The organism is Rhodanobacter aciditrophus (assembly GCF_042679525.1).
Taxonomy (GTDB): Bacteria; Pseudomonadota; Gammaproteobacteria; order Pseudomonadales; family Marinomonadaceae; genus Marinomonas; species Marinomonas aciditrophus.
Genome location: NZ_JBHTMN010000002.1, coordinates 57,672 through 112,825, shown reverse-complemented (window position 1 = coordinate 112,825; position 55,154 = coordinate 57,672). Strand labels below are relative to the sequence as shown.

Below are 55,154 nucleotides of genomic sequence, written 5' to 3'. Positions count from 1 at the left end.
CTGTAACGATCCATGCCCTACAGGGTGAGCGTAAACAAGCGTCTCAAAACAAGTCTCTAGGCCGTTTTGACCTTGCAGACATTCCGCCAGCGCCACGTGGTGTGCCACAAATCGAAGTGAGCTTCGATATTGATGCCAACGGTATCTTGAGCATCTCTGCGAAAGATAAGGCGACTGGTAAAGAGCAGTCTATCGTAATCAAAGCCTCTTCAGGTCTAAGCGATGATGAAGTGGAAAAAATGGTAGCAGACGCAGAAGCGAATGCTGAAGAAGACCGTAAGTTTGAAGAGCTTGTACAAGCTCGCAATACTGCGGACGGCATGATCCACGCTACGCGCAAAACTCTGACTGATGCGGGTGATAAAGCGACTGCAGAAGAGAAAGAAGCGATCGAAAAAGCGATCACTGATCTTGAAGCTGCGCTAGAATCTAACGACAAAGATCAGATCGAAGAGAAAACTAATGCGTTGACTCAAGCGTCTGGCTCTCTAGCTCAAAAACTATACGAGCAAGCTGATGCAGGTGCTGCCCAAGGCGGTGCTGAAGAAGCGGCTGGTCAGAAGCAAGACGATGCAGTGGATGCTGAGTTTGAAGAAGTAAAAGACGAGAAAAAATAAGCCAAAAGCTTAGTTTTATCGTCGTCCCGAAGGGACTATGCAAAACACGGGACGCCACCGTGTTTTGCTGTCTTCGGGCTAAAGAGCTCACTCTACAGATTCAGGAAACCCTGCAATGAGTAAACGTGATTATTATGAAGTACTTGGTGTAAGCCGAGACGCGGACAAAAAAGACATCAAAAAGTCTTACCGTTCGTTAGCCAACAAGTACCATCCGGACAAAAATCCGGATAATCCAGAAGCACTGGATAAATTTAAAGAAATCGCCGAAGCCTACGAAGTGCTGTCTTCTGATGACAAGCGCGCGGCCTATGATCGCTTCGGACACGAAGGCGTAAATGGCCAGCCGGGTGCAGGCGGCTTTGGCGGTGGTGCAGGCGGTTTTAGTGACATCTTTGGTGACGTATTTGGCGACATCTTTGGTGGCGGCGGCGGTGGCGGACAAAGTCGTACCCGTCGTGGCTCTGACTTACGTTACACCCTGGAGCTTGACCTAGAGCAAGCAGTATGGGGCTGTGAAGAGAAGATCCGCATTCCAACCCTTGTGGAATGTGAAGTATGTGATGGCTCTGGTGCCAAACCGGGTTCTAAGCCGAAAACTTGTGGCACCTGTGGCGGTGCTGGCCAAGTGCGCATGTCCCAAGGTTTCTTCTCAGTTCAGCAAACCTGTCCAGAGTGTCATGGTCAAGGCCAGATCATCTCTGATCCGTGTAACTCTTGTCACGGCCAAGGTCGTAAGCAAGAGTACAAGACTCTGAATGTTAAGATCCCAGCTGGGGTTGATACAGGCGATCGCATTCGCCTATCAGGGGAAGGGGAAGCCGGAACTCATGGTGGACCAGCGGGTGACTTATTCGTACAAGTCTCCGTTAAACCTCACGCGATTTTTGAGCGTGATGGCGCTAACCTATACTGCGAAGTACCGATCAGTTTTGCTACGGCAGCATTGGGTGGCGAAATTGACGTGCCGACTTTAGATGGTCGTGTACGTTTGAAAGTCACACCAGAATGTCAGACTGGTAAATTGTTCCGCTTGCGTAACAAGGGTGTTAAGCCTGTACGCGGTGGCCCAGTAGGGGATTTGATTTGTCGTGTACAAGTTGAAACGCCAGTTAATCTGACAGATCGCCAAAAAGAATTGTTACAAGAGCTGGCAGACAGCATGGGGGATGATTCAGATCATTCGCCAAAGCAAAAGAGCTGGTTTGACGGTGTGAAGAAGTTTTTTGAAGACATCAAAAAATAGTCACACTGACATCTTGTCTTGAATCAAAAAAGGAGCCTATCGGGCTCCTTTTTCCGTTAATAATGACTCAATATAATGGCGTAATAAATTCGCCGCATTGGTGAAGCTATTATTGTTCGGAATAATGAAATCTGCTTTGTTGCGAATCTCGATGGTTTTTAATGATGCTTGGCGAACATGGCGCATGTAGCGGCTGGTCACCTCATTAACATTACGTCCGCGCTCGGCGATATCGCGCTTCAATCGACGTACGATGGCGATGTCCATGTCGGTGTCGACAAACAAAAGGTAATCGACAGCATCGCGGATAGCGGGATCTTGAAACATCATGTGCCCTTCAACCAGTACGACTTTACTCGGCTCAAGGTTACGATAGCCAACTCGCTTGTGTTGGGAGTGATCGTACACAGGGATTTCGTTGGGCTGCTCTTGGTTTTTGCAGTTGTGGATAGCAAGGGAGATGCTTTCCAAATCTAACGAGTTTAGATCATCAAAGTTATAAACATCAGGGTCAATGCTGCCGCAGCCTTTGTAGAAACTATCCTGACAAATTATGGTCAGTCTATCTTGTAAGCCTTCTGCTAACAGTGAGCATAGACGGCTTTTGCCGCTACCAGAAATGCCGGTTACGCCAATTACGAGTGCCATGGGCTACCTCAAATGGATAAGTGGTTTACAATGAAGTATGGAATATGGCGCTATATTATCAAAGAAAGGTAAAATCCGCTTCCTGACTTTTTGGTTAAAATTAGATTTAGGTTTGTTGAAACATGTTTTTTTATCGAGTTGCGTTGCAAGTGTTTACGCTAATGTTGGGTTTAGTGAGCGTACAAAGTTTTGCGCAAGAGCAGACCGAGCCAGAACCTGTGGTTGCCCCCAGCTATGCTAAAGGAGCAGAGCTATTTGGTATTGGGTTTAATGACCTATCAAAGTCTTCCTTTGAAGCGCACCTTAAAAAAATGGGCTTAGAGCCTTATCCGTCCTATCGTGCTGGAATTGCCAGCTATAGCTTAGGAAAAGAGGGCATATTAGGAATTCGTGAACTGACTGTGCGTTACAACACGTCTAATTTTGTTGAGAAGGCTACCATGTCAGGTGTGGTCGAGAGTAAAGAAAAGCGGGCGAGTTTGGGTAATGTGTTAGTTAAAAAATATGGCCAGCCTGATGTAGGATTTGTCCGCGATGGCTTTGGGAGAGCCCGTTGGTTATTGTCCGATGGCACTGAGATTGAACTTCACAACACCACCTTTGATGTGTCCGTTTTATATGTGGATACGCGTCCTGCTCGAGAACAAGCCTCTGGCCAAATTGACGTTGAGGCGCTGATGCGCCGTGCTCGGTAATGCTTCTTCATGATTAATGTGCTTTATGATCTTAACGCCTCTTTGGCGTATAACTTACGACCTTATCTACAGGATATTTCCCTTGCCTTGGTGGCGACGCTTTTAGTCATTTTCGGTGATCATGTTAATGGTATGCTTAAACGTGCCGTGGCCAATTGGTTCTTCCTTGCCCGTATTGGTGCATTTGTTTTGATGTGTACCTTCGGATATGGCTTTTTGACTTTATGGGGACAGCCTATGGTGTATTGGTTGCTGACTCATATAAGTTCGGTATATCTCCCTAGTTTTATCCTTGCTTGCTTCTGTCTCTTAGGTTTTTTGGCTGAACGAAAGCGTTACGTGTAAAAAATTTAAGAAAGTTTCCACCAGTTTCTGTTAGTAAATTACGTAACTTTATTAGATTAAAAGGGCTTAAAAACCGACTTTTATATGTATTGTTGTTATTTAATAACAGACCTTTCAGAATTACGTTGTTTTCATAAAAAATCGCCTTAAATGCACGATTTTAAAGGGTTTTTGTTGTCGAGCTACAATTTGTTTTTGCCATTTTGAATGGGTAAACTGCGCCCAAATCGTTAGAAATCGTTTGTTTTTCTCGGGGGCAGATACATGGCAAACACTTGGATAGAAACCGTATCAAAAGTTGAATCAATGATTCCTCTTTTGGGTAAGTTAGGTCGTGAGCAGTCAGTTAAAGTTCAGTTAGCTGGACAAACACTTATGTCTGACTCTGTCACAGGATTAGTGGCTCTTTTTGATCAATATCCTGAAATCGATCTAGCACGTGTATATCAAGTGTTGGAGCAACTGATCGAAGGCAACACCGCCAACACAACCGTTGAGTTGGAAGAAGTATTTGCTGCTGCAGATCTTGAGACACTAGCGGGTAATGCTGTGGCGGGATCTACAACGCCTGTTGTGCTGTACGGCTTCGGTCGAATCGGTCGATTGCTTGCTCGTCGTATGTGTACTCTTGGCCATACAACGCCAGGTATGCACCTAGCCGCAATCGTTGTACGTAAAGCCTGCGACAATGATCTAGCGAAACGCGCTAGCCTACTTAAATTTGATTCAGTACATGGCACCTACGAAGGTGTTGTTAAAGCTGACGCAGAAAACGAACAGCTCATTATCAATGGTCAGCCCGTTAAAGTGATCTATGCATCGGATCCAAGCACTGTTGATTACACAGCATTTGGTATCAACAATGCCTTGCTTGTTGACAACACAGGCCGCTGGCGTGATCACGATGGCTTGAGCGTGCATCTTGCTCGCCCTGGCATCGAGCGTGTTGTGCTGACTGCACCTGGTAAAGAGATGAAGAACGTTGTGTTCGGTGTGAACGACAGCGACATCAATTTTGATGACAAAATTTTGTCTGCGGCATCTTGTACCACCAATGCTATTACTCCGATTCTTTCTGTATTGGAAGCGAAATACGGCATCGAATCTGGTCACGTAGAGACAGTTCACGCTTACACCAACGACCAAAACCTAATTGACAATGTTCACAAAGGTGATCGTCGTGGACGTGCAGCAGCCATGAACATGGTTATGACAGAAACTGGCGCAGCAAAAGCCGTTTCTAAAGCCATCCCTTCCCTAGAAGGCAAGCTAAGTGGTAGCGCTATCCGTGTTCCAGTGATCAACGTTTCTATCGCAGTGTTAAGTCTTAATCTAAAGGCTGGTACTTCCGTCGAAGAGATTAACGAAGTGCTGAAAAATGCTTCAGCAAGCGCTGCCTTGGCAGGTCAAATCGGTTTCAGTGCCGAATCTGATGCTGTTAGCTCGGATTTCATCGGTAGTGAGCAAGCAGGAATCTTGGATTCACTGTCTACAAAAGTACGTGGTAACCAAGCGACTCTATACGTTTGGTACGACAACGAATACGGCTACAGCTGCCAAGTGGTTCGCCTAATGGAAAAACTAGCCCAAATGGCGCTGGTTGAAGGTGAGACCGTGGCAAGCGCAGCCGCATAATGACCGGACACATTTAAGCATGTGTGTTAGTTCGGCGACCCTCGGGTCGCCGTTTTTTTGCCTGCGTGTTAGCTTAACTAGACAGTAATAATTTCGTGGAGAGAGCGATACACATGAGTATCACTAATGGGCGAATGAGCTTTGCACCTTTCGATATCACCAGTCGTGAGCCGACTTGAGCCCCAAGCCAGCTTCCAATCCCCATTAGAATTCCCAGCCCCCAAAGTACGTGACCGCTGAAGCTAAAAATGATCAATGAAGAGGCATTACTGGTGGCATTTAACACCTTGGTATGAGCCGTGGCGGAAACAATTGAATAGCCCATGAAGCAAATGAATGCGGTAGAGAAAAAGGCCCCGGTGCCTGGGCCAATCAGACCATCATAAAAACCAAAAGTCAGTCCTGCTGCAAACGCAAATTGCGTCATTGTTAGTTGCTTAAACTTGGCGATGGCTGGCTGTATCTTGGGTAACAGCCAAAAGAAAATAGCGACGCCGATGAGAATTCCAGGGATCACTTTAATCAACAGATTACTGTCTAGGTAAGACACCAGTAACGTGCCTGACACGGAGCCAATGGCCGTCATTATGATCGGGACTTTTAAGGAGTTTAATGACACCGCTCCGGTTCGAACAAAATGATAAGAGGATGATAGCGTCCCAGCGCTTCCTTGAAGCTTGTTGGTTGCTAAGGCTTCGACGGGAGACACTCCTGTGGCAATAAGTACGGGGACAGTAATCAAACCGCCACCGCCTGCTAGGGCATCTATTAATCCGGCAACAAAGGCCGTAGCAAAAAGGGCTATCAATGCCCAATAGGGAATATTCGGAAAAAGCCAGTCCATGTGCAATCCTCTTGTGTAAACTTAATCAGATAGGTGAATGTCTTAGTATTCTAAGATGCCAGCCTAAACTTTGGGAATGGAAAGTGTTGTTTATTGCAGCAAATAACATTACGTTTTGATACATGTGGTAGCTTGAGCATTGACTGCGAACTGGCTACTGTAAGGAATACAGTGTTCGTATCACAAAGGGTTTACAGAATGGCTAAACAACACGCAGAGGTTCAGCAGGACGACTTTATGAAGTTCGGTGGCGAGCGTCCGAGTTACCTCGATATCGAGGATGAGTTGATGGCTTTAGGCGGCCATGGCGTTACTGGTAATAATTTTAAAAAAGAAGTGTTAAAACTAGCGGGCTGGACCGGTGGTGCCTTAACCACTTACGCCCAACGCCCAGCAGTTGCCTGCAATGCATTTAATAAGGTGCGTGAGATTCTTCCTAAAGTATCGAGCCCAGATGAGCTTCGAGCAGCACTGAAAGGGTGACCTAAAGAGTTTTGTCTTAATCAAAATAATAAGGCCAGCAATTGCTGGCCTTATTATTGTCATAGGGTCGTTTAACGACTGTAGGCTTGACGCGCTTCGGCGTCGGCAATATCTCGGATGCCATATTCTTCATCTAATATCTTACCAATGATGTTTTCTCCGGCAAGGTGATGTCCGTATTGCATGTGTAAGCAGCGAACCTGATCCCAGTTTTTAATGCCGCCTATGCCTAAGGTTTCAAACAGGTGAGTGAAGCCTTTTTCTTCAATAATGGCTTTATGTTCCTGGCTCATGGCATCCCAACGGCGCTTCACATAATCCTCGTGGGATCTATGGTAGGCAGCACGGAGTTCTTCATCGTCTTTGATACGTTGCTCAAGCTCTTTTACGACACCTTGGCTTTCGATGCGCGCAAGGGCTTTATCAATGGCGCTGCTGGAGAGCCAAAATAAAGTTGGAAAAGGTTGGTCAAAGACCCAGGTTTCCATTTCAAGAACTTGGGGAACACCATCGGGTGAGTAATGTGCAACGCTGCGAATTCCGCTAGGTGTGCGACCTAATTGCTGAGTAATGATGTCAATATCAGCTTGAGATAGGGTACTAGTCATGAAGAGTTTAAATTGTAAATGCTGGGAAGCTTGCTGCGAATTGCTGAATCCATTCGGCAGCCGCTTCGTTATAGTTTAAGCGTCGGCCTTGAAACTTCGCCTGTCGGCGATAGTGCTCGATCTGTGAAAGCTGTTCTACCATGCGGACACAGTAACAGTCTTCTTTGTTAGGGAATTCGATAGCGATGCGATATTCGTCCCGCTCATTGTCACACCAAGCGATGCGCCCAACAACACAGAAATGCGGGTCAATTTCTTCCAATGTTATGCGTACAGATGCGCCCGTTTGAAAAGCGCTAGAGGCTAAGTAGGTAATGCCTACAAAGCCGTGCCGATCTGTGCCTACAGTCGGAAAAGACTGATCCTCAATCACTTCGATGTTTAAGGGTAAGTCTTTTGGATGTGCAACAAATTCCATCGCGACAAGCCAGTTCTATGTAATTAATTGGTTTATCGGCCAGACAGCCATAAGGTTTAAAAGAAAGCGAATTGTACGCTTTTTAATCTGGCTGTACAGACGAAATTTAGGATAAATTCCACGGTCTAAATAATTTTTCACTATTGGTATCTGAGCCTCACGTAAATCCCACTAGAACAGGCGTGATAAGTACCCATTATGGGCTGAAAAATTCAGGCCAGTGGGAATTTCATCCTAACCTATTAAAACGCTATGCATATATCAGTCCATTAATTCAAAGCAAAGGCGACCAAGTGTTTTGAGTGCCGTTTCTGTGTGGTTGTTCCATGGGAGAGCGTAATTAATACGGATATGGTGGGTGAAGGTTCCAGAATGGCTGAGGGCATGGCCTGGTAGCAAACCTATTTTATGTTGTAGTGCTAGCTTATGGAGTGCTAAAGCATTGATCTCTTTGGGTAAAGTAACCCAAAGGATAAACCCTCCTTTCGGCGCAGAGTAGTGAGTACCGACGGGAAAGTGTTTAGTGATTGCTCCTTGAAAGTAGCTTAAGTTTTGTTGATAGGTTTGGCGAGTCTTACGTAGATGACGGTCATAGGCGCCATTTTCTAAAAAATTAGCGATGGCAACCTGCGTTAACGTAGGCGTGGCAAAGGATTGCACATAAGCCTGTTGGGCAATTGCCGCTTGTTGTTTACCGCCAATAATCCATCCGACGCGAAATCCTGGTGCGATACTTTTTGAAAATGACCCGCAGTAGATAACCTTATCTTGCCTGTCTAATGCTTTTAATGACGGCAGTCTTGGAGATTGATAGCAAAGCTCTCCATACACATCGTCTTCAATGATGGTGATGTCATAGTTAGCGGCCAGCGTGAGTAGCTCATGGCGTGCGGGTTGAGGCATCTGCGCCCCCGTTGGATTTTGATTCTCTGGGGAGACCACGCAAGCTTTAATCGGATGCTCCGCTAAAGCATTGGCCAGCATACTTAGGTCTAAGCCCGTGTCCCAGTGACATGGGATTTCGATGACCTTTAAATGTAATGCTTTGGCTGCTTGCAGTATTCCATGATAGCTCGGGCTTTCTATCGCAATGGTGTCACCCGGCATGGTGGTGCTCTGTAGCGCAAGCATTAAGGCGTGTTGGCAACCCAGTGTAATCAGTATGTCTTCAGGGGATAACTTGCAGCCGGTATCGAGCATGCGAATGGCAATCTGTCTACGCAACACTTCAGAGCCAGGTGTGAAAGCGTAAGCGGCACAGATATCGGGTTCTAAACGCATCAGGCGACCAACGGATCGCTGCAATTGTCGGATGGGTAAGAATTGGTTGTTAGGGATGGCTGCACCAAACTGAGTCACATTTGTATCTTGAGAAAGCCGTAGCACGTTAGCCAACATGGTCTGGATGCTTTCATCCTGATCTGCAGTGGACTGGGGACGAACTTTTAGGGGTTGAGTAGGAATACTGTGAACAAAGTAGCCTTTTTGTGGCTGGGCTTTGATCACCCCGCGATCCTCAAGTAAACGATAGGCCTGTAGCACGGTTGCCATGCTGACTTCCATCTGGGCGCTGGCTTTTCGTACGGATGGAATGCGCTCGCCTAGCTTAAAAAGTCCCTCTTGGATATGCGTTTCAATTTGATCCGCGACTTTTTGATAGAGGGTTTGATCCATGGATGAAAGTGGCCTTAAGTTTGCTAGCTGTTCAATTTATCAGATTGCGCTCTATAAAATAAGTCAGATAAGGAGCGGAGGCCTAAATGAACTTGCGGTTACGTTTGTTTACAGGCAAAGTTGAGTAAAGAAAACATAATAATTGCGAGGCGCGGAAACCAAATGTTTACACTATTTTTTGAGAGGAAATGATGTCTCTATCTGTTGTGCAGCGTGTGCTGCTTGGTTTTGTGCTGTTATTGGTGTTGCTGTTTGTGGTCGCTGGCGCTGGCGTCCAAGGTCTCAACAGTGTTCAGGAACGTATAGAAACTGTAACTGGAGAAATGGCTAATATCTCCGATGGCAGTAATGCTTTGAGTGCGCAAATGGGAGAAACCAGTAGTGCTGTATTGCAGTATTTGGTGGCCTCCAGTGATGCAGCATTAGAAGAAGCGATGACTCAGTTCAATCAAGGCCGTGATGCGTTTGCTGCACAAAGCGAGGCGCTTAAATCATTGGTCTCAGACTACCCTGACATCCTTGCGGTATTGACCGCGGTGGATGACCAATCCGATGAGTTTATGGCTGTGGCCAGTAGCGCCATTGAAGATCATACACGTCAAGTACAGCTTAAACGCAATCTTGCGGATAAGAAGCTAGATCTGAAAGATACAATGAGCTTTGTGGTTGATGACCTGAAGGCGATTGAGCGTTACCCAGAGAGTGATGAGCAATCTTTTGCGTCTGGGTTAGCCCGTACGCAAATGGAAAGTTTGCAATTACTGATTAGTGATTACTTTGATACCTCTGATATCAGTGATCTAGAAGACCTGCAAAGCGATATTGATTCTTCATTTGGTCCTGTGGATCAAGTATTAGAAACCATTAATGATGAGATGGTGGTTGAGAACATAGAGATCATTCGTCAGGCGGCTCAAGCTGAAGATGGTGTGATTGCTGAGTACTACGAGTTAAATAAGATTGAGGTAGAAGCGGAAATTGCCGCAGCGAGCTTACTTAATAGCCTTAATGTCATCCAAGGATACCAGCAAGAGCTCAGTGGCATGGTGAATGAGCTACGTGACCAGGCTAAAGATAATGCTCTAAGCGCCTCTTCTAATGCTAAATACATTTCGATTTTAGTGGTGGCTGTCTCCGTCATCATTGCAGTATTAGTGGCGTTATGGGTTAGCAGAAGTATCCGTAAGCCGTTAGCGAAGATTTTAGAGATCTTGGATCTTATCGCTAATGGTGACTTGACCCAGCGTGTCACTGTCACCAGCAAGGACGAGTTTGGTCAGTTATCGAGCTGGGTGAACATACTGGTAGAAAAGCTGGGATCTGTGGTGAAACAGATTGAAGGCGCATCCCATGAAGTGGTGAAATCAGCTGGCCATGTGTATCAGACGTCGTCAAATACTCAGAACATCATGCAAGAGCAAAACGACAAAACGACGTCAGTCGCTTCTGCTATGAATGAAATGTCTGCAACCGTTGCGGAAGTCGCCCAAAATGCCGAAGTGACTTTGAGTAAGGTCCAAGACGTGGATAAGAGTGCGCACCATAGTCTTGAAAGGATGAATGAAAACATTGCTCAGGTTCAGAGTTTAGTGTCTCAGCTCGAGGCGTCGTCTGAAATTGTTTTGCGGGTCGACCAACATTCGCAAAATATCGGTCAAATTCTGTCTGTGATTCAAGAGATTGCTGAACAAACTAACTTATTGGCTTTGAACGCTGCGATTGAAGCAGCCCGTGCCGGTGAGCAAGGTCGAGGATTCGCTGTCGTGGCGGATGAAGTACGTACCCTAGCGAATAGAACGCATACCTCTACAGAAGAAATACAAACGGTGATTTCTGATCTGCAAAGCGGGGTCAAAGATGCGGTAAGCTCTATGGATCAAAGTCGTCAAAATGCCCGTGACAGCATGGAAGAAGCACAAAGTGTGGGTGTTGTCTTGAATGACCTACGTGAATTCATGGTTGAAATCCGCGACTTGAGTATGCAAATTGCCACAGCGGCTGAGCAGCAATCCCATGTGGCCCAAGAGATTAACCAAAGCGTTCATGAAATTTCCTCCAGCTCAGAAAGTGCTATGGAAGAAGCCCGTATAGGTAAGGAAAACTGTGAGAAGATGAACGAAGTAGCGGAGCACCAACGTCAGTTGGTGGGGCAATTTAAAACATCATAAGACTATCGCTAGCTGAGATTCATTTGGGTACTATGTTGGCATCCGCAACATTTGGAGAAAGGTATGAGTTTACAGATGGGTGATATGCTGCCATACGGTAGCTTCCAGGTCATGGGGGAAGAAGGCCCGCAAACAATTGATGTAACAGAGTTCTTCGCAAACAAGAGAGTCTTAATGTTTGCTGTACCTGGAGCCTTTACACCGACGTGTAGTGCGAGTCATTTACCTGGTTATGTTGTCCATTACGATGCTTTCAAGGAAAAAGGCATTGATGAGATCATGTGTCTTTCAGTGAATGATGTGTTTGTGATGAATGCTTGGGGCAATGCACAAAACGCAGAAAACATTGTCATGGCGGCAGATGGCTTGGCAGAGCTGACCACTTCTATGGGATTGGAGCTGGATATTTCCGCTGCCAAAATGGGGATTAGAAGTCGTCGTTACGCCATGTTGGTGGATAACGGTATTATCCAAGAACTTTGGCTTGATGAGCCCGGAGAGTTTAAAGTGAGCTCGGCGGAATATGTGCTGAGTCAGTTGTGATAAAAAATAGGCCGCGTAAGCGGCCTTTTTTATGTGTTGTGGAAGACAGAAAAATTTGGCTACACAATTTGTCTTGCAATTTGAGCCTTTCGGATCAATATACTTATAAGACAAGAACATAACTGAAAAGGAGGGCGATCATGATGTTGAACGATCGCGTAGATGCGCTGGTATCACCAAAAGGCGCACTGGAAATGTTATCTCAGGATGAAATAGCTCGCATGTCAGAAGACTCTGGCGAGTTGCATGAGTTGTTTCGACGTTGTTCATTGGCCATTTTGAACTGTGGCAGTGACTCCGATGATCCGACTGAAATTATGTCGGTCTTTAAAGATTTTGAAATCCGAATTATTCAGCAAGAGCGGGGCGTTAAATTAGAACTGAAAAACGCACCGGGCAGCGCATTCGTCGATGGCAAGATGATCAGCAGCGTCCGTGAGATGTTGTTCAGTGTTTTGCGTGACATCATCTTTACTTACCATGAATACAACCTTTCTCGCGGTTTGGGAGAGGCTTCTTCCGATAAAATCACCAACGTCGTGTTTGAGCTGTTGCGTAACGCCAATGTGTTTCGACGCATTCAAAGTCCAGACATGATCGTTTGCTGGGGTGGTCACTCTATTGCCCGACACGAGTACGATTACACCAAGCAAGTAGGCCATGAGTTGGGGCTGCGTGAATTAAATATTTGTACGGGCTGTGGTCCAGGGGCCATGAAGGGTCCCATGAAAGGGGCTGCGATTGCCCATGCTAAGCAGCGCTTAAACAATGGTGTGTATTTGGGCTTAACTGAGCCTGGCATCATTGCTGCGGAATCACCGAATCCTATTGTGAACCAACTGGTGATCATGCCAGACATTGAAAAGCGTCTGGAAGCCTTTGTCCGCACTGGCCACGGTATTGTGGTGTTCCCAGGCGGCGCTGGTACTGCTGAGGAGATCCTGTATTTACTGGGTATCTTGTTGCACCCTAAAAACGATGGCATCCCTTACCCATTGGTGTTCACTGGGCCGAAAGAAAGTGCGGCTTACTTTGAGCAGATCGATGAGTTTATTGGTGCAGTGTTAGGGGAAGCGGCTCAAGCCAAGTATCAGATTATTATTGATGATGCTGTGGAAGTCTCCCGTGTCATGAAGCGTGGTATGGAAGAAGTGCGTCTATATCGTAAAGCCCATCAAGATGCCTTCTACTATAACTGGAAGCTGCATGTGCCTGATGAATTTCAGCGTCCCTTCGAGCCGACCCACGAGAACGTGCGTGGTTTGAATCTGCATTTCGGTCAGGACACTCACTTGTTAGCGGCGGATTTGCGTCGAGCGTTCTCTTCGATTGTAGCGGGTAATGTGAAGCCCCAAGGGGTGGCAAGTATTAAGGAGCTAGGTCCCTTTGAAATCCATGGGGATAAAGGGCTAATGCGTAAGTTAGATGCCCTGCTGCAAGCCTTTGTTGAGCAACAGCGTATGAAGTTGCCGGGCAGTGCCTACGTTCCTTGTTATAAAGTTGTTACGGACTAGCAATACTTCGAATCAAAAGGCCGCACTGAGATGCGGCCTTTTTATTGCGCGTTTTATATGGCGCTTTACTGGGAATAGCTCTGCACTACCTGATGAATAAAACTAAGTTTTTCGCGTACGGCCGGTGCAATAATGAAGGGGTACAAATCCGGTTGTCCCATGCTCCGATTTAAATTATTGACGGCGAAGGTAAGAGGTAAATACTGGTTGAGAATGTCTTCAAAGTTCCCATGCTGGTATGGGTCGAGGCTGGCCTGCGTGGCTAAGGCTTGATGACTAGGGTTGGGAGGTTGTACCTGCAAACCGAATTCATAAGCTGTTTCCAATGTATCGAGTATGTGTAAATAGTGGGCCCAGGTTTCTGCCCAATCTTCCCAAGGGTGGGAGGCCGCGTAGCTGCTGACAAAAGAGGTTTGCCAATCTGGCTGAGGTTGGCTGTAGTGTTGTTGCAGTGCGTCACTGTAGTTGGCGCGCTCATCACCAAACATTGCTCGGTATTGCTCCAATAATTGGGCATTGGGGGCAATCAATTGATCCCAATAATAGTGGCCCACTTCATGGCGAAAATGTCCGATTAACGTACGATAGGATTCGTTCATGTCCTGACGTACTTGCTCGCGATCCACGGGATCTGCTTCGGCGGTATTGATGGTGATTTGTCCTAGGGCATGACCTGTGGTGCTTTGGGCGTCCTCTGGGATTTGGTTTTCTTCAGAAATGAAATCAAACGATAGGCCATCCTGTGGGTCTTCTTTTTTGCTGATCACTGGAAGTTTTAGCTTTAACAGAGAAAAGACTAGACGGTGTTTGGCAGATTCTAATTGCTGCCAAGCTTGGTGTTCTTCTATCCCCGCTAGGTTTGGAATATGGCGGTTTAGGTCACAAGCTTCGCATAGGGTGCCTTCTTCCTTGACCATCCAGTTGCAGACATTGTGTTGGTGGTTGGCGCAAAAATGCCATATTTGTCCGCTTGTGTCTCCTTGTGCCTGATAGCCATTCTCCAGAGGGGTGAGGGCACTCAAGGTCAGCAGCTCAGGTATAAATCCGAGTTGAGCTTGGCAAGCTTCACATTGGGTGTTTTCAAACAGTAAGGTTTGACCACATTGTTGGCAATTAAAGAGCTGCATAATCCTTATGTCCTCATTCAAGGTACAGAGCTAGCGGTCCTGGTCTTTTGCGATGGCTGCTACTTGCGCCAGGATCAGCTGACCAGAAATGCTGGTTGGGTTGGGGGTGTTTGGTAAATCGTTATAGGGCCACCAGTGAGCCTCGGCGATTTCATCTTTGGCGGGGGTGATCTCTCCAGAATCATACTCCGCAAAAAAGCCCACCATCAGTTGATGTGGAAAAGACCATGGCTGGCTATCAATGTAGCGAATATTGGTGACTTTGATGCCCACTTCTTCCATGACTTCCCGTTGTACTGCCTGCTCCAAGGTTTCTCCAGCTTCAACAAAGCCCGCAATATTACTGAAGAAGCCTTCTTTGGCTGTTAATGGTCGAGCGAGCAGAATGTCATTACCCTTACGCACCGATACAATGATGCAGGGGGAAATTCGCGGGTAGTGTCGGATATTGCAGTGGGAACAGACTTTTGCATGCTCTTTTGGGTGTTTAACCGTTAAAGCATGACCGCAGCGACCGCAAAACTGATGGTCTGCATCCCAGGTGGCCAGCTGTTGGGCGCGACTCAGCAGTCCGTAATAGTAATCGGTGGTTTCAAACAGAAGTTCTCGTAGCCCTTTTTCCTCAAAGCCTTTTGGGGTTTGCGGAAAGTAGCACACAAACACATCATTCTCTTCAAATTTGCCGCAATAGACGCTGCGCATTTCTGAGGTGGGATGAAAATCCCCCAGCGAGAAAAGAAATTGATCGCCAACAATGAGAACCTTTTGTTTCGCTAATAGAATGTAGCGCGCTGCTGCGTGGGGGGAAGGGTGAGTGTGTGTGCCTATTTCAATCATGAGTCTACTATCCGTCCAATGACCTCACTAAACTAACGTGCAGTCAGGTCATTGGCAACCGGATTTAGTGAGCTAGGGGTTACCAGTCTAGAATCACCTTGCCAGACTTGCCGGATAGCATGGCGTCAAAGCCCTCTTGGAACTGGTTGATAGAGAAATGGTGAGTAATGATAGGGCTGATGTCGAGACCCGATTGCAGCATGGCAACCATTTTGTACCAGGTTTCGTACATTTCTCGGCCATAAATGCCTTTGATTGTCAGACCTTTAAAAATAACCTGATTCCAATCAATGCGTGTATCACTGCTTGGAATGCCAAGCATGGCGATCTTGCCCCCATGGTTGAGGTTTTCCAGCATGGATTCAAAGGCGCTGCCATTACCTGACATTTCAAGGCCCACATCAAAGCCTTCGGTCATGTGCAGTTCCCCCATGACATCTTTGAGAGATTCATTCATGACGTTGACGGTGCGGGTGGCGCCTAACTGTTTGGCTAATGAGAGTCGGTAGTCGTTCACGTCGGTAATGACAACGTTGCGGGCTCCCACATGTTTGGCAATGGCGGCGGCCATGGCGCCAATTGGGCCGGCTCCGGTAATTAAGACATCTTCTCCAACCAGATCAAATGACAAAGCCGTATGGGTGGCGTTACCGAATGGGTCGAAGATGGCCGCCATATCGCTACTAATGTCGTCAGGTATTTTGAAAGCGTTGCTGGCTGGGATGGCTAAGTATTCTGCGAAGGCGCCAGGACGGTTGACCCCAACCCCAAGGGTTGTGCGACATAGGTGTCTTCTGCCTGCACGGCAATTACGGCAATGGCCACAGGTGATATGACCTTCCCCAGAAACGCGATCGCCAATTTTAAAGCCCCGTACTTCGGCTCCCACTTCTGCAATGGTACCGACGAATTCATGGCCTACGGTCATGCCGTGGGGGATGGTTTTTTGTGCCCATTCGTCCCATTTGTAGATATGGATATCCGTACCGCAGATGGCGGTTTTTTGGATTTTAATCAATACGTCGTTGTGACCACATTGAGGGCGCTTGGTTTGGGTTAACCAAATGCCTTCTTTTGGGTGCTGCTTGCTTAATGTTTTCATGACCAAGACTCCTAGATAATGTTTAACCTTTGGCCAACGCGTTTAAATGCTGCAATGGCTTGATCCAATTCTTCACGAGTCAGGGCCGCAGACATTTGTGTACGAATTCGCGCTTTGTTCATTGGGACGACTGGGTAAGAGAACCCTGTGACCAGTACGCCTTCTTCTTGAAGGGCAGTGGCCATACGTTGCGCGAGTGCGGCATCCCCTAACATAACGGGAATGATCGGATGTTCCCCTGGGATGAGCTCAAACCCTAATGCATTCAGTTGTGCTCTAAAGTATTCTGCATTGCTTTGTAGTTGTTGCAATGGTTTTAAATCGCTTTCTAATAGGTCCACAACAGCCAAGCTGGTGGCTGCAATCATAGGTGCCAGAGAGTTGGAGAAAAGGTAAGGGCGAGAGCGCTGGCGTAGCCAGTCGATGACAGGCTTTTTGCCGCTGGTATAGCCGCCGGATGCACCGCCTAGGGCTTTACCTAAAGTGCCGGTGATGATGTCAACGCGCCCCATAACCTCACAATATTCATGGGAGCCTTTGCCATGGGCACCTAAAAAACCCACCGCATGGGAGTCGTCTACCATCACCAGTGCATCGTATTGGTCAGCCAGATCACAGACTCCTGCTAAATTGGCAATGATGCCATCCATAGAGAAGACGCCGTCAGTGACAATCAGCTTAGTTTTTGCGCCAGCTGTGTCTGCTTCTTGTAGTGCTTTTTCCAGATCCTGCATGTCGTTGTTGTCGTAACGGTAGCGTTGCGCTTTGCATAAGCGTACCCCATCAATGATGCTGGCGTGGTTCAAGCTGTCGCTGATCACTGCATCGTCTTTTGTCAGTAGGGTTTCAAATAAGCCGCCGTTGGCATCAAAACAAGACGAGTACAGGATGGTGTCTTCCATGCCTAAAAAGTGACTTAGGCGAGCTTCCAATTGCTGATGGATCGTTTGGGTGCCACAGATAAAGCGAACCGATGCCATACCATAGCCAAAATCATCTAACGCTTGGTGGGCGGCGTTAATGACTTGGGGATGATTGGCTAAGCCTAAATAATTGTTAGCGCATAGATTGATTAAAGGATTGCCAGAGGCAAGAGAAACTGTGCCGCTCTGGGGGCTGGCTAAGGCTCGTTCTTCCTTGTATAGGCCTTCGGTTTTCAGCTCGTGAAGTTGCTGGGTAAGCTTTGTATAGAGTGTCTGTTTGCTCATGTTTCTTTCCTCCTAATCTGATTTCAGTGTAGTGCTAAGAAATAGAAACGGGATAGATGCAGTGGTAGTACTAAATGAGCATAACAGTTGTTGAGTTGTCCCTTTATAAAGGGGTCGCGTACAATGCTGTGAATAAATACTTAAATTAAAGGACTGGAAATGTCACTAAAACACCTAGGTTTAATTGGTGCTGCAACCATGCTGGCGTCGGCGACCTTCGCACAAGATTATTTGCCTATTTTGCAATATCACCATGTGAGCGCATCGACTCCCCGATCCACCTCTCTTTCTCCTGAAGAGTTTAAAGAGCACATGGACTATTTGGCTGAAGCTAATTTTAACGTGGTGGATTTGGCAAAAGCCCTAGACGACATTCGTAATGGCGTAGCATTACCTGATAAAGCCGTTGCGATTACTTTTGATGATGCCTATCGCAATATTTATCAAAATGGCTTTCCAATCCTTAAAGAGCATGGGTTCCCATTTACTGTCTTTATTAATACTCAGCCCATCGAGCAAAAAAACCGTAGCTTCCTAACTTGGGATCAAATCAAAGAAATGACCCAATCAGGTGGCGTATTTGCGAACCATACAGTCAGCCACCCTTATATGGCACGAATGGAAGAAGGGGAATCCCATGGGCAGTGGAAGGCTCGTATGGAAAAAGAAGTGGCAGATGTGGAGGCCGCATTAGAGGAGCACTTAGGCACATCCCCTAAAATGTTGGCGTATCCTTACGGGGAGTCTAATCAGGAGATTCGCACTCTGTTGACTGATCAAGGGATTGTGGGCTTTGGGCAGCAGTCTGGTGTTGTGAGTAAAGACTCTAATTTTGCCGACTTGCCTCGTTTCCCTGCAGCAGGCAACTACGCCAAGCTCTCTACATTAAAAACCAAGTTGAATTCTATGCCGATGCCGCTAGAGAAAGTTGAAGCCGGTGGCGATTTTGCGGGTGAGATGCCCGTGTCGTTAACGCTTTCATTTAAAGATGGGCAGTATCGTCTAAAAGACTTGGCGTGTTATGTGTCAGGGCAGGGCAAAGCAGCATTAAACTGGCTAGACGATACCACTGTTGTTGCGGCGGCAGAGAAACCATTTGGTGTCGGTCGTGGGCGTATTAACTGTACTATGCCAAATAGGGCGGGGAGTCAGTATTACTGGTTCTCCAACGTCTGGATTCGTGCTGGGGAAGACCAGCGTTATGTGTCACAAAAAAATTAAAAAAAATTCAAAAAAGTGTTGCACTGAAATTTAGAATCCGTAATATACACCTCGCTCGCAACGGAGGGGTGGCAGAGCGGTTTAATGCACCGGTCTTGAAAACCGGCGAAGGTTAATAGCCTTCCGAGAGTTCGAATCTCTCCTCCTCCGCCATCTTCCTTTTAGGAAGGAAGTTGTGAGAAAAATTAGTTGTTCCCTGATAGCTCAGTTGGTAGAGCAAATGACTGTTAATCATTAGGTCACTGGTTCGAGTCCAGTTCAGGGAGCCATCGGAGTATAGCGCAGTCTGGTAGCGCGCCTGCTTTGGGAGCAGGATGTCGGGGGTTCGAATCCCTCTACTCCGACCACTAATTTGCATCAATTGGTAATGGTGGGCGTAGCTCAGTTGGTAGAGCTATGGATTGTGATTCCATCGGTCGTGGGTTCGAGCCCCATCGTCCACCCCATTGCCTCATAGTTGGGTCGTTAGCTCAGTTGGTAGAGCAGTTGACTTTTAATCAATTGGTCACTGGTTCGAATCCAGTACGACCCACCAACTATGCCTCGAAACCAATTTGGTTTCATCCTATTTCTGATACATTCCCTGATAGCTCAGTTGGTAGAGCAAATGACTGTTAATCATTAGGTCACTGGTTCGAGTCCAGTTCAGGGAGCCATCGGAGTATAGCGCAGTCTGGTAGCGCGCCTGCTTTGGGAGCAGGATGTCGGGGGTTCGAATCCCTCTACTCCGACCATCAGGATAGTCTGACAATTTGTCTTAAGTGGGTCGTTAGCTCAGTTGGTAGAGCAGTTGACTTTTAATCAATTGGTCACTGGTTCGAATCCAGTACGACCCACCACTTTCCCTTCTTTCTATATTTCTCTTATTTCTTCTTGTAGTCATATTCCTGACCTGTAGTCTGGCTTACTGCTTACCTGCTTACTGCTTACTGCTTACTGCTTACTGCTTACTGCTTACTGCTTACTGCTTACTGCTTACTGCTTACTGCTTACTGCTTACTGCTTACTGCTTACTGCTTACTGCTTACTGCTTACTGCTTACTGCTCTGTGCTTGTGTTGGTTTTGTGTCGTGTAGGTGGGCGTCGGGTGAAGTAGATTTAAGGTGTCTGTCTTGTTTCGGCTAGGAGCTTGATTTGGTGCTTGATCTACTAGGTGCTTGATTGGCTATCAGGGTAATGATGGGGTAGTTGTGTGGTGCTTTCTGTACGGTATATAGCTAAAAATGTATAAATTTAACTGGTTGATTTTACTGAGAATGGAATTGGAGAAGATAGGGAATATCAGGAAGAAAAGAGAAATGGTGGAGGGAGGTGGATTCGAACCACCGAAACTTTCGTGGCAGATTTACAATCTGCTCCCTTTGGCCACTCGGGAACCCCTCCACAGCAGCGCGGCATATATTATAAGGCTTGCCGCGCCGTGTAAACACTTTTTTTAGTTTTTCTTCAGCAATTGTGCCAATTTAGCCTGCATGCGTTCTTCTTCCGTTAGGTTCTCGAACTGTGGGTCAACTTTTGGCTGTTGTTTGGCTTTCTTTGGACGGTTTTGTTGAGAGCCACCTTTGCCTTTGTTACCTGGATGAGCGTTTTGCTTGCTTTTAGGCATTGGTTTTTTCGGCGCTGTGGGCTTCTTGGCGTTAGGTAGAGCTGGCTCATCGCTTACCGCTACGCCCTCAAGGTCAATACGTGGCTGACCAGACAGTAGGCACTTCTTATAGCGATCAGAGCGCGTGTAGGCCGCCATGGCGCGTTTACGTTTGCTGTCGTTGAACTCGTCGTCAAGCACCATGTCTTTGTCGATGCCAACTTTAAGTGGGCGTGGGTTGTTCCAGTCGAAGGCTTTAGGGTAGCGCTCTTCCAACAAACGAATCAGTCGACGGTTGTTCTTTTGATTTTTTTGGCGACGCTTCTCCTCGGCACTGAGTGCTGGCGCTTCAGGAGTGTGGCTAGGTGTTGAATCGACGGGCGTTTGCTCAACTTCTGTCACAGCAGTCTCTTGTTGGTCAGCGGCTGGTGTAAGGTCTTGTTCAGTAGTCATAAGAGATTCTTTCGTTTCTTGGTTGTCTTCGTTGGTCTCAGTGGCTTGTTGCATTTGATGCATTAAGTCAAAGCTGAGTTGGTTTTCCAAGTCCGAGTTTTCGGGCTTGCTGGGTGAAGGGCTCAGTAGGTCTAATGAGTCTTCGATGTATAGTTGTAGCTGATCTTCTGTAGAACGCTTTGTCATAGAGGATAGCAAGTCCAGAGAGGCATCGCTCGGACTGTTAACTTCGTAGGCCGTCTCTTGGGGCGTTTGTTTTAGGCGCTCAATCTCTTGCTTGGCTTGGTTAAGCTCCGCTAAAAGGTTGTCGATTTTATCTTCTAGCGCTTTGATTAATCGATCCATAAAGATTAATTTCCGGATGGTGTGTTAGGGAGAGGGACGCTGGGAGCGCCTTCTCGACCGACCATTTCGTTGAGCTGTTGTGTTGTTGGGAGTATGACTTCTACATTGCTAGTATTCCACCAACGAAACACGCTAATCATGGTTATGCTCACAACAAAAATATAAAACAGCTTCATTATTATCGTTAGAACGTCAAACCTACGCCAATGGTGGCATGTTTATCATAAGCTGTGTCGTCGCTGTTAAACACTTTTAGGAAAACGTCTAGTCGTGTGTTGTTGGTTATACCAATTCGCAACCCAGCTTCTGGGTAGTAAGCGCCGTTATCCAATAAAAAAGTGCCTGCACCGACGTAACTCCAAATCGGTACCGAGCCGCCCCAGTAAAACATGGGGGTTGGCGTGTATAAACGGGCACCAAGGGTTAAGGTGCTTTCAAAACTGTCCCGCAAAATAAAAGAAAAGCCGCCGTAAATAGATAGGGTACGTGGGTAGGTGTACTCGACCAGTGTATTGATTACGCTAGCAGTGTGGCTGGTAGCGGTTGAGGGTTTGCTAAAGACATAGTCATAGCTTGCTAAGCTCGAAAACTGTCCAGCGGCCGATGCGCTGGTCGCCCCTGCGAGTAAAGCCGCTGAAACAAGTTTTTTCATCAATTTCGACCCAATTAATCCAGTTGGTTTAGTTTGTTTAGCATCTGGTTTAGGCTGTTTTCCCAGTTGCTGTGTTGTTCTGATTGTTGGTTTAGTTTGCTGGAAATTTCTTCTTTTTCCTCAGTCAGCTCGTAATTTTGCATTTCAAGCTCGGAGATGCGCTGGCGTAGTGTAGAAATTTCCTCAACAGCAGCATTGATGCGTTGTTCTAAGTGGTGAAGTAGTTCGTTGTTCATGTAAATCTAATCCTAGCAGTGTAGTGCATTTTAAAAGCTTGATTTTAATTGTTTACCAAGCAATCACAACATCTTGTTGTTGAACATTTAATACCCGTGCGTCCACGGCAAGTTCGCCAATGGCAAAATTGGGTTGGACCTGAGTGATAGTAACATTGATGTTGGCGTTGTTAAGTTGTGTTTGCGCATTTTGTAGCTGATCAAATATCTCGTAACGACGAAAAACTTGAAATTGATCACCTTTCTTGATGCCTGCAAGTGATCCTGCGTTGATATGTATTTGATTGCCTTCGGTGCGAAAAATATTAGCGACGAATGGCTGACAATTTAATTTGTCACTGGTGTCGATGGCCATATTTTTAAGGGTTTGTTTAACGATCTGACCATAATGCAGTGTCCAGAACTGACCTGTACCAAAACCTATTTTATTGGTTTCATCTGTATCCCATTTGCCGGTCTCATCATAGCGCTCTTGGAAGATTAAAGCGCCACTGAAGCCATCATAGATGTAAAGGTCTAGGACGAACTTACGTTGGTTGTCTTCTTTGTTTGCCCAGCTTAGTAATTTGTTTAATGGGGTCTTTTGATCGGGGCGCTTTGGAAAGCGCTCGCTGATATCTCGAACAACACCACTTATAACGTATTGCACCCCTAAGTCTTCACCGATATTGGCCACGTCAGTTAGGGAGCCGTCATTGGTCATGGAGGTTGGGGCGTTAATAAGATCAGGATAAACCGATAAATTGGTGGCAGCCAATGCTCTTAGGTAGCCCTGTTGATTGATTTCATCTGCTAGGGCTTTGGGGAATTCTCTAGGTATATTGTGCAGGGCACCTAAGTTTGCTTGTTGTGGTGTTTGCAGTGCGAACCCAGTAATACCAACAGATTTCTTGTAGGGGTTGATGGTGCCGTTTTCACACATGCCTTCTGGGGAAATGTCGGTTTGGATCAGAACCGTTAAGATGTCTGAATCCACGGATTCAGACAATATGCGAGTATCTTTGGCAACGCCGGCACTTTGAATAGAGGTATTGGAAGATATGGTGCCATTGACCATGGCGTCATGGGAACGGACTCTTGAGCTGGCTTGCAAGGTGGCTTGCTTGATAGCCTGCTGAGTCGCCCGATAACGTGCATCATCTAGGTCTTGGTCATAGATGATGGCTTCCCCTTGAGCTTCAATGGTTTGGCCGATAGCTGAGCTTAAGGTTAAGCTCAGTAAGCATGTGGTTAAAATCAGCCTAATCATTATTGAACGCTATAAAAGCTAGAGGGTTGTGACGCTGGCGTAGCAGTACTCGTGCTGTAGTTTTTACGAATTTGGCAGGTAGGGTTCGAACGGATACTTTCCGGCGAGCTAACGCAGGCTCGGAAGTTTTCTTGTAATGCCATTTCGACAACGGTTTCAAATGTGCCGTCTTCCAGTTCCCGCTGAGAAATCACTTTAGCGCCCACTAGGTAGGCATCTACATAGGTGCGCAGTTCGTCATGCTGCATCATCATGTTGCTGAGGGAGCTGGTGCCATCAATTTTTAAGCCGTATACCCGCTCTGATAGATTACGGTAGGCGTCAAGTTTAGAGCCGCGCAGGGACATGAGGCGGGCTTGGGATTTGGACAGTTGTTTGCTGGAGATTGGAGCAGAGTAGCCAGTTGCATTAATGATGATGGGATCTCTAGGCACCACATCGATAATTTCGATGTCGCGGGTTTCCTCTTCTGATTCTGAAGAGTTGCTCAGCATACCTCCTGTACAAGGGGCTACCGATGTGCACTGGGATTCCATTATTGGTTTGCCGCTACAGGCACTTAAAAGTGCTGCTAGGCCAATCAATGTTACTAGTTTGCCCGTATGTGTCATCGGGGATCCTCCATTAGATACTGCGCCAGCTTTCAGCCGTTTAACATAGGTGTAATGAATACCGATTAATGAACTCGGTAAATAACTACTTTTTTTGTCGGTTTTGTCGCAGCGGATTTCGCGATGGCTGTTTCACCTGCGGGCGTTGCCATCATTTCTGATCCGTTTTGATAGTAATGATTATAAGTACAGCCTTGTAGCGCCAAGGCAGCAACTCCAATAGCTATCAGCCACTGTTTTGTGTGCATCGCAAAACCTCAATATTCGTTTACTCCTATAGTTTACGGTTAAAACTACCTATTCTTGAAGTAAATTTGCACAGATTTGCGTCATTTTTGCGGTATTTCAACGGAATATTGGGGGGATCCTAATATGCTTTTCTGTTCTGGTTAAAAAATGAGCAGCTCCTATACTTCTACAAGACATGCGAAATGGGGGTGTTCATTATGAATTTTCAAAAGGTCAGTTTAATAAATCAAGCGCAAGGGCAGCCAGGTTCTTTGGCAGAGCGTTTACGGTTTGATGTGGAGCAGACTCTTAAAGGGACCTATGCTGATGAGTCATTAGTGGAGCGTCTGGATGATTTGTATTTACCCTTTGCACGCTGGGTAGAGGATCGTTTGCAGTCTAAACAAGGTCCCCTAGTCATTGGCTTAGGTGGGCCCCAAGGGTGTGGCAAAACCACATTCTCTTCGGTGGTCAGCCATGTGCTGTGTAAGGGGTTTGACCGTAATGCTGTGGTGGTGAGTTTGGACGATCTTTATTTGACCCGCTCAGATCGCTTGTCCTATGCCCATCAAGTGCACCCTCTGTTTGCGACCCGTGGTGTACCAGGGACCCATGATATTCCTCTGGCGCTGAATATCTTTGAACGCATGAAGCAGCTCAAGTCTGGGGAAGTCATGTATGTGCCTATGTTTGATAAGTCACTTGATGATCGTAAGCCAGTACATCGTTGGCAGGAAGTTGCAGGGCCTGTGGATGTGATTTTTTTTGAAGGCTGGTGTGTGGGAGCTTCCCCTATGTCAGAAGAGTCTTTACTGACACCCATTAATCGCTTGGAAGAAGATAAAGATGCGGAGGCGATATGGCGTAAAGCGGTCAATGAGCATTTGGCCACGGACTATAAGTCTCTATTTGAGCTTATTGATGTGCAAATGTGGATGCAGCCACCAGGTTTTGAAGTCGTTTATGACTGGCGAAATAAGCAGGAGCGAGTGTTAGAAGAGCATCTACATGATATTCATGGGGGGATTTTGGATACCTTGGACATTAAAGTCATGTCCCCAGAAATGCTAAAGGGCTTTATGCAATACTACGAGCGTATTACCCGCCATATGATTTGTTCTATGATTCAACGGGCAGATATTCAGTTTATGTTAAATGGTGACCAGGGGGTTGAATCGGTAAAATTACCCGAAACACACTAGCTGGATTCATCGATCAGCAATTTATGATAGGCTGTCACCATTGTGATGGCCTATTTTTTGGAGCAGTTTTTGTGTCAAAGCCACTAGAATTTATCACCGTTGATACCGCCGAATCCCCCAACTCTGCCGTCATCTGGATGCATGGCCTTGGAGCGGATTGCCATGACTTTGAAGGAATCGTTCCGCAGTTAGGCTTACAAGGTAAAGCCATTCGTTTTGTGTTCCCTAATGCGCCCATTCGCCCAGTGACCATTAATGGTGGAATGAAAATGAGGGCATGGTACGACATCTTAGAAATGACTCTTGATCGCAAAGTGGATATGGCCAACATTAAAGAGTCTGTGGAGCAAATTGAGCAGATGATTTCTGAGCTTGAAGCACAGGGCATTGCCAGTGACAAGGTCGTGATAGCTGGTTTTTCGCAAGGGGGCGTGATCGCTTATCAAGTTGCTTTGTGTGGTCAATATCAGCTTGCAGGCGTGATGGCTTTATCTACCTACATTGCGGATCCAGACCAAGTTCAGGACGCTCAGGGTCATAAGAATGAAAAGACCCCGTTCTTAATTCAGCATGGCACCTTGGATCCGGTCGTGGATCCGAGTTTAGCGGTACGAGCCAATACCCTATTAAATGATAAAGGGTATGTTACAGAATACAGCACTTTCCCTATGCCTCACTCAGTGTGTGCAGAACAGGTGGCTGTTATCGGTGAGTGGTTGAATCAGCGTTTTGCTTAAGGAGAGAGTAAATGTCAATTAAGTTTGAGCCAGATCGTTGGTTAGAATCCGCTAAAGAATGGGCCCTTCATGCGGGCGGTATGATGCAGCAAGGTCGCGCAAATGCAGAGTTCAAACGAGATTATAAGGCCGGCCACGAGCTGGTCACCTCGGTGGACTTAGCGGTGGACGATTACTTGTGCACTCAAATTGTATCAACCTTCCCTGGGCATTTGATTTTGTCTGAAGAGTCGTCCCCTGATTTAAATGTCGCCATGGCGTCGGATGTGCCTGTGTGGGTTATTGATCCCATTGATGGTACGGTCAACTTCGCTCAAGGTTTGCCCCATGTGGCGGTGTCTATTGCGGTGTTTTACCGTGGAGAGCGCTGGGTGGGAGTGGTTTATGGACCATTTTTAAATGAAATGTATTCCGCCGTAAAAGGGAAAGGGGCTTGGCTAAACGACAGGCCTATTTCCGTTAGTGGTCGTAATGTATTGCGTAATGCGGTGGTTGCTACAGGATTCCCATATCAGCGAGATACTTTATATGAGTTGATGGGATATGTGACGGCCGTATTGGCGAATTGCCAAGACATACGACGAAATGGTTCTGCTGCATTGGATCTGTGTGCAGTGGCCAATGGGCAAATGGATGCTTACTACGAAAATGTAAAGCCGTGGGATATGGCAGCAGGAGCTTTAATTGCCGAAGAAGCTGGAGCTACCATAGGGGCGTTTGGTGCTCAGCGCGCAGAGTGGCCTAAGGCCATAAATGGCGACAGTTTAATCGTTGCGACGCCAGAGCTATATGACGCTATCAATACCCTGCTGCAAGAATCTCGAATTGAATTGAGCGTTTAGTGTCTATTGGGCTTCCTAAGCTCAGTACCCACTGAACCTAATATTAATGCTAGGAAATATATGTCTACTAATGCATTTTGGGCAATTTTGATTGTGTGTTTTGCCGTCATTGGCTTGTCGGTTTATTTTATTGCACGACAGTTGAAACAGAATAAAGAGCGTGCCGATCGTATTGCGGCGGGAGAAGGTCGCTTACGTGAAGAGCGGACAAAGCGAATTGAAAGCATCCAAATCCTAATGCGCGCCGTAGAAGAGGATGAAAAGCTAACTTGGACGGAAGCGTCTATTCGTGTGAAGAACCTGTTAGATCAGTTAAGCGTTGATTTATCGGAGCACGAAGATGTGCAAGCTGTGTACTTAGTCGAAGAGCACACACAACATATTCCAACTCATGATCAATGGAATGCTCTGCCACTTGCTGCGCGACGTAAATATCAAGCCGAGATGGATGCACTCGAAGCAACCCATGTGGAGCGTTTGCGTCGCGCTAAAACTTACTTGTTGGCGTATAACTTTAACGAATGATCTTACAAATCCTGATCGGTACATTCGTTTGCTTTTTATTGTTGGTTGTCTTGCTGGTGTTTTTTATCAAACACAAGCAGCGAGCGCCTTATTACCAGTTAGATGCAAATGGCTGTGTCAAAGTACTGCGTGAAGCCGTGGAGCAGCGGCTGCTTGAGCGAGACTGGCATGTCTTTATTGGGATGAGTGTGCGATATGATCAGGAGATCGAAGCTTTGCGTCACGAGTGTGCTGTGATCGATGAGGAATGTGTCGTGAATACGCAATGTAAAGATGGCAAAGTGTATGTTGTGTTTTCAAAGCAAGGTATTTTACGCTTAAAGCATCTGTTAGATGAATGGCAGCATAAAGCCGAGTATTTGGCTTAATTTTTAACACAGGAAATGAGATATGAATGAATTGGAAAAATGGATGGAAGAAGGGAGTACTTGGCTGCCTTGGTTAACAGAGAAAAGCGTCAGCATTATTGTTGGCATTATCATTTTCTTTGTTGGTAAGTGGATTGCTAAGCGTATCGCAAATTGGATTGAGCAACGTATGCGCAATTCAAAAATTGACAATGCCGTAGTGGGCTTTACCTCAAGCATCTTGTATGCCTTGATGTTTGCCGCTGTGATTCTGATGGCGCTTGGTCAAATTGGCGTCCAGACCACATCCTTTATTGCTATTCTCGGTGCCGCCGGTTTAGCCGTAGGTCTTGCGTTGCAAGGTTCCTTGTCAAACTTTGCGTCGGGCGTACTGATCATTCTATTGCGTCCATTTAAAGCGGGGGACTTCGTTGAAGTCGGTGGCGAAATGGGAACGGTAGATCGCATTGAGTTGTTCCATACCTACCTGAAGACCCTTGATAATCGCAGCGTGATCCTGCCGAACTCGTCTGTGATGGACGGTACCATTGTCAACTATTCGGCCCATTCAACTCGCCGTTTAGATCTTGTTATTGGTATTAGCTACGATGCAGACATCCGTCTGGCCCGTGATTTGATGAAGTCTATCCTGGACAATGAAGAGCGTGTATTGCCTGATCCTGCGTACATGATTTTTGTCTCAGAGTTGGCGGACAGCTCCGTAAACTTCAGTGTTCGTATTTGGGTGAAATCAAGCGACTTGTTGCAATTCAAGTCTGACTTCTTAGAGAAGGTTAAATACACCTTTGATGAGAACGGTGTTGGTATTCCGTACCCACAAATGGACGTGCATTTGTCCAAAGCAGACTAAACTGCGAAAGGTTATACAATGGCGTCGCGAGAAATCGTGGCGCCATTTTTGTTTGTTGAATACTTTGTTTATTGAAGACGCTGTTAGAGAGGTTCTATGAGTCGATACCGTCCACCGGGTGCTCCAAAAGGTGCTTACATCACCAAACAAGGGGCGGATAAGCTGTTGGCTGAGCTGAAATATCTTTGGAAGGAAAAACGCCCTGAAGTGACTCAAACCGTCAGTGATGCCGCAAAGTTGGGGGATCGCTCGGAGAACGCAGAATACATCTACGGTAAGAAGCAGTTACGTGAGATTGACCGACGTGTGCGCTATCTAGAAAAGCGGTTAGATCAATGTACCGTGGTGGATCGTTTGCCCATTGATCGTTCCGTTGTGTTCTTTGGGGCATGGGTGACACTGGAAGATGACGACGGGAATCAAGAGCGTTTTCGCATTGTAGGGCCCGATGAAATCGATCATGAGGAAGATTACATCAGTATGGATTCACCCGTAGCAAAAGCACTGCTGAAGCGTAGCGAGGGAGATGAAGTGGTACTGAAAAGGGCGGGTGGTGAAAAAACCTATTATATTGATCAAATAGAATACGTAGAGTATTAAAAAGAGCAGGGGGCCCGCAGATTGGCCACCCTGCTAAAAGATGCCGGTCCCTAACGCAGGATCGTTTGCTTCAGAGCATCCACCGAGGATTGGATGCCCGCTTCAACCGACATGGTGAAGTCTTCCATCTCTAGAGAGACCCAATCGTGGTAGCCTTGCATGCCGACCACAGAGAAAAACTCTTTCCACCACTGGAGGTCGTGACCCGCGCCGACCGCCACATAGTTCCAAGAGCGGTTTGCAACGTCCGTCACGTCTTTAAGTTCCAATAGGCCGTTGATGTCGCATAAACCGCGCTCAATGCGAGTGTCTTTGCCGTGTACGTGGTGAATGGCGTCCCCTAGAGCGCGGGCAGCCGCGATGGGGCAAGCGCCTTTCCAGAACAAGTGACTTGGATCTAGGTTCATACCTACCATAGGGCCAACTTCGTTACGCAAACGGAACAGTGTCTCAGGGTTCCATACCAACATGGCAGAGAAGTTTTCTAGAGCGTATTTTTCTACGCCTACTTCAGTCGCCAGTTTCACCAGATCGTGCCATAGAGGGAATGCTCGATCTTCCCACTGGTAACGGTCACGCTCAGGCATTTCATTTGGCCAGCTCTTGGTGTACACCAACCAGTTAGGCACCATGTCTCCTGGAGCCGCTTCAGGCAAGCCAGACATGGTGATGATTTTCTTAACGCCAATTTCCCCTGCAAGGCGGATGGTGTCTTCCATCTCTTTACGGTGGCGCTTACCCATCTCACCTGGATCAAGAGGGTTAGCAGAGCAGTTTAGCGCGGCGATTTGTAGGCCGCGGGCTTCGATCTCGGCTAGCTTTTTCTTTAGCAGGCCTTTATCAGCAAGCAGTTCGTCAGCGCGGAAGTGAGGGGCGCTTGACCAGCCACCCCCCGTCATTTCAACACCTTCTAAACCCAGTTCAACACATTTATCTAGCATCTCTGTGAACGACAGATTGCCCATTACATCGGTACAAATAGAGAGTTTCATAAATAAGCCTATAAATTCACAAAGTGTTAGTTGTACAAGTCTGGTTTAGAAATGCGCTTAATTGGCTCACGCTGACCTGATGTAACAGCGCGAAGGGCGGCATCGGCCGTCAGTGTGGCAGCATAGCCATCCCATGCACTTGGCCCAGTTGCTGTACCGGCAGAAGCCGCAGCGATCCACTCTCTAAATTCTTGGTCGTACGCTTCAATAAAACGTTCACGCCAGTCTTCAGGAATGGCTTGGCGAATACCGTGTTGATCAGAAATCACAGTCGCAGGACGATTTGGAAGTGCCGCAACCCCAAGTTCACAGCTTACTTCGCCACGAATATCGTAGCCGTAGGCAATGTTTACAGAGATTTCCACATCCACGATGGCACCGCTTGCCATGTGAAGTAAGACGATGGTTGGGTCACGCAGCTCGCCGCCACGGGTTGAGCGACGTGGTACACGAACTTCTACCGCGTCAATTTCATCTGAAAGTAACCAGCGTGAGATGTCCGCATCATGAACCAGCGTGTCATTGAGAGGCATGTCAGAGGTGTATAAACCCTCTGGCACACTCGGGTTGCGGTGAGTGGAGTGATACATCAAAGGCGTGCCCAAGGTGCCACCATCAATCACAGCTTTAAGGCGACGGTAGTCAGCGTCAAATCGGCGCATAAAGCCCACTTGTACAAGACGCTTGCCATAAGCTACTTCCGCAGCCAAGACTTTCAGCGCTGATTCTTCCGAGATCACCATTGGCTTCTCGCAAAACACGGGTTTACCGGCGGCGATACATTCAAGCAATTGTTCTTCGTGGGCCGCTCCCCAAGAACAAATCACCACAGCGTCTACTGTCTCGGAGTGAATCAACTCTTTAACGGACGTGAATACTTTTGCACCTTCAGGGGCGATAGCTGTTGCGCGGTTTTCATCGATGTCATTGACCGCAACCACTTCAACACCTTGTAATACTTTTGTTAGACGGCGAATATGATCTTGTCCAATCATACCAGTCCCGATAACGCCAACTCTTAAAGACATAAGTCCCCCTATTCCTTAAAGAATATAAATGAGTAAATAATTATTGTTTTTTGTGCGCTGTGTAAGGGGCGTCTATTGGTTAGACGCCGTCCACGGGTTATTGATTTGCAGCCGCTGCTGGCTGCCCATCATGGGCATCCATATGACTCGCGATTTCGCTCTCAAGGTCTGCCATGGCTTCACCGCCCGCCATCAGATCCGTGATTTCTTCACGGGTCTTGTCGCCTTTACGGAAGTCCGCCGCCAGAGCGCCACGAATCAAGACAGCAAAGTGGTCACCCACTGTCATGGCGTGCATAACTTGGTGGGTAATGAAGATAACAGCTAGGCCGCGTTTACGAGCTTCGAAGATGATGCGCAATACGTGGGCCGCTTCTTTTACACCCAATGCCGCAGTCGGCTCATCGAGAATAAGAAGGCGGGCACCAAAGTGAACCGCACGAGCAATGGCCAAGGATTGACGCTCACCACCGGACAAACCACCGATCAGACGATCGCCGTCATCGATACGGGTGATACCGAATTCACGTACCGCTTTAACGGCGGTTTCGTTAGCTGTCTTGCGGTCAAATACTGTGAATGGGCCCCATTTTTTGGTGGGCTCAACCCCTACGAAGAAGGAGCGACCAATGCTCATCAATGGGAAGGTGCCCCCGAATTGGTGAACGGTTGAAATACCTCGGTCTGATGCATCCTTTGGACGATCGAAGTTGACTTCTTCCCCATCCATAAACATTTGACCAGAAGTCGGTTTGTGGACACCGGCCAAGGTTTTAATCAAAGTAGATTTACCGGCACCGTTGTCACCCAATAGACACAGCACTTCACCTGGGTGTACTTTCAAAGAAATATCGTGCAACACATCAATTGGCCCAAATGACTTATTTACGTTGCGAAGTTCCAATACTGGAGTAGTCATATCTAATCCCTCTTCTTATTTTTTTTGTTTGGGCGCGTGTGTTAACGCCATTTTTCGGAAGAAATTGTTCATCAATACAGCTGCCATCAACATCACGCCGATGATCAAGCTGGACCAGTTACGGTCGATGTCTGTGAAGTAAATACCTTGGCTTACGACCGCAAAGGTTAGCGTGCCGAAGAAGATACCCATGATGGATCCGAAGCCGCCTGTAAGAAGCACGCCGCCCACCACAATGGAAACGATCACGTTAAAGATGTACTGCATACCACCGGATACTTGCGCAGAGTTGAATAGAATCGCCCCACACATGCCTACAAATGCTGCGCTGGTAGAAGACAAGACAAACAACCAAATCGTCATGTTACGTACTGGAATACCAGCGTTGTGGGCGCTGACCTTGTCGCCACCCATGGCATAGATCCAGTTACCAAAACGAGTACGGTGAATCACGAAGAAGTACACGGCCACCAAAGCCAACCACCAGAAGATGATCACCTGATAGCTACCACCGATGAGTTGGCCGAAGATGGATTTACTCCATTCAGGGGCTGCCAAAGAAACACTGGCATTACCGGTAAGCAGGACCGAAGAGCTCAATACCAAACCTTGCATGGCAACCAAGGTGCCTAGGGTAACAATCAAAGACGGTACCGTTGTGTTGACCGTTAAGTAACCATTGATCAGTCCAACGATCACCCCAAGTGCAATCGCACCTAGAATGCCTACTTCGATTGGGAAGCCATAGTGACCGGACAGAATGGCTACGGTCATAGAGCCCGCAGGAATCATGGCACCAATGGAAATGTCCAGTTCTCCAGCGATCATCAACAAGCCCACAGGCAAGGCGATGATGCCTAGGTTAGCGGCAAAGTTTACCCAGCTTGCCGATCCCACTAGGTGGTCTAGCTGAACGCCACCAAAAATGATGTAGAACACAATGACTGCCGCGAAGCTCAGTACTGAGCCGGATTCAGGGCGAGTCAGAAAATTGCTGATAGATATGTTATTCATAGCTCTGCCTTCTTATTTGTTCTTTTTCTTGGAGTAACTTAGCGCAAGCTTTCTGAACGAGTCGTTGGTGATTACGGCAACCAATAGCAAGGCACCGATGATGATACTGCCAACGTTCGGATCAAAACTGGTGAAGTAAATCCCTTGGTTCACCACAGCGAAGGTGATGGTGCCGAACACAATGCCGAACACAGAACCAAAACCACCGGTCAATAACACACCACCGATGACCACACACATGATCGAGTTAAAGATAAAAGCTTGACCGCCTGCTACTTGAGCACTCTGATACACCATGGCTTGAGACACACCCACAAAGGCTGCCGCAAAACCACTCATCATAAACAAAGAGATGGTCAGTTTTTCTGTTGGGATACCGGCGTTACGGGCACTGATCTTGTCGCCACCTAAGGCACAGATCCAGTTACCGAAACGAGACGCGTGTAAGATGAAGCCCACTACCACGATGAAGCCGATCCACCAGAAAATTGTGATCTGGAACATGCCGCCGATAAACTGGCCTAACATGGCTTGAGACAGTTCGCTTGGAATAATGGACGCTGTAGTTGAGCCAGTTAACAAGATAGAAGAGCCAAGAGTCAGACCCATCAGAGCGAACATCATACCGATGGTCACAATCAGAGACGGAATCTCCGTACGCAGTACGATTAGCCCGTTAATAAGACCCACTAATAAACCAACCCCTAATGCGGCCAAGATGCCCACAAAATCTGGTAAACCAAAGTAACCAGAGACAATGGCAGTGGTCAGCGAAGAAGCTGGAATCACGGCACCAATGGATAAGTCCAATTCACCAGCGATCATGAGCAAGCCAATAGGCAGTGCCACAATACCGATCTCTGCTGCAACGTTAAGCCAGCTTGCAAAACCTGCAGGTGAAAGGAAGACCATGCCGCCGAAAATTGAGAAGAAAACAAATACCGCAAGCATTCCGAAGAATGATCCTGCTTCTGGTCTTCTGATTAGCTGTCCAAGCGACGGTCCAGATGTGTTTTTGTAAGTCACGACAGACTTTTGATTTTGGCTAATAGAGGCCATGTACTACTCCCCGAGAATAAACAAACCTTTCGGCTTTTCTTTACGCCAGCTCTTAGACTGGCAATCCGCTGCGCACTCAACATTGAGTGCGCAGGGTGAAAGCGCGCTTAACGAGTACCTTGTTTAACACCTGATAGCGTTGAATCAACGTTGGTTTTGTCAACGATGCCAGGGCCGGTCAAGATTTCTCGAGTCGGTACAGTCAGGCCGTAGTTCACATAGCCATTTAGGATGGACACAGCTAGGTAACCTTGTAGGTAGCCTTGTTGGTCAATCGCAAACAGTTGCTTGCCAGACTTGATGTTGTTTAATACGGTTTCGTCCATGTTCAAGCTACCCACTTGTACGCGGCCCATTTTGCCAGACTGCATAACGCCATTGATGGCAGAGTTCGCATCTACGTTACCGATCGTGTAAACGCCGTTTACCGTAGGGTTGCGAAGTAGGTAAGCTTTGATAGCTTGGGCAACGGCTGTTGCGTTACCAAAGGAAGTTGCTGGAAGAGGAAGTACTTCAGCTTCACCACCTGCCGCCGCAGCACCATCTGTCAAACCTTTACAGTTAGCTTCGATGTTGGCAGCACCAGGAAGAGTGTTGATACAAACCAGTTTGTTCTGGCCGTTTTTAATTAGGTATTGAGCGGCTGCGATGCCTGCTTTGTAATCATCTGAACCGATGTAGTTCATTGCATCAAGCTTGTCAGCGGCTTGAATGCCACCCGCGTTGTAGATGATCAGAGGAATGCCCGCAGCTCGAACGGCTTCAAAGGCTGGATCCATTGCCGCAGGAACCCAGTCTGGGCCAACAATGGCATCCGCACCTTGGGAGATCGCTTGGCGAATCAGCTCCGCCGCATCCACACCTAGGTTGTCGTAGTTTTGAGGAGATAACCAAGTAACAGAGCCCCCTTGAGCTTCTACTACTAAGCCTGCATCGTCAGCACCTTTCTTCACGATTGACCAGAAGGAATCGTCAGGCTTGCCACCAACGACAAAGATATTAGCTGCCATGACAGCAGTGGTTGCGCACGCAGTGAAAGTCGCTACGGCAGTTTTTAACAACAAAGAACGGTTCAGCTTTTTCATTTTTATTTTCCTTTCCATTGCTTGTTTTGCTCTCTCGTTGGAGAGCTGGTTATTTTTATTCGCAAAATAAAAGTAGTAAAAAATTTGCAAGTTGGGAAATGAAAAAGAGCTAAAGATGGTTTATTGTGTCATTATGAATCATTCATAGTGACATAATAAAAATAGTTGGAGTGAGTATGAAGCGACCAACCATCGCAGATCTATCAAAGGCTGCAGGGGTATCTACCTCAACGGTGAACCGAATTCTTAATGGCAGTGGGGCGGTTAAAAACAGCACCATGCTGCAAGTCAAAAAAGCCGCTGAGAAAATTGGTTTCTATGGAATCGGAGCCATCGAGTATCGTGTGAAAGAATCCACACCCACCTATCGTTTGGGTTTTTTGTTGCAACAATCCCACCGACCTCTGTATCAATTATTCCGTGACCACATTGTTCAGGCCTGTCAAAACAGATTGAACGAAGTCGTCGAGCCGCTGGTGGATTTTGTTGATATTTTGACGCCAGAGAATATCGCCTCACGCTTAATTGCCTTGGGTAAGGAGTGTGATGCGGTGGCTGTGATTGCCGCGGACCATCCTTTGATTGGTCATGCCATCAGTGATTTAGCGCAACAAGGCACACCAGTGGTGGCCTACATCACAGACCAATCAAGCTCGCAAAAAGCGGCTTATGTAGGGGTGGATAACTGGAAACTTGGACGAACTGCGGGTTACCTAATGGGGCAGATGAGCAAGCGTCCTGGGCGAGTAGCGGTCTTCATTGGTAACCATAGATATCAGTGCCAGGACGTGGCGGATGCGGGGTTCAGATCGTATATTCGAGAATACCATCACTTGCTAACTGTTGATGAAACTCGTCCTACCCACGAAGACCCAAACCTGGCTTACGATATGGTGAAAGAGCTGGTGAATTCCACCGATGATTTAGTGGGGATCTTGATCGTTGGTGGGGGGATATCTGGGGTTGTGCGTGCTCTAAAGGAGCTGCCAGAAGACAAGCGAAACGAGATCATTTTGGTCTGTCGCGATTCGGGCCCAATCACCATGAAAGGCTTGTCAGAAGGGCTGATTAACGCCTCCTTGTGTCACCCTCTAGAGAGCATGTCATCCATGTTAGTAGAGAGTCTAGTGGAAACGGTACAAAACGATTCAGCGACGCCGACTATGTTGAAAACCGTGCCTTTTGAGATCCTGATGCCGACCAATATTTAAGTGTAAAACTTGGGTTATTTTGGAATATAAATTCCATTTTTTATTGTATTGGAGTATTTTGTCTAAATAATAATGTAAATGGATGTAGGGAGCAGAATCATGCGCTTAGGGTTAGTTGGATATGGTACAGGTGGACAGCATTTTCATGGGCCTTTTATTGAGGCGGTGAATGGCATCCAGTTGGTGGGGATTGTCGCGCGAGCAGCCGATAAGGTTGCGGCGGCTAAGGCGGATTTTCCTGATGTGCCGGTATTTGAATCCTTAGACAGCATGATGGCTAGCGTGTCTCTTGATGCGGTGACTGTAACCACTCCGCCTCATACGCGCCGAGAGCTGGTGCTTAAGGCCATTGAAGCTGGCTTGCATGTGGTAGCGGATAAACCCTTTGCTCCGAATGCCGAGGTTGCCAGAGAGCTGACTAAAGCGGCACAAGATCGTGGTGTGGTGTTAAGTGTGTTCCATAACCGACGCTTTGATACGGATATTGTTACCTTAAAGAAAACTTTAGAGAGTGGTGTATTAGGGCAAGTCTGGCGCTTCCAATCACGGTTCGATTTGGATGATCCTGCCACCCTAGAGAAGGGGCCAGAAGGCGGTTTGCTCCGTGACCTTGGTAGCCATGTGGTGGATCAAGCCATTCACCTATTCGGCTCTGTGGCGTCAGTGAATGCTAACTTAGATAACATGGAGCTGCCTGAAGGCACTACTAACACCAGTTTTTGCATTACCCTTAACCACAAAAATGGCGTTCACTCCCACTTGTCCGCAAGTAAAGTGAATGGCTTGGTGGCGAAGGAGATTCTCGTGTACGCAGAGAACGGTGGTTATCACTCTTTGGCGACTGACGTACAGGCTCAAGATATCTTTGCAGGCAAACGCCCGGTGGAGGATTTAGATGGCTGGGGATATCAAGATGAGGCCCACTGGGCATTACTTGCAACCCCAGAAGACAAACGCACTGTCCCCTCAGAGCAAGGTCGATACCATGACTATTACCAGCAGTTTTACGACGCTGTGACTCAAGGTAAAACACCACCTGTGACCTGTGAAGAAGCCATTGAAGTCCTTAAAGTCATTGATGCGGTTTCCTTGAGTGCTGCGCAAAATCAGTGTGTTTCCATCGACTGATTTCATCCACTGATTTTACTTAACTAAAGCGGTCATATTTTGGCCGCTTAATCGCCTTTCATTTACCCTTTTATTTGGGTTCCTTCGTCCTCTTTTTAGATCTCTTTCAGTCGATAAATAAGGGGCTGTTGAGGTCTTATTACACCTTCTATTCGCCAATAGAGTTAAGGCTCATACTTCACTTTAGTTTGTTTAGTGATCAAAATTCAGGTCGATATAGGTAATCGATCTATAGGTTTGTGTCATTTTTTGTATCGGCTTTGTTTCAAAATGACACGAAAAAAGCCCACGTAAAGTGGGCTAAAAATACTGCATACTAGAGAGAGATTACCGGAGCAAACTAGCAGCAGCCACGGAGGTGGTCGGAGTATCTTTCGTGTCTAACTCTATCAACTACTTCATGGTCGGCATGGAGAATTCCGCGCCTGCGCGAAGACCTGTTGGCCAGCGAGCAGTAACAGTCTTCATGCGAGTGTAGAAGCGAACGCCATCTGGACCATGCATGTGTAGCGGTCCAAACAAAGAACGTTTCCAACCACCGAAGCTGTGGAATGCCATAGGGACTGGGATCGGTACGTTAACACCCACCATGCCCACTTGGATTTCTTCACAGAATTGACGTGCCGTGTCGCCGTCACGGGTGAAGATGGAAGTACCGTTGCCGTATTCGTGAGCGTTGATCATCTCAACTGCTTCGGCGTAGCTTTCTGCGCGAACAACACACAATACAGGGCCGAAGATCTCTTCTTCGTAAATACGCATGCCTTTCTTAACATTGTCGAACAGTGTTGGGCCTACGAAGTAACCGTTTTCATGGCCAGGGTAAACGAATTCACGACCATCGCGTACTAAGGTAGCGCCTTCTTCTACACCCGTATCGATGTAGCCTTTGATTTTTGCACAGTGCTCTTTAGAGATAACTGGACCCATGTGCGCTTCTTCAGGAAGACCTAGACCCGGGCCAACACGCATGGTGTCGATCTCTTTGCTTAGGCTAGAGATTAGGTTGTCAGCCACTTCATCACCCACACAAACTGCAACAGAGATGGCCATACAGCGCTCACCAGCCGAACCGTAAGCGGCACCCATTAGAGAGCCGACCACTTGAGCAGGATCTGCGTCAGGCATAACGATCATGTGGTTTTTCGCGCCACCTAGTGCTTGTACACGTTTGCCGTGGGCAGACGCAGTAGAGTAGATGTATTCTGCGATTGGCGTTGAGCCTACAAAGCTAACTGCTTGTACACGCTCGTCAGTCAATAGAACGTCCACAGACTCTTTGTCACCGTTAACAACGTTGAATACGCCATCAGGTAGACCTGCTTCAGTTAAAAGTTCAGCTAAGCGTAGTGGAACAGAAGGATCTTTTTCAGACGGCTTCATAACGAAAGTGTTACCACAGGCGATGGCAACAGGGAACATCCACATTGGCACCATGGCAGGGAAGTTAAATGGTGCGATACCGGCACAAACACCTAGCGGTTGCATCAAAGACATACTGTCAACGCCACGACCAACGTTTAGGCTGTGCTCGCCTTTTTGAAGGTGAGGAATACCACAAGCAAACTCAACCACTTCTAGGCCACGAGTCAATTCGCCTTTCGCGTCAGAGAACACTTTACCGTGTTCTTTAGTAATCATTTCAGCGATTTCGTCAGCGTGTTCCTCAAGAAGTGCTTTGTACTTGAAAAGAACGCGGGCACGGTTTAGCGGAGTGACTTTACGCCAAGATTCAAATGCCGTTTGTGCAACGGCAATCGCGTCACGTGTTTCGTCCGCGCTAGATAGGGCAACGTTTAGGCTTTGCTCACCCGTTGCAGGGTTGTAAACAGGACCGATACGGCCACTTTGGCTGGCAACGTGCTGGCCGTTAATGAAGTTTCCTAAAGTTTCCATTTGAGTACCTTTTATTGTTTGAGCCGCCTCGCGAAAGGCGGCGTTCTCTAACTGAATGATTTATAGGTTTTTGAACTGACGTGCTTTGTGCTCTTCGTAGTTTTTACGAGCGTTGCGCACTTCTTCACGTTCAGATACTTCCGGTACGGCAACATCCCACCAGTGGCCACCGCTTTCAGTGACAATGGCTGGATCCGTATCGATTTCGATTAAGTAGCTGATTGGGGAGGCTTTGGCGCGCTCAAGGGCGGCTTCCAGTTCTTGGATGGTTGTCACCTTCTCACCGTTTGCGCCCAATGCTTTACCGTGTGCAACGAAGTCAGTTTTAGGTGCGCCACCTTCGACGGTTAAGCAGTCTTCCAGCATGTTGTTGAAGCCTGGGCCACCACAGAATTGTTGTAGACGGTGAATACAGCCGTAACCACGGTTATCCAACACGACGAACACAACTTTTAGGCCAAGCATCACAGAGGTAGCGATTTCAGAGTTCATCATTAGGTAGGAGCCATCCCCCACCATGACGTACACTTCAGAATCTGGCGCAGCCATCTTGGTGCCGACACCACCTGCGATTTCGTAACCCATACAAGAGTAGCCGTACTCCATGTGGTAACCGCGGCTGTAACGGGTACGCCATAGTTTTTGTAGCTCCCCAGGAAGACCCCCAGCAGCACAAACAACGATGTCTTTTTCGCCCGCAGCACGGTTAACGGCACCAACCACTTCACCGTCACTAGGAAGGTTAGTACCGCGGTCGCGTGTTGCTTCATCAATGTCCGCTTGCCAAGCTTGGCGCTCAGATTCAGCACGCTCTACCCAAGCTGCATCAGATTCAAAGCCTTCAAGTGATTTGGTTAGCATGGGTAGCGTCAGTTTGGCATCACCTACCAAAGACACGGCTTTGTGTTTCACGGCATCGAATGAGGCAACGTTTAGAGAAATCAATTTGGCATCAGGGTTGATCAAAGATCGAGAGCCTGACGCAAAGTCACCAAGACGTGTGCCGACCGCAATGATCAGATCTGTGTCTTGAACTAAACGGTTAGTGGAACCTGCACCGGTCACACCTATGGTGCCCATGTTCTGTTTGTGATCCCAAGGCAGTGCGCCTTTACCAGCTTGGGTTTCACCCACCGGTAATTTTAGAGCTGAGACAAATTCGTCAAACTCTTCTAATGCGCCAGAGTAGTGGACGCCACCACCAGCGATGACGACAGGGTTCTTCGCTTGTTTGATAGCTTCGATCGCTTGTGCAAGTTCAAACGCATCAGGGCCTTGGCGGCGCAGACGGTGAACTTTCTCATCGAAAAATGACTCAGGGAAATCAAACGCCATGGTTTGAACGTCTTGAGGCATGCCCAGTGTGACTGGGCCACACTCCACTGGATCTGTTAGCACGCGCATCGCTTGTGGCAAAGACGTCAGAAGCTGCTCTGGACGGGTAATGCGGTCGAAGAAACGGCTCACAGGGCGGAAACAGTCATTTGACGTTAACGTGTGATCGTGGAAGTTTTCCACTTGCTGCAATACCGGGTCAGGCATACGTGTTGCAAAAGTATCCCCAGGTAAGAACAACACAGGAATACGGTTAACATGGGCAACGGCGGCTGCCGTGACCATGTTTACAGCACCTGGACCAGCCGATGCGGTACAAGCCATCATTTGTTGACGGTTTTTTGTCTTTGCGAAGGCGATGGCCGCGTGTGCCATGCCTTGCTCGTTGTGCGCACGGTAAGTCGGTAGCTGTTCCTTCACGTGGTAAAGTGCTTCACCCAGACCTGCCACGTTGCCGTGACCGAAGATCGCCCAGACACCTGCGAACATAGGCTTGATGCCTTCATCAGTCTCGATCTTTTGCGCCATCATGTAGCGGATTACCGCTTGCGCCATGGTTAATTTAATAGTGCTCATGTTGATTCCTTAAATGCCTAGGTTAGTGGCGGTCTTTCCAGTAGGAAACCAATTCTAAATAGTTGGAGACACAGGCGTTGATAAGTTGTTCATCGTCGAAACGACCGCCTAGCCATTCACGGCTTGGTACGCCAAAGATAGAGCGACCCACCGCAAAGCCTTTCACAATGTCGAAGCCAGCGCTGTTTGCAAACCCTTGTTTCAGCTCATCCAGTGGCGCATCCAGTCCAAGCATTACCACACCGCGACAGTGCGGGTCATTGGTATTCACGATGTCTGTGATTTGCTGCCAGTTGCTTGGTGTTTGTGGCGGTAGTTTCCACCAGTCTGGACGAACACCTAGATCATAAAAGCGTTTTAGAGACTCGGTGTAAACCGTGTCGTCAGGTGCTTGATCTCGAGGTGAGATGATTTCCAGTAATAATTCATGGCCAGATACACACGCAGCTTTATAAAGCTCGATCACTTGGCGCTCTTGAGCAGCCAACATCTCTGGCGTGTCCTTGTGAGAATAGAACACCAAACATTTGATAATGTGCTCTTTTGGCCAAGTTTTTAGGCGTGAACCGATACTGCGACCACCTTCAAGCTCAATTGGACGTGAGCTTGGAAACTCAACAGGGCGTCCGATCCACATGTTGCGTCCGGTTACATCGTTTAATGCATCTTGACCATAAGTGTCGTCGATCAATACACCGTATTGGCTATCGCCGATTTCTTTGATGCCTTTATTTAGAGCTTGGACTAACAAACGCTTCAAGGTTTTGATGCGCTCTGGATCTGTGCCTTCTTCAGTGGCCATATCAAACAACTGTTTACGGTGGTCAAATGCAAAGATACATAGGTCTTGCCAATCGTATGGAAGACGTTCAGTGGTCACTCGGTGTAGGTGATTCAGTTCATCGTCTAGATCTGGGCGCGGGATTCCTTCAGCGTGCTCAAGGTAGTAATCCAACTCTTCCGCACTTGGAATGGCGGGTGCACAGCCGTGGCGTGATACAACCAAAGCACCACAAGCATTCGCGTAAGCACAGCATTGTTTAGGTGACTCGCCACGGATCCAGCCCCGTAAGAAACCACTCATAAAGGCATCACCCGCCCCCAACACGTTCATCACATCAACGCGAACGCCAGTGAATACATCAAAGTCGTCTTCGCTTGCAGGGATGTCGCCTTCTAGAACGGTACAACCTAGTGCACCCAATTTTAGAACGATGGTCGCGTTACTCAATTCGCGAATTTTCTTCAGTGCAGTAATAGTGTCAGTGCTGCCGCCTGCAATGTGAACTTCTTCTTCAGTACCCACGATTAGGTCAAAGTCACCCAAAATACCTTGCAGGTGAGTGGTAACTTGGTCATTGGAAATAAAGCGGGTTTCGCCATCGCCAGGGTTTGTTAAGCCCCAAAGTACGGGACGGTAATCGATGTCTAACACACATTTTGTGTCGTTAGCTTTCGCGTACTCGATGGCTTTTTTGCTGGCTGCGTACGTGCCATCGGTAGAGAAGTGTGTGCCAGTGATGACCAGTGCTTTCGCTGAGCCAATGAAGTCAGCGTCGAAATCTTCTGGGCTCACGGCCATGTCCGCACAATCATTGCGGTAGAAGATAAGAGGGAAGGTGTCGCTGTCTTTAATGCCTAGAAGTACTAGGCCTGTTAGGCGTTCTGAATCTGTCACCACGTGGCTGGTATCACAGCCAACACGCTCTAGCTCTTCTTTCACGAAGCGCCCCATGTGTTCGTTGCCAACACGGGTAAGCATGGCGCTTTTCAGACCTAGGCGAGCGGTTCCGTAGGCGATGTTCCCTGAGGAGCCACCTAGGTACTTCGCAAAACTGGTGACGTCTTCAAGTCGGCTGCCGATTTGCTCTGAGTAAATGTCGACTGCCGCGCGGCCGAGACAAATTAAATCTAAGGTTTTATCGCTGGGCATGTTTCTTTATCTCCCGTGTCAGCCTTGTCACCTGGAAACCACGAGTCAGTTCTAGGGTAAGACTGAGGCTGTATTTTTATAGTTTTGATTCACTGAGATCAGAATAGAATTTATTTTCCAAAAATTCAACAAAATAGAATAAATATTTTTCTCGTTCTATTTTTGAAATATTTCAGCGCTTTTGTGTGAGCGTTGAAGATTCTTTTTAGGGTTGAATTGCTACCCTGTGTTCATTAAAAAGCCACCTAAGGTTTTCTTAGGTGGCTTTTGTGTCATCTCACGATTACGTGGCTCACGCTATTTCCAGTATTTGTCCACGTAGCGCTGGATTTCGTCGCGCATAAAGCGAGACGATTGTTCAGCGCGTTCTTCCCATGCAAACACACAGCTTGATAGAACGCCGTCAAAACCGATCTCATGTAGGGTCTTGAAGAAAGTATCCCAATCCACTTCGCCTTCACCCATGTCCAGGTGTTGGTGAACTCGAGCATTGGAACCAGGTGGGTTCACGATGTAGCGTAACTGAGATGAGCCCTTGTGATTAAAGGTGTCCGCTACACGAGCGTGCTGCAGAATACCTTTGGTGTCACGAATGGTCTGCGCTAGGTCGTCCCCATAGTAAAACGAGTGAGGCGCGATATAAGAGCATTGAACTGCTGAAGAGTTGATCGTGCGAATGATGTCCGCCGCTGGCGCCATTTCTTCAACCCAGTCTTCTGGATGAGGTTCAACACATAAGGTTAGACCTTCTTTTTCAAGCAAGGGGACTAACACATCCATAGAGCGCCAGAAGGCGTTTTCACAGGCTTCAGGGGTATGAATCCCTTGGGTATCGGCATTTGAACGCTCTGGAGAACCACCTCGTCCAAATTCAGAAATCAGTAGAGGGTTGTCTAATTCAACGGCAATCTCAATGACGCGCTTCCAGTTGTCCATAGCCATTTTCCATTCGTCCTCATAAGGGCTAGACCAACGGTACATAGGCTGAAGGGTTGAAATGGATACATCGTGGTCCTTCATGGCTTTTTTGAAGCTTTGAAGGCGCTCTGGGTAAACACGTGGGCGTGTCCACCACTGTAGGAAGTCTGCCCGAGGAGACAGTTCGATGTGATCGTATCCCATTTCTTTGGTGGCGCGGCATAGCTCTTCCAAAGAAAGGTGGCGGTGCATATATGGATCGAGTGCAATTTTCATAGCAAAACCTTTTCGATTATTTTTATTGAATGGTCTTCCGTGCTGAAGTGCTGTCTATCAAAGAAGCGCTTTCCTATGGATACGGATTATCTATTGTCTGAATTGGAACGTATATTCCGTTTATCGTCAACAATAGAATGTAGCATTCAATCAAATATATTGCTAAATATTCATTCCAGGTCAGTCTATCTCGCCTGAGAAGTGTTTTTCCTTTTCATTAAGACTGGGGTTCGTGGCGGACTGAACACTAGATAATGTACAATAAAAATATAGAACTTTTGTTCCATTTATGTAATATGCATTTACAGGCATAGCAAAAAGACTGTGCGCCAATAACAATACTACGAACTTGCTTCCTCTGCTTTGTGCCTAAAGGGAGTGAATGATGCGAGCCTTTTATGACGACTAACTCACCCGCCTCTCTTTCCGATTTAAACGAAACTATCAAACAAAACCATTCTCAGCTCAGTAAGCGCCTGCGCCAAGTGGCGGAGTTTGTGTTGGATTACCCAAATGAAGTGGCGTTCGGAACCGTGGCTGTTTTGTCAAAAGATGCGGGCGTTCATCCTTCTACTTGGGTTCGATTTGCCAATGCGTTTGGTTTTAGCGGCTTCAGTGAAATGCAAAAGCTGTTTCAACAAAGTTTGATGGCGGATTCCCCAAGCTATCAAGACCGCATTCGTATGGCGCGTCAAGCATCAGGGCAACCTGATAGCAGTCAGTCTTCTTATCAGCTGCTGACTCGTTTTACGGAAGCTAATACCCTAGCGTTGGAGCACCTAGGGGATAATATTCGCGCAGAAGACTTGGATAAGGCCATTGATATTTTAAGTCAGGCTCAAGCTGCCCATATTGTTGGCGTGCGTCGAGCGTTTGTTGTGTCGAGTTATTTTGCTTATGCCTTGCGCCATATTGATCGCAAAGCGTATTTGGTTGATGGCGTGGGGGGGATGTACAAAGAGCAGGCCAGCACCTTCGATGACAAAGATGTATTGATTGCGGTGAGCTTTCACCCCTATGCGGAAGAAACTCAACAAGTGGCGAAAGTGGCAGTGGAAAGGGGGATCCCAGTGATAGTGATTACGGATAATCACCTAAGTCCTTTGGCGTCTGTGGCGTCCGTATGCTTTGTGGTGAAAGAGGCGGAGATCGATTCGTTTCGTTCCCTTTCTTCGTCGTTATGTTTGGCTCAGGCGCTTTCTATTGGTTTGGCCTATAAGCTTCAAGAAGCCTAAGTGATTGGCCTGTTTTAGAGCGCATTAAAAAAGCGGAAGTGCATGCACTTCCGCTTTTTTGTTGGTGTTGCGTCGGACTCGCCTCTATTGGTCAGCAGCGATCTTCTTGTCTCGCTCAATAATCCATTCATGGTCTTTGTCGTTGTGGAAAATCCAGTTACGGGATGGACCAGCCATGACATTCAGGTAGTAAGACTGGTAACCGTGTGGAACGCCCACAGGATGGTAGCCTTCTGGCACCATGACCACATCACCATCTTCCACTGCCATCGTTTCGTCTAGGCTGCGGTCATCGGTGTAAACCCGCTGGAATACAAAGCCTTGAGGTGGATCGATCCGGTGGTAGTAGGTTTCTTCAAGTTGTGTTTCCGCTGGCGCAGCGTCTTGGTCGTGCTTGTGTGGTGGATAGCTGGACCAATTGCCGCTTGGAGTGATGACCTCACACACCAGTAGGCTGTCGGCTTCTAAGTTGCTAAACAATACGTTGCAAACGTGACGACGGTTGCTGCCCACGCCGCGGCTTTCAAATTGGCAATCTTCTGGACGAATTAATCGCGCAGGGTAGTTGCCTTTCGCTGGTGCTTGGCAAACCGCTAGCTCAATGTCTGTTAAAGCCGTCATTGAAATGCAGTCGTTCGATGAAGCGTAGACGGCAAAAGGGGCTTTTTGGTCAAATACGGATTCGCGGTCGCCAATATTGTCCCACTGTTGTTCGTTGGTCTTGGCGTCAGCTTTACCGTTTAACAGTACGACACAGACTTCGTTGCTACCTGTTTCCACCGCAAAGGTTTCGCCTTTCCTTAATGTATGGGCTTCGAAGCCAACGTAGTTCCAATTAGCGCTTTCGGGCGTAATTTTCTGCGTTTGTGTGCTGCCTTCTAGCGTTTGTTTTTTTGATAATAGATGCGACATGCTCAACTCCCACAATAGAAAAATCTATGTTCATATTTATCACGAATAGCCACACGATATAGTATTAAAAATTCCATATCAAATTATTTTGGAATATTTATTTTATTTTGCCGTTAGGTAATCGGTGTTTTTAGTTTAGGTAGGATCGCCAGCGAATGGTAAAATAAGGCTTCAATGTTCTTATCTAGGCGGTATGGCCGCTGATAAATTGGAGTTTTGTAGATGGTCATCCGCTATGGCATGGCACAATGGCAGCATCCCGCTTGGGTGGATTGGTTGTATCCCCGTTCAGAAGCTACCGGGGCACGGCTAGGTCACTATGCCAAGTTTTTTAAAGCCGTGGAAGTAGGGAGTACCTTCTATACGGATGTGGCCCCTGAGCAAATTGAGCGTTGGGCCGCCATGGTGGGGGAGGATTTCAGATTTTCCTTTAAAGTGCCGCGCCATATCTCTCATCAGTTTGAAGAGCTGGATGAGACGAGCTGCATGTCGGCTTGGCAAGCTTTTCAAGATTTACTGCGGCCTATTGAACCTCTGTTGGGAGCAACGATGCTCCAGTTCCCTGCAACGGTGACAGCTCAGCATTTACCCGTTATTCAAGCGTTGTGTGATGCTTGGACGCTGAAGGCCCCCTTGAGTGTTGAAGTCCGTAGTCTTGATTTGTTTGATAAGGGGAATAACGAAAAGGCGTTTTTAAGCCTCTTGGCCAACAGTGGTGCGGATAAAGTGGTGATGGATTCTCGTCCGGTATTTTCTACCCCCGCTTATTGTGACAGCTTAGTGGATGCTCAACGCAAAAAGCCTCGGGTGCCTTGTCACCCTGTGGCAACGGGGGCCCATCCAGTGGTGCGTTTTATTGGTCATCCAGATTTAGATCGTAATCATGTTTGGCTCGATCAATGGGTCAGCAAGCTTGCCCAATGGCTTGAATCTGGCCTGACGCCTACGGTATTTATTCATTCCTCGGATAATATTGCTGCACCCACCTTGGCTTCCTGGCTGGATCAGAAACTGTTGGCGCGTCTTCCGAATTATCAGCCTCAAATTGCCTTGCCCACTCATCATGAACAAATGGGGTTAATTTAATCTATGTACAGTTTGGTTTTTTATGTGCCAGAAACCCATCTCGAATCCGTTAAAACGGCGGTGTTTGCCGCTGGGGCGGGGGCGATCGGTGATTATGCTGATTGTTGTTGGCAGGTAAAGGGTGAAGGGCAGTTTTGTCCTGCTTCCCAAGCGAATCCTTTTATCGGTCAGGCGGGACAGCTAGAGAAAGTGGCGGAGTATCGAGTTGAAATGGTTTTACAGGATGAGCTTAAGTCTGGCGTGGTTGCGGCGTTAAAAGCCAGCCACCCCTATGAAGAAGTGGCTTACCATCTGATTCGGGTTGAGACTTAAAGGCTGTTGCGCAGGATGGTGTCTTCGTGAAAGCCATACTGGCCCGTTTTATGATCCGCTATAAAGAATGTCAGTGCTTTGGTGACACTGCTAAAGGCCAGTTCGTCCCAAGGGATCTGATCTAGATCGAATAGCTCCACTTCAGAGCTTTCGGAAGTTGGGTGGAAATCAGGTTTTGGCAATTCGGCAATGTAAAATAGATGTACCTGATTAAACTGCGGAATGCTGATCAAGGCGAAGGGTTGTTTGGGAATGACTTCCGAGCCACTTTCTTCAAGGGTTTCTCGAAGAGCGCCTTCTAAGGTTGTTTCGCCATTTTCCATAAAGCCTGCTGGCAGTGTCCAGTAGCCCAAGCGGGGTTCGATATTACGGCGGCAAAGCAGCAGTTTACCTTGGTATAAAGGAATGGTGCCTGTGATTAACCGTGGGTTGTCGTAATCGATAAAGTCACAACTAGGACAGACTGCCCGAACTCTATTATCACCGGCGGGGATTTCCATATTCACTTGGTGACCACATTTCGGGCAGAATCTCATACTCAATACCTTTTATCTTCTGTGCTCTAAACGGGCAAACTTGACGACCTTGTCCTCGATCTCCTGAATTTCGATCATGTAATTATCGACCCAAAGGCTGATTGGGTGCTCAGGGATGAACTCCAGTGTTTCTATGATGAGGCCGTTTAGAGTTTTAGGTCCGTCAGTGGGCAAATGCCAGCTTAGGGCCTTGTTAATGTCGCGAATGTGTGTGGACCCTTCGATACGGAAAGAGCCGTCATCCAGTAGGGCGATTTCTTCTTCTTCGTCTTGGGTGGGAGGGGTGAATTCACCTACGATCTCTTCCAAGATGTCTTCTAGTGCTGCAATACCTTGTACATCACCGTATTCGTCTACCACGATACCCATTTGCTGGTGATCTTTTTGGAAGTTCAGCAGTACTGTGTTGATAGAGGTACTTTCTGGGATGAAGTAAGGTTCTAGGGTAGCTTTCAGCAGCGCGGCTTTAGAAGGGTTCGGTTCGCGTAAGAATTGCGCCGCATGGCGGGCATGCAGAATACCGATGACCTTGTTGATCTCGCCATTGTAAACCGGCATACGGGTGTGACGGGATTCACAAATTTGTTCAATGATCTCTTCGATAGAGTCTTCAATGTCGATGCCGATGACTTCGTTTCTTGGCACCATGATGTCTTCAACAGAGACATTCTCTAAATCCAAAATGGACAGCAACATCTCTTGGTGAGCGGGTGGAATTAGGCCACTGGCTTCATTTACCACGGTGCGCAGCTCTTCAGAGCCTAGTTTGTCATTGCTGCCGTGGCTGCTGTGAACGCCAAAGAGGCGTAATAAGCCGTTAGACATGGTGTTCACAATCACCACCAAGGGGTATAAGGCTTTTAACAGAACGGTCAATCCCCAAGAAGCTGGGAATGCGATTTTTTCTGGGTGAATCGTTGCCATGGTTTTTGGTGTCACTTCGGCAAAGATCAAGATGATCAGAGTCAGAGCACCTGTTGCAATGGCCACACCAGCGTCTCCCCAAAGGCGAACCGCAATAATGGTCGCGATGGCGGAAGCCAGGATGTTGACGAAGTTGTTACCGATTAGGATTACGCCAATAAGACGATCTGGTCGCTCAAGAAGTTTGCTAGCCTTCTTGGCAGAACGGTGTCCATTCTTAACCAAATGCTTCAAACGATACTTATTGATCGAAAGCATGCTGGTTTCGGAACTAGAGAAAAACGCAGAGAGAATGATTAAGAAAACCAGTATTCCAGCCAGAATACTTAAGGGAACGTCGTTCAAAAAAATAATGCCTCAAATTTGGAGTAAGAACGGATTATTAGTTCTCGTTTGTTCGGTGTCAAATGCAACGATCAATTATTGAATATTTCCACTGCGATTTGTGTTCCAAAATAGCCGATCATAAGCAAAATAAAACCACTTAGCGTCAATTTAACGGCAAGCTGACCGCGCCACCCTAGGAAGTGTCTGCCTGTTAATAAGCCTGCAAACACAAACCATGATGCAATGGTAAACACCGTCTTGTGGACTAAGTGTTGCGCAAACATGTCTTCAATAAAATAGAAGCCAGTCGCCATGGTAATGCTAAGTAAGACAAATGCCGCCCAAATAAATTCAAACATAACGCGTTCTAGAACCTGTAACGGCGGTACACGCAGCAACTGGCGCAGATGGTGATGCTTTAATTGATATTCTTGGATTGCTAACAAAATGCCCACACCGCAAGCTGCCGTAAATAGGCTGTAGGCGACCGAGGCAATCAGTATGTGCATGGATGTGCCAAGGGATGTGCTGTGCAATTGTTTTAGATCCCAAGGGGCAATGGCGTTTAAGGCGATCATGATGGCTGCCAGCGGAAATGCCACGCTTAATAAGAGCGATAAGTCCTTATCTCGGTTACTAAACCAAAGCAATAGGTTGCCAATTAAGGAAATCAGTAGGCCAATGGTTAAAAAATCAAAGCCATCTTTGCTTCCCAGCAACTGAATTAAAGCCATGGTATGGATGACGATTGCTAGCGCCCCAAAGGTCTGTGTAGTGCGGGTGCTGGGACGTAAGAAGTACGTACCACCGGCAACAAGCGCGAGAATGCAAGCGAGCCAAAGCGAAAACTGAGTCATGTATAAGCCGATCCACTGGTTAAAACTATAGGGTGACGATCAAATCTTCGTTATAATAAAGTCAATTTCACCTTGGATAAACTGAATAACACGGTTTTTTCCATCTAGAGCAATTTTTTGAGGGCAACATGTTCGACAATTTATCGAATCGCTTAACGTCATCCTTAGATCGCATTCGCGGTCGAGCCAAACTCACCGAAGACAACATTAAAGATGTGTTGCGTGAAGTACGCATGGCACTTTTGGAAGCCGACGTGGCGTTGCCAGTGGTGAAAGACTTTATCGCTGCCGTGAAAGAGCGTGCGGTGGGAACAGAAGTCACCCGTAGTCTTAGTCCTGGCCAAGTCTTCCTTAAAATTGTTAAGCAAGAACTTGAAGCCGTTATGGGGCAGCAGAATGATGAGCTGAATCTACGTGCTACACCTCCCGCGGTGATCTTGTTAGCAGGTCTTCAAGGTGCAGGTAAAACCACCTCTGCAGGTAAATTGGCGAAATACCTTAAAGAGCGCCAAAAGAAATCGGTTTCGGTGGTCAGTGCCGACGTCTATCGTCCGGCAGCGATCAAACAGTTGGAAACCCTTGCCAATGATATTGGTGTGGACTTTATTCCAAGTGATATTTCTCAAAAGCCAATTGATATCGCGAACAATGCCATAGATGTGGCGAAGAAAGCTCACAAAGATGTGTTGATTGTCGATACGGCCGGTCGTTTGGCTGTCGACGAAGATATGATGGCGGAAATCAAAGCTCTGCACGGTGCCATTAATCCTGTTGAAACTCTGTTTGTCGTGGATGCCATGACCGGTCAGGATGCTGCCAACACGGCTAAAGCCTTTGGTGATGTGTTGCCGTTAACCGGTGTCATCCTAACGAAGACCGATGGTGATGCCCGTGGCGGTGCTGCACTGTCTGTACGTCATGTGACGGGCAAACCCATTAAATTTTTGGGTGTGGGTGAGAAGACCGATGCCCTTGAGCCGTTTTACCCTGATCGTCTAGCGTCCCGAATCTTAGGGATGGGGGACATGCTCTCTTTAATAGAAGAAGCAGAGCAGAAGATCGACAAAGACAAAGCGGAGAAGCTGGCAGGCAAACTGAAAAAAGGTAAGGGCTTCGATCTAGAAGACTTTAAAGAGCAGTTGCAGCAAATGAAAAACATGGGCGGTATGTCGTCTATGTTAGACAAGCTTCCAGGTATGGGTGGGCAGCTGGGTAATATCCAAGATCAGGTAAACGATAAGATGTTCGTTCAGATGGAAGCCTTGATCAACTCTATGACTCCAGCAGAACGCCGTAACCCAGATGTAATCAATGGTTCACGCAAAAAACGTATCTCTGCCGGTGCGGGTCTTCAGATCCAAGATCTAAATCGTCTTCTTAAACAGCACAAGCAAATGCAAAAGATGATGAAGAAGTTCAGCTCAAAAGGCGGAATGAAGAAAATGATGCGCGGAATGAGTGGTATGATGCCGGGCGGTGGTGGCTTTCCTGGGGGCGGCAACTTCCCGAAATTCTAATTCTTTTGCACCTAAGTTCTAGGCAACAAAGTAGAATTAAAAAATTGTTGAAAGGGCGATCAATTCGCCCTTTTGTTTTTCTGTGGAATCGACTAGAATATGCCGCCTTCTTGTACTAGGCCGATAACCAGCCTAACAAGAGGTGTTTCGTTAAGCAATAAGGAACCAATAATATGGTAACTATTCGTCTTTCTCGTGGTGGCTCTAAGAAGCGCCCTTTCTATCACTTGAGCGTGGCTGATAGCCGTCGTGCACGTGATGGTCGTTTTATCGAGCGTGTAGGGTTCTTTAACCCAATTGCACGTGGTCAAGAAGAACGTCTACGTATTGATCTAGACCGTGTTAATCACTGGGTAGGTCAAGGCGCACAACTTTCTGACCGTGTTGCTCAGCTTGTTAAAGAAGCTGGCAAAAACGCTTAATACTGAGGTAATGCAATGTCTTCATTAAAGCAAGCAAAAGCTCCTGAGCAGGCGCTTGTCGTAGGACGCATTACATCAGTGTACGGTGTTAAAGGGTGGGTGAAGTTATATTCACACACCGACCCAATGACTGGAATCTTTGATTACAAGCATTGGTGGCTGAAAACTCCTAGTGGGTGGAAAGTCATAGAGTTAAGCCAAGGTCGCGTTCAAGGACGTGGTTTGGTAGCAGCGATTAAAGGCTATTCAGATCGTGATCAGGTAAAAGAGATCTGCGGTATGGATGTCTATATTGATGCAAAAGATCTACCAGAACTGGACGAAGGTGATTTTTACTGGAGTCAGTTGGAAGGTCTAAAGGTAATCACCAAAGAAGGTGTTCTTCTAGGTAAGGTTTCTCAACTTATGGAAACTGGCGCAAATGATGTGTTGGTGGTTCGTGGTTGTGAAGGCAGCTTTGATCGCGAAGAACGTTTGATTCCCTATGTGCCAGATCAGTTTGTGCTAAACATTGATTTAGAGAAACAAGAGATGGTCGTGGATTGGGATCCAGACTTTTAAAATCGAGCGAGGCCTAGCGTGCGCATCGGTGTGGTAACACTGTTTCCGGAAATGTTCCAAGCCATTACCCAACATGGTGTAACGGGCAGGGCAATCAAATCTGGATTGATCGAGATTGATTTTTTCAACCCTCGAACGTTTACCCATGATAGGCACAATACGGTCGATGATCGACCTTATGGTGGTGGCCCTGGGATGCTGATGAAAGTTCAGCCCCTAAAAGATGCTATTGAGAGCGCCAAACAATGGGTGCCCAATGCAAAAGTTATTTATCTATCCCCTCAGGGGCGCACGCTAACGCAGGAAGGCGTGCAACAGCTTGCTAAACAAGCAGAATTTATTCTGGTAGCAGGCCGTTATGAAGGCGTTGATGAGCGTTTGATTCAATCTCAGGTTGATGAAGAGTGGTCCATTGGCGACTTTGTCCTAAGTGGTGGTGAGTTACCGGCAATGGTGTTGATGGACTCTGTCTTTCGCATGGTTCCCGGTGTGTTAGGTAAGCAGGCTTCCGCAGACGAAGATTCGTTTGCAGATGGATTGCTTGATTGCCCACATTATACTCGCCCCGAAGTACTAGACGGTGAACCTGTACCACCGGTACTACTTAGTGGCAACCATGAGGCGATACGGCGCTGGCGATTAAAGCAAAAGCTCGGAAGAACTTGGCAACGTCGGCCTGACCTTCTGCAGAACCTTGAGTTGGACAAGGAACAGCAGAAGTTGTTAAAAGAGTTTATTCGTGAAACTGAAGTTTCAACCTCGGCAGAGTAGGAATCACGAGCTAGTCGGAACGTTATAACCTTCGCGCCGATTAGAAACCATATCATTAGGAGTCAAATCCATGAGCAACAAAACTAAGCTGATTCAACAGCTAGAAGCAGAACAAATGAACAAAGAGATCCCAGCCTTCGGTCCTGGTGATACTGTTGTTGTTCAAGTTAAAGTTAAAGAAGGTTCTCGTGAGCGTCTACAGGCCTATGAAGGTGTTGTGATTGCAAAACGCAACCGTGGTCTTAACTCTGCGTTCACTGTACGTAAGATTTCTAGCGGTGTTGGTGTGGAGCGTGCGTTCCAAACTTACAGCCCACTAGTAGACAGCATTGAAGTGAAACGTCGTGGTGACGTTCGTCAAGCTAAAATCTACTTCCTACGTGATCGTTCAGGTAAATCTGCACGTATCAAAGAGAAATTGGCTAAGCGCTAATTCCTGTTTGGATTCAAAAAAAGGCGACTTCGGTCGCCTTTTTTTATGGAACTTCACCCAGTAAAAATGGCCTAATAGAGCTTCCTAGGACGTAGAGGTTATTATGAAACACGTAGCAAAAAGCTTATTTGTGGCCACGGCTTTATTTTTTGGAGTAAGCACAGCGGCTCAAGCAGATGAGCAAACCGTTCGCGACGCCATTGCTCAGGCATTACCTCAATACCAATTAGAATCCCTTGAACGTCATGAGGGGACTGGGCTATATGTTGCCACCTTGCAGAATGGCCCTGTGCTGCACGTAACCGCTGATGGCAGCTACTTATTGGCAGGGGACATGTACCGTGTAGAGGGCGGGAACCTAGTCAATGAAACAGAGCAGGCGAAGCTGGCGAAGATAGAGCAAATCCCAGAGTCTGAAATGGTGGTTTACAAAGCTGCCAATGAAAAAGCGCATATTTCAGTGTTTACCGATATC

General features: G+C 47.3%; 56 protein-coding genes, 9 tRNA genes and 1 pseudogene (2 of these 66 cut by a window edge). 36 read left to right on the top strand and 30 right to left on the bottom strand.

The features are described 5' to 3' along the window. Positions 1–617: the 3' portion of a molecular chaperone DnaK gene (dnaK, locus tag ACFQ45_RS00600; protein WP_377364263.1), read on the top strand. Its footprint begins 1,303 nt before the window's first position; 617 of the gene's 1,920 nt are visible here — the last part of the coding sequence; its start codon lies beyond the left edge, outside the window; the stop codon is at positions 615–617. Positions 618–732: 115 nt separating this feature from the next. Continuing rightward, the gene (gene dnaJ, locus ACFQ45_RS00595) at positions 733–1,863 is read left to right on the top strand and encodes a molecular chaperone DnaJ (protein ID WP_377364261.1); all 1,131 of its coding nucleotides are present in this window, start codon (positions 733–735) and stop codon (positions 1,861–1,863) included. 36 nt (positions 1,864–1,899) lie between these two features. Here the strand turns inward: dnaJ and ACFQ45_RS00590 are convergent, their stop codons facing one another. Continuing rightward, positions 1,900–2,511 carry a uridine kinase family protein gene (locus ACFQ45_RS00590; RefSeq protein ID WP_377364259.1) on the bottom strand — a complete coding sequence of 204 codons (612 nt, stop codon included), beginning with the start codon at positions 2,509–2,511 and terminating at the stop codon, positions 1,900–1,902. A gap of 122 nt (positions 2,512–2,633) precedes the next feature. Between ACFQ45_RS00590 and ACFQ45_RS00585 the strand changes: the two genes are divergently transcribed. The 3 genes from ACFQ45_RS00585 (at position 2,634) to ACFQ45_RS00575 (ending at position 5,186) form a co-directional block, all read left to right on the top strand. Then, positions 2,634–3,206 (top strand): hypothetical protein, encoded by a 573-nt coding sequence (locus ACFQ45_RS00585; RefSeq protein WP_377364257.1) that lies wholly within the window; start codon positions 2,634–2,636, stop codon positions 3,204–3,206. Positions 3,207–3,215: 9 nt separating this feature from the next. Beyond that, positions 3,216–3,551: a DUF3392 domain-containing protein gene (locus tag ACFQ45_RS00580; protein ID WP_377364255.1), complete on the top strand. Its 336-nt coding sequence runs from the start codon at positions 3,216–3,218 to the stop codon at positions 3,549–3,551. 264 nt (positions 3,552–3,815) lie between these two features. Further along, positions 3,816–5,186, top strand: a complete 1,371-nt coding sequence (locus ACFQ45_RS00575) for a glyceraldehyde-3-phosphate dehydrogenase (protein WP_377364253.1) — start codon at positions 3,816–3,818, stop codon at positions 5,184–5,186. A 73-nt stretch (positions 5,187–5,259) separates the two neighbouring features. Here ACFQ45_RS00575 and ACFQ45_RS00570 read toward each other — a convergent pair whose 3' ends face one another. Continuing rightward, positions 5,260–6,030, bottom strand: a complete 771-nt coding sequence (locus ACFQ45_RS00570; RefSeq protein ID WP_377364252.1) for a TSUP family transporter — start codon at positions 6,028–6,030, stop codon at positions 5,260–5,262. Between the two features lie 198 nt (positions 6,031–6,228). Here ACFQ45_RS00570 and ACFQ45_RS00565 point away from each other — a divergent pair, with 198 nt between their 5' ends. Beyond that, positions 6,229–6,513, top strand: coding sequence for a hypothetical protein (locus tag ACFQ45_RS00565; protein ID WP_377364250.1), 285 nt, complete (start codon positions 6,229–6,231; stop codon positions 6,511–6,513). Between the two features lie 71 nt (positions 6,514–6,584). On the opposite strand, the gene ACFQ45_RS00560 is transcribed toward ACFQ45_RS00565, so the two are convergent. From ACFQ45_RS00560 to ACFQ45_RS00550, 3 genes are all read right to left on the bottom strand, one after another. Then, a complete protein-coding gene (locus ACFQ45_RS00560) occupies positions 6,585–7,121 on the bottom strand; it encodes a DUF501 domain-containing protein (RefSeq protein ID WP_377364249.1) in 537 nt (178 codons plus the stop codon). A 7-nt stretch (positions 7,122–7,128) separates the two neighbouring features. Next, positions 7,129–7,539 (bottom strand): hypothetical protein, encoded by a 411-nt coding sequence (locus ACFQ45_RS00555; RefSeq protein WP_377364248.1) that lies wholly within the window; start codon positions 7,537–7,539, stop codon positions 7,129–7,131. A 261-nt stretch (positions 7,540–7,800) separates the two neighbouring features. Further along, positions 7,801–9,213, bottom strand: coding sequence for an aminotransferase-like domain-containing protein (locus ACFQ45_RS00550; RefSeq protein ID WP_377364246.1), 1,413 nt, complete (start codon positions 9,211–9,213; stop codon positions 7,801–7,803). 188 nt (positions 9,214–9,401) lie between these two features. Between ACFQ45_RS00550 and ACFQ45_RS00545 the strand changes: the two genes are divergently transcribed. From ACFQ45_RS00545 to ppnN, 3 genes are all read left to right on the top strand, one after another. Beyond that, positions 9,402–11,381, top strand: a complete 1,980-nt coding sequence (locus ACFQ45_RS00545) for a methyl-accepting chemotaxis protein (protein ID WP_377364244.1) — start codon at positions 9,402–9,404, stop codon at positions 11,379–11,381. Positions 11,382–11,444: 63 nt separating this feature from the next. Further along, positions 11,445–11,924, top strand: coding sequence for a peroxiredoxin (locus tag ACFQ45_RS00540; RefSeq protein ID WP_377364242.1), 480 nt, complete (start codon positions 11,445–11,447; stop codon positions 11,922–11,924). Between the two features lie 140 nt (positions 11,925–12,064). Beyond that, complete coding sequence (gene ppnN / locus ACFQ45_RS00535; protein WP_377364240.1) at positions 12,065–13,438, top strand: nucleotide 5'-monophosphate nucleosidase PpnN; 1,374 nt, start codon at positions 12,065–12,067, stop codon at positions 13,436–13,438. A 65-nt stretch (positions 13,439–13,503) separates the two neighbouring features. Here the strand turns inward: ppnN and ACFQ45_RS00530 are convergent, their stop codons facing one another. The 4 genes from ACFQ45_RS00530 to ACFQ45_RS00515 form a co-directional block, all read right to left on the bottom strand. After that, the gene (locus tag ACFQ45_RS00530) at positions 13,504–14,565 is read right to left on the bottom strand and encodes a zinc-binding metallopeptidase family protein (protein ID WP_377364238.1); all 1,062 of its coding nucleotides are present in this window, start codon (positions 14,563–14,565) and stop codon (positions 13,504–13,506) included. Between the two features lie 30 nt (positions 14,566–14,595). Then, a complete protein-coding gene (gene nudC, locus ACFQ45_RS00525) occupies positions 14,596–15,402 on the bottom strand; it encodes an NAD(+) diphosphatase (protein WP_377364237.1) in 807 nt (268 codons plus the stop codon). Positions 15,403–15,481: 79 nt separating this feature from the next. Then, positions 15,482–16,504, bottom strand: coding sequence for an L-threonine 3-dehydrogenase (gene tdh / locus ACFQ45_RS00520; RefSeq protein ID WP_377364235.1), 1,023 nt, complete (start codon positions 16,502–16,504; stop codon positions 15,482–15,484). Between the two features lie 11 nt (positions 16,505–16,515). Then, on the bottom strand, positions 16,516–17,712 hold the full coding sequence (locus tag ACFQ45_RS00515) for a glycine C-acetyltransferase (protein ID WP_377364233.1): 1,197 nt from the start codon (positions 17,710–17,712) through the stop codon (positions 16,516–16,518). Between the two features lie 159 nt (positions 17,713–17,871). Between ACFQ45_RS00515 and ACFQ45_RS00510 the strand changes: the two genes are divergently transcribed. The 9 genes from ACFQ45_RS00510 (at position 17,872) to ACFQ45_RS00470 (ending at position 19,772) form a co-directional block, all read left to right on the top strand. Beyond that, positions 17,872–18,933 (top strand): polysaccharide deacetylase family protein, encoded by a 1,062-nt coding sequence (locus tag ACFQ45_RS00510; protein ID WP_377364232.1) that lies wholly within the window; start codon positions 17,872–17,874, stop codon positions 18,931–18,933. Between the two features lie 62 nt (positions 18,934–18,995). Continuing rightward, positions 18,996–19,086: transfer RNA gene (locus tag ACFQ45_RS00505), tRNA-Ser, on the top strand. 40 nt (positions 19,087–19,126) lie between these two features. Then, a tRNA-Asn gene (locus tag ACFQ45_RS00500) sits at positions 19,127–19,202 on the top strand. Between the two features lies 1 nt (position 19,203). After that, a tRNA-Pro gene (locus ACFQ45_RS00495) sits at positions 19,204–19,280 on the top strand. Positions 19,281–19,303: 23 nt separating this feature from the next. Further along, a tRNA-His gene (locus ACFQ45_RS00490) sits at positions 19,304–19,379 on the top strand. A 13-nt stretch (positions 19,380–19,392) separates the two neighbouring features. After that, a tRNA-Lys gene (locus ACFQ45_RS00485) sits at positions 19,393–19,468 on the top strand. Between the two features lie 45 nt (positions 19,469–19,513). Continuing rightward, positions 19,514–19,589 (top strand) — tRNA-Asn (locus ACFQ45_RS00480). A gap of 1 nt (position 19,590) precedes the next feature. Further along, positions 19,591–19,667, top strand: a tRNA-Pro gene (locus ACFQ45_RS00475). Positions 19,668–19,696: 29 nt separating this feature from the next. Further along, positions 19,697–19,772 (top strand) — tRNA-Lys (locus ACFQ45_RS00470). Between the two features lie 460 nt (positions 19,773–20,232). On the opposite strand, the gene ACFQ45_RS00465 is transcribed toward ACFQ45_RS00470, so the two are convergent. The 7 genes from ACFQ45_RS00465 to ACFQ45_RS00435 form a co-directional block, all read right to left on the bottom strand. Continuing rightward, a tRNA-Tyr gene (locus ACFQ45_RS00465) sits at positions 20,233–20,316 on the bottom strand. A gap of 52 nt (positions 20,317–20,368) precedes the next feature. After that, on the bottom strand, positions 20,369–21,316 hold the full coding sequence (locus ACFQ45_RS00460) for a ProQ/FINO family protein (protein WP_377364230.1): 948 nt from the start codon (positions 21,314–21,316) through the stop codon (positions 20,369–20,371). A 184-nt stretch (positions 21,317–21,500) separates the two neighbouring features. Further along, complete coding sequence (locus ACFQ45_RS00455; protein ID WP_377364229.1) at positions 21,501–21,968, bottom strand: hypothetical protein; 468 nt, start codon at positions 21,966–21,968, stop codon at positions 21,501–21,503. Between the two features lie 14 nt (positions 21,969–21,982). Next, positions 21,983–22,204: a cell division protein ZapB gene (locus ACFQ45_RS00450; protein ID WP_377364227.1), complete on the bottom strand. Its 222-nt coding sequence runs from the start codon at positions 22,202–22,204 to the stop codon at positions 21,983–21,985. Between the two features lie 52 nt (positions 22,205–22,256). Continuing rightward, entirely contained in the window at positions 22,257–23,453 is a 1,197-nt protein-coding gene (locus ACFQ45_RS00445; RefSeq protein ID WP_377364225.1) for a flagellar assembly protein T N-terminal domain-containing protein, read from the bottom strand. After that, entirely contained in the window at positions 23,453–24,064 is a 612-nt protein-coding gene (locus ACFQ45_RS00440; protein ID WP_377364224.1) for an LPP20 family lipoprotein, read from the bottom strand. Before ACFQ45_RS00440 ends, ACFQ45_RS00445 begins: the two co-directional genes overlap by 1 nt. Positions 24,065–24,129: 65 nt before the next feature. Beyond that, on the bottom strand, positions 24,130–24,312 hold the full coding sequence (locus ACFQ45_RS00435) for a hypothetical protein (RefSeq protein WP_377364222.1): 183 nt from the start codon (positions 24,310–24,312) through the stop codon (positions 24,130–24,132). Positions 24,313–24,510: 198 nt separating this feature from the next. On the opposite strand from ACFQ45_RS00435, the gene ACFQ45_RS00430 reads away from it, so the two are divergent. From ACFQ45_RS00430 to greB, 7 genes are all read left to right on the top strand, one after another. After that, entirely contained in the window at positions 24,511–25,494 is a 984-nt protein-coding gene (locus tag ACFQ45_RS00430; protein ID WP_377364220.1) for a hypothetical protein, read from the top strand. A 71-nt stretch (positions 25,495–25,565) separates the two neighbouring features. After that, positions 25,566–26,231 (top strand): alpha/beta hydrolase, encoded by a 666-nt coding sequence (locus tag ACFQ45_RS00425; protein WP_377364218.1) that lies wholly within the window; start codon positions 25,566–25,568, stop codon positions 26,229–26,231. An 11-nt stretch (positions 26,232–26,242) separates the two neighbouring features. Then, a complete protein-coding gene (locus ACFQ45_RS00420) occupies positions 26,243–27,073 on the top strand; it encodes an inositol monophosphatase family protein (RefSeq protein WP_377364216.1) in 831 nt (276 codons plus the stop codon). 60 nt (positions 27,074–27,133) lie between these two features. Next, entirely contained in the window at positions 27,134–27,598 is a 465-nt protein-coding gene (locus tag ACFQ45_RS00415) for a DUF2489 domain-containing protein (RefSeq protein WP_377364214.1), read from the top strand. Further along, a complete protein-coding gene (locus ACFQ45_RS00410) occupies positions 27,595–27,966 on the top strand; it encodes a hypothetical protein (RefSeq protein WP_377364213.1) in 372 nt (123 codons plus the stop codon). The genes ACFQ45_RS00415 and ACFQ45_RS00410 overlap by 4 nt, the downstream gene beginning before the upstream one ends. Positions 27,967–27,988: 22 nt before the next feature. Beyond that, positions 27,989–28,816, top strand: coding sequence for a mechanosensitive ion channel family protein (locus tag ACFQ45_RS00405; RefSeq protein ID WP_377364211.1), 828 nt, complete (start codon positions 27,989–27,991; stop codon positions 28,814–28,816). 96 nt (positions 28,817–28,912) lie between these two features. Beyond that, a complete protein-coding gene (gene greB, locus ACFQ45_RS00400) occupies positions 28,913–29,416 on the top strand; it encodes a transcription elongation factor GreB (RefSeq protein WP_377364210.1) in 504 nt (167 codons plus the stop codon). A 50-nt stretch (positions 29,417–29,466) separates the two neighbouring features. Here the strand turns inward: greB and ACFQ45_RS00395 are convergent, their stop codons facing one another. The 6 genes from ACFQ45_RS00395 to ACFQ45_RS00370 form a co-directional block, all read right to left on the bottom strand. Further along, on the bottom strand, positions 29,467–30,408 hold the full coding sequence (locus ACFQ45_RS00395) for a sugar phosphate isomerase/epimerase family protein (RefSeq protein WP_377364209.1): 942 nt from the start codon (positions 30,406–30,408) through the stop codon (positions 29,467–29,469). A 26-nt stretch (positions 30,409–30,434) separates the two neighbouring features. After that, a complete protein-coding gene (locus ACFQ45_RS00390) occupies positions 30,435–31,436 on the bottom strand; it encodes a Gfo/Idh/MocA family oxidoreductase (RefSeq protein ID WP_377364207.1) in 1,002 nt (333 codons plus the stop codon). Between the two features lie 97 nt (positions 31,437–31,533). Beyond that, positions 31,534–32,355 (bottom strand): ATP-binding cassette domain-containing protein, encoded by an 822-nt coding sequence (locus tag ACFQ45_RS00385; RefSeq protein WP_377364205.1) that lies wholly within the window; start codon positions 32,353–32,355, stop codon positions 31,534–31,536. A 15-nt stretch (positions 32,356–32,370) separates the two neighbouring features. After that, entirely contained in the window at positions 32,371–33,369 is a 999-nt protein-coding gene (locus tag ACFQ45_RS00380; protein ID WP_377364203.1) for an ABC transporter permease, read from the bottom strand. Positions 33,370–33,381: 12 nt separating this feature from the next. Continuing rightward, positions 33,382–34,428, bottom strand: coding sequence for an ABC transporter permease (locus ACFQ45_RS00375; RefSeq protein ID WP_377364201.1), 1,047 nt, complete (start codon positions 34,426–34,428; stop codon positions 33,382–33,384). Between the two features lie 107 nt (positions 34,429–34,535). Then, complete coding sequence (locus ACFQ45_RS00370) at positions 34,536–35,513, bottom strand: sugar ABC transporter substrate-binding protein (protein WP_377364199.1); 978 nt, start codon at positions 35,511–35,513, stop codon at positions 34,536–34,538. A 176-nt stretch (positions 35,514–35,689) separates the two neighbouring features. Here ACFQ45_RS00370 and ACFQ45_RS00365 point away from each other — a divergent pair, with 176 nt between their 5' ends. Both ACFQ45_RS00365 and ACFQ45_RS00360 read left to right on the top strand, forming a co-directional pair. Next, the gene (locus ACFQ45_RS00365) at positions 35,690–36,724 is read left to right on the top strand and encodes a LacI family DNA-binding transcriptional regulator (protein WP_377364197.1); all 1,035 of its coding nucleotides are present in this window, start codon (positions 35,690–35,692) and stop codon (positions 36,722–36,724) included. 99 nt (positions 36,725–36,823) lie between these two features. Continuing rightward, complete coding sequence (locus tag ACFQ45_RS00360; protein ID WP_377364195.1) at positions 36,824–37,852, top strand: Gfo/Idh/MocA family oxidoreductase; 1,029 nt, start codon at positions 36,824–36,826, stop codon at positions 37,850–37,852. A gap of 393 nt (positions 37,853–38,245) precedes the next feature. Here the strand turns inward: ACFQ45_RS00360 and ACFQ45_RS00355 are convergent, their stop codons facing one another. The 4 genes and pseudogenes from ACFQ45_RS00355 to ACFQ45_RS00340 all read right to left on the bottom strand — a co-directional run bounded on the left by ACFQ45_RS00355 (position 38,246) and on the right by ACFQ45_RS00340 (position 44,786). Beyond that, a complete protein-coding gene (locus tag ACFQ45_RS00355) occupies positions 38,246–39,748 on the bottom strand; it encodes a CoA-acylating methylmalonate-semialdehyde dehydrogenase (RefSeq protein ID WP_377364193.1) in 1,503 nt (500 codons plus the stop codon). Between the two features lie 132 nt (positions 39,749–39,880). Then, positions 39,881–41,611, bottom strand: a pseudogene (iolD, locus tag ACFQ45_RS00350) (3D-(3,5/4)-trihydroxycyclohexane-1,2-dione acylhydrolase (decyclizing)); the annotation flags it as partial. A 70-nt stretch (positions 41,612–41,681) separates the two neighbouring features. Then, complete coding sequence (locus ACFQ45_RS00345; protein ID WP_377364191.1) at positions 41,682–43,592, bottom strand: bifunctional 5-dehydro-2-deoxygluconokinase/5-dehydro-2-deoxyphosphogluconate aldolase; 1,911 nt, start codon at positions 43,590–43,592, stop codon at positions 41,682–41,684. A gap of 297 nt (positions 43,593–43,889) precedes the next feature. Next, a complete protein-coding gene (locus ACFQ45_RS00340) occupies positions 43,890–44,786 on the bottom strand; it encodes a sugar phosphate isomerase/epimerase family protein (RefSeq protein WP_377364189.1) in 897 nt (298 codons plus the stop codon). A 398-nt stretch (positions 44,787–45,184) separates the two neighbouring features. Here ACFQ45_RS00340 and ACFQ45_RS00335 point away from each other — a divergent pair, with 398 nt between their 5' ends. After that, a complete protein-coding gene (locus tag ACFQ45_RS00335; protein ID WP_377364187.1) occupies positions 45,185–46,021 on the top strand; it encodes a MurR/RpiR family transcriptional regulator in 837 nt (278 codons plus the stop codon). Positions 46,022–46,105: 84 nt separating this feature from the next. On the opposite strand, the gene iolB is transcribed toward ACFQ45_RS00335, so the two are convergent. Continuing rightward, positions 46,106–46,933 (bottom strand): 5-deoxy-glucuronate isomerase, encoded by an 828-nt coding sequence (gene iolB, locus ACFQ45_RS00330; protein ID WP_377364185.1) that lies wholly within the window; start codon positions 46,931–46,933, stop codon positions 46,106–46,108. A gap of 222 nt (positions 46,934–47,155) precedes the next feature. On the opposite strand from iolB, the gene ACFQ45_RS00325 reads away from it, so the two are divergent. Next, entirely contained in the window at positions 47,156–48,019 is an 864-nt protein-coding gene (locus ACFQ45_RS00325; RefSeq protein ID WP_377364183.1) for a DUF72 domain-containing protein, read from the top strand. Between the two features lie 3 nt (positions 48,020–48,022). Continuing rightward, positions 48,023–48,331, top strand: a complete 309-nt coding sequence (locus ACFQ45_RS00320) for a hypothetical protein (protein ID WP_377364181.1) — start codon at positions 48,023–48,025, stop codon at positions 48,329–48,331. Here ACFQ45_RS00320 and ACFQ45_RS00315 read toward each other — a convergent pair. The 3 genes from ACFQ45_RS00315 to ACFQ45_RS00305 all read right to left on the bottom strand — a co-directional run bounded on the left by ACFQ45_RS00315 (position 48,328) and on the right by ACFQ45_RS00305 (position 50,975). After that, positions 48,328–48,867, bottom strand: coding sequence for an NUDIX hydrolase (locus ACFQ45_RS00315; protein WP_377364180.1), 540 nt, complete (start codon positions 48,865–48,867; stop codon positions 48,328–48,330). The genes ACFQ45_RS00320 and ACFQ45_RS00315 overlap by 4 nt on opposite strands. Before the next feature lie 12 nt (positions 48,868–48,879). After that, the gene (locus ACFQ45_RS00310) at positions 48,880–50,136 is read right to left on the bottom strand and encodes an HlyC/CorC family transporter (RefSeq protein WP_377364179.1); all 1,257 of its coding nucleotides are present in this window, start codon (positions 50,134–50,136) and stop codon (positions 48,880–48,882) included. A 71-nt stretch (positions 50,137–50,207) separates the two neighbouring features. Next, positions 50,208–50,975 (bottom strand): cytochrome C assembly family protein, encoded by a 768-nt coding sequence (locus tag ACFQ45_RS00305; protein WP_377364177.1) that lies wholly within the window; start codon positions 50,973–50,975, stop codon positions 50,208–50,210. Between the two features lie 128 nt (positions 50,976–51,103). Here ACFQ45_RS00305 and ffh point away from each other — a divergent pair, with 128 nt between their 5' ends. The 6 genes from ffh to dsbC form a co-directional block, all read left to right on the top strand. Beyond that, positions 51,104–52,492, top strand: a complete 1,389-nt coding sequence (gene ffh / locus ACFQ45_RS00300) for a signal recognition particle protein (protein ID WP_377364175.1) — start codon at positions 51,104–51,106, stop codon at positions 52,490–52,492. 173 nt (positions 52,493–52,665) lie between these two features. Continuing rightward, positions 52,666–52,914: a 30S ribosomal protein S16 gene (gene rpsP, locus ACFQ45_RS00295; RefSeq protein ID WP_377364173.1), complete on the top strand. Its 249-nt coding sequence runs from the start codon at positions 52,666–52,668 to the stop codon at positions 52,912–52,914. Between the two features lie 15 nt (positions 52,915–52,929). Continuing rightward, complete coding sequence (gene rimM, locus ACFQ45_RS00290; RefSeq protein WP_377364171.1) at positions 52,930–53,475, top strand: ribosome maturation factor RimM; 546 nt, start codon at positions 52,930–52,932, stop codon at positions 53,473–53,475. Between the two features lie 18 nt (positions 53,476–53,493). Beyond that, positions 53,494–54,246: a tRNA (guanosine(37)-N1)-methyltransferase TrmD gene (gene trmD / locus ACFQ45_RS00285; RefSeq protein ID WP_377364169.1), complete on the top strand. Its 753-nt coding sequence runs from the start codon at positions 53,494–53,496 to the stop codon at positions 54,244–54,246. Positions 54,247–54,316: 70 nt separating this feature from the next. Beyond that, positions 54,317–54,679, top strand: a complete 363-nt coding sequence (rplS, locus tag ACFQ45_RS00280) for a 50S ribosomal protein L19 (RefSeq protein WP_377364168.1) — start codon at positions 54,317–54,319, stop codon at positions 54,677–54,679. Between the two features lie 103 nt (positions 54,680–54,782). Further along, a protein-coding gene (dsbC, locus tag ACFQ45_RS00275; protein WP_377364166.1) for a bifunctional protein-disulfide isomerase/oxidoreductase DsbC crosses the window boundary here: on the top strand, positions 54,783–55,154 show its 5' portion. It continues 339 nt past the right edge of the window; the window shows 372 of its 711 coding nt (coding positions 1–372); the start codon lies at positions 54,783–54,785; its stop codon lies beyond the right edge, outside the window.

What these genes read in the sequence shown, in the direction of transcription:
- dnaJ (WP_377364261.1), top strand. Translation starts at nt 733, where the DNA reads ATGAGTAAACGTGATTATTATGAAGTACTTGGTGTAAGCCGAGACGCG.
- ACFQ45_RS00590 (WP_377364259.1), bottom strand. Translation starts at nt 2,511, where the DNA reads ATGGCACTCGTAATTGGCGTAACCGGCATTTCTGGTAGCGGCAAAAGC.
- ACFQ45_RS00585 (WP_377364257.1), top strand. Translation starts at nt 2,634, where the DNA reads ATGTTTTTTTATCGAGTTGCGTTGCAAGTGTTTACGCTAATGTTGGGT.
- ACFQ45_RS00580 (WP_377364255.1), top strand. Translation starts at nt 3,216, where the DNA reads ATGATTAATGTGCTTTATGATCTTAACGCCTCTTTGGCGTATAACTTA.
- ACFQ45_RS00575 (WP_377364253.1), top strand. Translation starts at nt 3,816, where the DNA reads ATGGCAAACACTTGGATAGAAACCGTATCAAAAGTTGAATCAATGATT.
- ACFQ45_RS00570 (WP_377364252.1), bottom strand. Translation starts at nt 6,030, where the DNA reads ATGGACTGGCTTTTTCCGAATATTCCCTATTGGGCATTGATAGCCCTT.
- ACFQ45_RS00565 (WP_377364250.1), top strand. Translation starts at nt 6,229, where the DNA reads ATGGCTAAACAACACGCAGAGGTTCAGCAGGACGACTTTATGAAGTTC.
- ACFQ45_RS00560 (WP_377364249.1), bottom strand. Translation starts at nt 7,121, where the DNA reads ATGACTAGTACCCTATCTCAAGCTGATATTGACATCATTACTCAGCAA.
- ACFQ45_RS00555 (WP_377364248.1), bottom strand. Translation starts at nt 7,539, where the DNA reads ATGGAATTTGTTGCACATCCAAAAGACTTACCCTTAAACATCGAAGTG.
- ACFQ45_RS00550 (WP_377364246.1), bottom strand. Translation starts at nt 9,213, where the DNA reads ATGGATCAAACCCTCTATCAAAAAGTCGCGGATCAAATTGAAACGCAT.
- ACFQ45_RS00545 (WP_377364244.1), top strand. Translation starts at nt 9,402, where the DNA reads ATGATGTCTCTATCTGTTGTGCAGCGTGTGCTGCTTGGTTTTGTGCTG.
- ACFQ45_RS00540 (WP_377364242.1), top strand. Translation starts at nt 11,445, where the DNA reads ATGAGTTTACAGATGGGTGATATGCTGCCATACGGTAGCTTCCAGGTC.
- ppnN (WP_377364240.1), top strand. Translation starts at nt 12,065, where the DNA reads ATGATGTTGAACGATCGCGTAGATGCGCTGGTATCACCAAAAGGCGCA.
- ACFQ45_RS00530 (WP_377364238.1), bottom strand. Translation starts at nt 14,565, where the DNA reads ATGCAGCTCTTTAATTGCCAACAATGTGGTCAAACCTTACTGTTTGAA.
- nudC (WP_377364237.1), bottom strand. Translation starts at nt 15,402, where the DNA reads ATGATTGAAATAGGCACACACACTCACCCTTCCCCCCACGCAGCAGCG.
- tdh (WP_377364235.1), bottom strand. Translation starts at nt 16,504, where the DNA reads ATGAAAACATTAAGCAAGCAGCACCCAAAAGAAGGCATTTGGTTAACC.
- ACFQ45_RS00515 (WP_377364233.1), bottom strand. Translation starts at nt 17,712, where the DNA reads ATGAGCAAACAGACACTCTATACAAAGCTTACCCAGCAACTTCACGAG.
- ACFQ45_RS00510 (WP_377364232.1), top strand. Translation starts at nt 17,872, where the DNA reads ATGTCACTAAAACACCTAGGTTTAATTGGTGCTGCAACCATGCTGGCG.
- ACFQ45_RS00460 (WP_377364230.1), bottom strand. Translation starts at nt 21,316, where the DNA reads ATGGATCGATTAATCAAAGCGCTAGAAGATAAAATCGACAACCTTTTA.
- ACFQ45_RS00455 (WP_377364229.1), bottom strand. Translation starts at nt 21,968, where the DNA reads ATGAAAAAACTTGTTTCAGCGGCTTTACTCGCAGGGGCGACCAGCGCA.
- ACFQ45_RS00450 (WP_377364227.1), bottom strand. Translation starts at nt 22,204, where the DNA reads ATGAACAACGAACTACTTCACCACTTAGAACAACGCATCAATGCTGCT.
- ACFQ45_RS00445 (WP_377364225.1), bottom strand. Translation starts at nt 23,453, where the DNA reads ATGATTAGGCTGATTTTAACCACATGCTTACTGAGCTTAACCTTAAGC.
- ACFQ45_RS00440 (WP_377364224.1), bottom strand. Translation starts at nt 24,064, where the DNA reads ATGACACATACGGGCAAACTAGTAACATTGATTGGCCTAGCAGCACTT.
- ACFQ45_RS00435 (WP_377364222.1), bottom strand. Translation starts at nt 24,312, where the DNA reads ATGCACACAAAACAGTGGCTGATAGCTATTGGAGTTGCTGCCTTGGCG.
- ACFQ45_RS00430 (WP_377364220.1), top strand. Translation starts at nt 24,511, where the DNA reads ATGAATTTTCAAAAGGTCAGTTTAATAAATCAAGCGCAAGGGCAGCCA.
- ACFQ45_RS00420 (WP_377364216.1), top strand. Translation starts at nt 26,243, where the DNA reads ATGTCAATTAAGTTTGAGCCAGATCGTTGGTTAGAATCCGCTAAAGAA.
- ACFQ45_RS00415 (WP_377364214.1), top strand. Translation starts at nt 27,134, where the DNA reads ATGTCTACTAATGCATTTTGGGCAATTTTGATTGTGTGTTTTGCCGTC.
- ACFQ45_RS00410 (WP_377364213.1), top strand. Translation starts at nt 27,595, where the DNA reads ATGATCTTACAAATCCTGATCGGTACATTCGTTTGCTTTTTATTGTTG.
- ACFQ45_RS00405 (WP_377364211.1), top strand. Translation starts at nt 27,989, where the DNA reads ATGAATGAATTGGAAAAATGGATGGAAGAAGGGAGTACTTGGCTGCCT.
- greB (WP_377364210.1), top strand. Translation starts at nt 28,913, where the DNA reads ATGAGTCGATACCGTCCACCGGGTGCTCCAAAAGGTGCTTACATCACC.
- ACFQ45_RS00395 (WP_377364209.1), bottom strand. Translation starts at nt 30,408, where the DNA reads ATGAAACTCTCTATTTGTACCGATGTAATGGGCAATCTGTCGTTCACA.
- ACFQ45_RS00390 (WP_377364207.1), bottom strand. Translation starts at nt 31,436, where the DNA reads ATGTCTTTAAGAGTTGGCGTTATCGGGACTGGTATGATTGGACAAGAT.
- ACFQ45_RS00385 (WP_377364205.1), bottom strand. Translation starts at nt 32,355, where the DNA reads ATGACTACTCCAGTATTGGAACTTCGCAACGTAAATAAGTCATTTGGG.
- ACFQ45_RS00380 (WP_377364203.1), bottom strand. Translation starts at nt 33,369, where the DNA reads ATGAATAACATATCTATCAGCAATTTTCTGACTCGCCCTGAATCCGGC.
- ACFQ45_RS00375 (WP_377364201.1), bottom strand. Translation starts at nt 34,428, where the DNA reads ATGGCCTCTATTAGCCAAAATCAAAAGTCTGTCGTGACTTACAAAAAC.
- ACFQ45_RS00370 (WP_377364199.1), bottom strand. Translation starts at nt 35,513, where the DNA reads ATGAAAAAGCTGAACCGTTCTTTGTTGTTAAAAACTGCCGTAGCGACT.
- ACFQ45_RS00365 (WP_377364197.1), top strand. Translation starts at nt 35,690, where the DNA reads ATGAAGCGACCAACCATCGCAGATCTATCAAAGGCTGCAGGGGTATCT.
- ACFQ45_RS00360 (WP_377364195.1), top strand. Translation starts at nt 36,824, where the DNA reads ATGCGCTTAGGGTTAGTTGGATATGGTACAGGTGGACAGCATTTTCAT.
- ACFQ45_RS00355 (WP_377364193.1), bottom strand. Translation starts at nt 39,748, where the DNA reads ATGGAAACTTTAGGAAACTTCATTAACGGCCAGCACGTTGCCAGCCAA.
- ACFQ45_RS00345 (WP_377364191.1), bottom strand. Translation starts at nt 43,592, where the DNA reads ATGCCCAGCGATAAAACCTTAGATTTAATTTGTCTCGGCCGCGCGGCA.
- ACFQ45_RS00340 (WP_377364189.1), bottom strand. Translation starts at nt 44,786, where the DNA reads ATGAAAATTGCACTCGATCCATATATGCACCGCCACCTTTCTTTGGAA.
- ACFQ45_RS00335 (WP_377364187.1), top strand. Translation starts at nt 45,185, where the DNA reads ATGACGACTAACTCACCCGCCTCTCTTTCCGATTTAAACGAAACTATC.
- iolB (WP_377364185.1), bottom strand. Translation starts at nt 46,933, where the DNA reads ATGTCGCATCTATTATCAAAAAAACAAACGCTAGAAGGCAGCACACAA.
- ACFQ45_RS00325 (WP_377364183.1), top strand. Translation starts at nt 47,156, where the DNA reads ATGGTCATCCGCTATGGCATGGCACAATGGCAGCATCCCGCTTGGGTG.
- ACFQ45_RS00320 (WP_377364181.1), top strand. Translation starts at nt 48,023, where the DNA reads ATGTACAGTTTGGTTTTTTATGTGCCAGAAACCCATCTCGAATCCGTT.
- ACFQ45_RS00315 (WP_377364180.1), bottom strand. Translation starts at nt 48,867, where the DNA reads ATGAGATTCTGCCCGAAATGTGGTCACCAAGTGAATATGGAAATCCCC.
- ACFQ45_RS00305 (WP_377364177.1), bottom strand. Translation starts at nt 50,975, where the DNA reads ATGACTCAGTTTTCGCTTTGGCTCGCTTGCATTCTCGCGCTTGTTGCC.
- ffh (WP_377364175.1), top strand. Translation starts at nt 51,104, where the DNA reads ATGTTCGACAATTTATCGAATCGCTTAACGTCATCCTTAGATCGCATT.
- rpsP (WP_377364173.1), top strand. Translation starts at nt 52,666, where the DNA reads ATGGTAACTATTCGTCTTTCTCGTGGTGGCTCTAAGAAGCGCCCTTTC.
- rimM (WP_377364171.1), top strand. Translation starts at nt 52,930, where the DNA reads ATGTCTTCATTAAAGCAAGCAAAAGCTCCTGAGCAGGCGCTTGTCGTA.
- rplS (WP_377364168.1), top strand. Translation starts at nt 54,317, where the DNA reads ATGAGCAACAAAACTAAGCTGATTCAACAGCTAGAAGCAGAACAAATG.